This is a genomic window from Bacillus sp. NPDC077411 (genome assembly GCF_044543425.1).
In the GTDB taxonomy this organism is placed as follows: Bacteria; Bacillota; Bacilli; order Bacillales; family Bacillaceae_G; genus Bacillus_A; species Bacillus_A bruguierae.
On the sequence record NZ_JBITWA010000031.1, the window covers coordinates 1 to 47200 of the forward strand.

The window sequence follows — 47200 nt, forward strand, 5'->3', positions numbered from 1 at the left end:
AACATATGTAGGCGATCACCTACCGAAAATTCATCCCCCACCTACTCGCTGGGCTACGCCCTTCTCGCTCCTTGAGGAAGGGGACTTCTTTTCGGGAAATATGTTAAATTTTTCATTTACAGATTCCTCCTTAAGATAAACTTTTCACCATTAATAGTTCGGGAGTATCTATTGAAAAACCTACCATAAATTGAATTTAATATTTATGAGGACGTGCTAAACTATGCTACAGAATAAACAATAAAACTTCCTAAAAATAAATAAAGTGTTACTTTAAAAAACGGATTTAGCGTTTCCCTTTTCAAATAAACATTTCTTCATCATTCAAATTCCAATAATCTCCAATCCGTCCTTATATGTAACATTAATCTTAAGATTAATATCCATTTTTTTCAGTAATCCATTAGACAACTCACACTCCCCTAATAAGACGTCCGAAACAATACGATACCAATTGTATTGTTGTTGATTATAAAAATCGTTACAGAGCAATCTGAAAGGCCAATTTTCTGTTCTTCTGTAATATTTTTTAATTTTATGTAAATAAACGTAAAAAAGGTGTCCTTAATTATGAGTAAGGACACCTTTCTATTCTTTCTATGTAAAAACTTTAATGAGCTCTATATTGCCCCATTAACTTCTCTTCACCCATTCGAACAAGGCGTTTTGTAATTTCTCCGCCAACAGAACCATTTGCACGTGCAGATGTCTCTGGACCAAGTGTGACTCCAAGTTCACGAGCGATCTCATATTTCATTTGTTCAATTGCACTTGCTGCACCTGTGATAAGAATCTCATTTGTATTATGATAATGTCCTTGAATATTCATAATTACACCTCCAGTATATTTGTATATAATGTGCTCTTAATTATGATAAATATACATATTATCATAATACTTTTTCTCAAAACAAAAGCTCCACTAAAACAGAAGAATAAGAATGATTAAAAAATATAGACATTCCAAATTATTGTTTGTTATAATTCAAACAAAACAGGTAAATGTCTACTTTGTATGTTTAACAATCCCAAAATCAACTAAGTACAATTTTGAAATAATGATAGAAGTCTTACCAATAATATTTCTAAACACAAAGAGACATTTCATCATTAATATGATTCTAGATTTCCCATATTATTAGGGTAATTAAAATGTAATTTTATTATCTTAATTTATAAACGTATCAAACCAAATTTACTGGAGGGGATAAAAATGAAAAAAGCACTTTACATCAATATAAGTGGAGAAGGACACGTAAACCCAACGTTAGGATTAGTGCGTGATTTAGTAAAACGCGGAGACCATATTGTCTATTATTCATCAAATCATTTTGAAGAAAAAATCAAGAAAACAGGTGCACAGTTCCGAGCCATTGATCAAGAAGCACAAAGAAAACTCACGGAAAATATGAGTCTGATGGCTTCCCAGCCCAAAGAATATTTATTACATTTTCTAAATGCAATGGAAATGATCACTGATTCCATTCTTGAAGAAATTTCCAAAGAAACATATGATTACATCATCTACGATGCACAGTCTTTACCTGGAAAATGGGTTGCTCACCATAGAGGTTTAGTATCTATTGCAACTTGGACCACGTTTGCTTTTTCACAAGAACTAAAAGAAAATATGAACCTGACAGGACCAAAAAACATAGAACAAAAGCGAGAGCGTCTAACCATGCTACAAGCATTTTTGCAATTAGAAGAAATAGCAAAACGGAAACAATATTTAGAAGAAAAATATGAAATACCGTTATCTGATAATTTTTTACTTTGCCCGGGTTCAGGCGATTTGAATATTGTTTTTACTTCTCGCTATTTTCAAAGAAACAGCAAGGATTTTAAGGATAGATATATTTTTGTCGGTCCTTCCATTGCTGAAAGTGAAACTCTAAATGATTTTCCAATTGATGAATTAAAAGGACAACGTGTGATTTATATTTCTATGGGAACCATAATGAACAATCAGCCTGAATTCTATCAAAAGTGTTTCGCCGCTTTAAAAGATTTCAATGCTAAAGTAATACTTAGTATAGGCAAACAATTAACGGCGGAGCAGCTAGGAGATATACCTGATAATTTTATTGTTCGTAACTATCTTCCTCAATTAGATATACTGCGTCAAACGGATGTATTTATTAGCCATTGTGGAATGAACAGCACAAGTGAATCACTTTATTTTGAAGTACCTCTAGTTATGCTTCCATTTATAAATGATCAGCACACGATCGCTGAACGAGTACACGAACTTGGTGCAGGATTTATGTTAAATATTCAGCAATTATCAGCCGCTGATTTAAAACATGCCGTTAATGAAGTATTGCAACATTCGATTTATAAAGAGAATGCAAAAGAAATTAGTCAATCATTCCGTGAGGCAGGTGGTTATATCAAAGCCGCTGATGAGATTATTACATTTACTCGTTAATACTGTTATATATCCTACTCACCCCCCATCAACTTAAGAATTTTATAACATCCAAAACAAGAATTTTCTACATACTCATGTAAAAAATCACCTAACGTACATGGCTCTCTATCAAGAAACTGTTAGTGCGTAAAAAAATCCTGTTTTGAATCTAATCAAAACAGGATGTCAACTATTTTATTGATATTTTTTTGCAACAAGGAACTCAATAAAAGGTAGTGTAATCATCGATAACCCCAATAACATTAATAAAAAAATGTTAGTCGTTCCATTTACTATTTTGTCACCGATAATTGCTCCAAATATAAAAAGAAGGATAAGAAAATAACTAATTTTAGAGCTTTTCTCAGTGATTTTTTGGCCCAGTTCTTCTTCCTGCAAAATACCATCCTTTTCTTCCTTTGTTCCCCAAGTAATGCTAGTCAAAAACATTGAAAGTAACGACCCTATAGCAATAATTTCGTTAAATCCAACTTCTTTACCTACTATCATTTTATAAATAGTAAAGACAATTATAATTACAGTAGCAACCCCACATATTATGGTACCAATTTTCCTTGTACTCATTTTTCCTCCTGCCCCTCATACAAAAATAATTGATCAACTGTAACACCTAAATTGTTTGCTATATCAAAAGCTAAATATAAACTAGGATCATGATGCTCTTTTGTTGGGTCGTCCCCAGCCATACAAAAAAACCATAACTGGAAATGCGGGTATATAAACGTAATCGTCAAATATATATTTATCGAGTTATGAGAGAGCCTATTTTATTTTAGATATAAAATAAAATAGGCTCTTTACTTATGATGATAATGCCTAGATTTACAATATCGTTTAATGAATACTTTATAAGTTTATAAAGGCGTAGCGAAAATTGCACTGGGCATTCGCGATTGATCAATAAGAAAAGACCTGACCTTATATATCAGGTCTTTTTCATGTCTTATTCTATACCAACTGCATTATAAGCCTTCGTTACAGCCTGTACTTCTTTAGAGTTTTTACCATATAAATCTTCTGCAGCTTGAAGTGCAGCTTGGCGCATCATGTTAAAGTTAGAGTTTGCAGTTAAATATTTTGTAAGGGCACGATAGTAAATTTTTTCTGTAGCTTCGCGGCCAACACCATTTACTTCCACACCATAATGCGTGCCACCTTCAGACACTAAATATGCTGCTTTATTATTGATACTACTGTTAATATGAACACCGCCATTATCATATGGACCAGTGTAAAATTTTCTGTAATGATCTGGATAACCTTCAGTTGGTTCTAATGGGTTTGGAATAGAAGCAGGATTACTTAAGGAACGCATCGCATCTCCTGATATATCCGGTGTATAAATATCTTCTCCCACTTCCCAATCATCACGGTCTACCATCGCACCGAAAATATCCGAAAACGATTCGTTTAATGCACCAGACTCATCTTGATATTCTAAATTTGCTGTATACTCTGTTACAGCATGTGTTAACTCATGGGCAACAACATCTAAGCTTGCAGAAAATGAAGTGAATTTTTTCCATCTCCATCACCATACTCCATAGACACACCGTTCCACACAGCGTTATTCCAGTTTTCCCCTACGTGAACAAAAGAAATTAACTTCGCTCCTTCGTTATCAAAGGAATTACGATAAAATGTTTTCTTATAATAGTCGTATACTTTTTCTGCATTTACATGCGCTGTTTCTGCTTCTGCGTCTTTTTCTTCTCTAACGATTTCAAAATGTCTCTCTATATTTCCTGCTAATTTAAACATGTCTTTCTTACTCTTTAAATACTCGAACACAGTTTCTTTTTTATCTAGTCCTTTCGGTGCTTTCCACTCTTCCCCAATATAAGATGGTGTCTGAAATTCTTGGTTGTATTGAATTTTTTGCTCTGCTGCATATGTATGTGACGTGCCTAATGTCGCAAATGCCCCTAAAGCTATAGATAAAGCTAATGTTGAAGATAAAACCTTCTTTTTCAAAAATACCACTCCCCATCCCTATTTTTTTGAGAATTTTATATAATTCTAGTGATAATAGTACACAACCTCCTATCTGAAATTGCAGAAAATTTAGATAGAAAATTCGGGGTATTTAATTATAAAGTTCATGCAAAAAAGAGCAGCGCTATCTGTAGACGCTACTCTTGTTATATTTTTCATTGACATGCATTAAGATCCCCTAACTTAAGATTCTCAGGGAACAAAGAAGAGTAGGCAGGAATAACTGCTGGCATGTACCCGATTGGACGGGCTTTCCGTCAGTTGGGGATGCCCAGTTGGCCAGTAAAACATTCCCCTTTCCAACCTGCGAGAGTACAACCAGAAACCATTATGTTCCCAAACAAGAATTTAATATATAATGCAAAACCACTGTTTTTATCAAACTTTATTCAAAAGTTACAGTGATCGAATAAAAAAATCGACCACCCGTTACAGGCAGTCTTAATTTTACGCCACTATACCGTTAGTCTTCTAACTCCGCTACCATATCATCCAACACGTTCGCCTTCAGGTGCTAAAACGTCAACTCCTCTATCAACCTCTCTATATACTGTTTTTTCGTATTTCGTAACTAATATTTTTTTCGATAATAAGTTGTTACAGTTTCTGTATGTTGTTTTTCCAAAACATATAGCTATAATCAATCTCTTCTTTTAATTCAAAATAATTTTCCCAAGTATCTTGTACATGATAAAGTGTTTCGCCAGCATCTACAAAAACATCCATATAATTATCCATATACTTCCAACGTTTATCGTTATTAAAGTAATACATTGCAAATTGATTGCCCTCATCATTTAACATGTCGTCTGCAAACACACCACCCCACTTCATATAGATTTGCGTACCAGTAATTTGTCTAAGCTTAAACCTATTAATATCATCTTGAGACTTTTCTTCAAATTCTTTACTAAATAAATTATTTTCAACTATCCACCCAAGAAACATACCAGTATGTACATATGCTTGTTCAATTGGCAAATCCTCTGGAAGATCATCATAATAGTACTTTGCCTTATCATAAATCACCGTGTCCAACTCCTTTTCATATCTCATTCATTTTGCATCTAATGTAGTCTCTACTAGATAACTGTTTTTCCTTCCATAATATTATCTCTATTTACTAAAATTAAGTAGAGAGGGCCCATCATCCAACCAAATAAGCCATACAGCGCAAATAGTGTTCCTCCAACCATAGAACTACCAATTATGGGAATGACATAATAATCCTGTTTCTAATCCCCAATGGCCTTTTAATGAATATAAGGCTGCATTTTTCAAATCACTAATCACTTTAGTTCCATCCTTCAAGTTCTTTATCTCCTCTTACATGAATTGCCATATAACATAGATAATGATAACATTTTTTAGAAAAAAATAACATTATATACATTTATTAATATTCAAATAAATAAAAATTCACCTCAAAAAATTGAGACTAATTTCGAAAAGATAAAACGCCGGATTAAAAGTGGTTTCTATCGGGATTAATACAACACATTCATTATTTTTGTTATATTAAGCGAGGTCATTTGTAGTACAAAAAAGGATAGTTAAAGCAAATTTTATTATGCTCACCTATCCTTCATTTTTTATACAATGTAATGTCTAACATTATATTGTAATGTGTTATTATCAAACATTCCAAGTAATACCTTGACTTTTAATAAAATTATTGAACAAGTGCTTCTACATTCATATGCTCACTGCCCGCTACGACACCAACAATTCCTGCCCAAAGAGTTTCAAATACAACTGTTACAGCCAATTGAATGTTAAGCATGGATTTTAAAAGTGGTTTCATAGACATCGCCTCCGTCGTATTTATTGTTTTGTAACTTACAGCTCTTAATACAATGGCAACCAGAAGGAGTAGTACAGCTAGCGTCAGCTCCATAGTGGAGAGTCAACATATGAATATAGTTAATTATATCACTAAATGGTAATTTCATCCATATTTTTCGGTTTTATAAGTGGTTTCAATGTATAGGGGGATAGTCACATATCCATCAACTTAAAAATTTTATAACGCCCCCAAAACAAAAAAATTGTACATTTCACCTGGAGATGTTAATTTTCTCATTTTGGGATATTTGCTTTTCTTAGCTTCATAGTGATGTGGCGCTATCCCTTCTATAACTAAAAATCATTTTCGTTCTCATTCAACTTGTTTTGTTTTCTCTTACTGGAAATTTTCTATATTCTCACACAAAAAGTCATCTAACTTACAGGGCTCTCTACCAAGCAACTGTTTCACAGTATCCGTAGGTCTTTCTGGCAGTATCACAGACATAGCTTGAATTTCTAAAACGTGATCTGCAAGCCACGGAGGCATGTGTTCATGCTCGATTAGATTACGTCGTAATACTTGAGGGTCCATATTGATATAGCGAATTGGCCGACCTAATAGAACGGATAGTTTGCTTGCAATTTGTGGATAGCTATATACTTCAGAGCCGGTAAGTGTATATACTTTGCCAGCTACCTTACTGTTAGTCAAAACTTCTGCAGCAACATCTGCAATATCACGGCAATCAATGAAGTTACATGCAGTATTACCCATAGAACCGTAGAAAACATCTTGCGTTACAATTGTCGGTGCAAAGCGTAGTAAGTTTTGCATAAACGCATATGGGCGTAGCACAGTATGAGTAATACTAGATTCAGCTAGAGTTTTCTCAATTTCATGATGCCATCTTGCTACTGCTACTGGAGCGTTTTGATTAAAAGCTGGACTAGATACTTTTACGATGTGCTCAATTCCGACTTCTGCAGCAATACGAATAATTGAAGTCTCCAGTTCAACTTGTCTAGGACTGTTAGACATCACAAGAAAAAGCTGGTTCGTCCCTGTAAACGCACGGCGCAACGATTCAGGTTCAGCTGCATCCGCCAATGTTATTTCAATAAGTGACTGGTCTAAATCTCCAATCTGGATACGCAATTTTTCAGGATTTCTACTCAGTGCCCGAACAGGAATACTCTGGTTAACTAAACGTTTCAAAAGTACACCGCCAATCATACCCGTTGCCCCAATCATAACAATCATCTTCTATTCTCCTTTGAATGAAATATTTTTTTAAGGTTCATACGCCACCGCCATGTTATCATTGCACTCGCAATTACTGCAGATAGCGGAAAATCAATCCACACCCGATTGAGCCAGACAAAGTGGTTGAACGGCCCGAACACTCCCATTAAAAAAGTTGTCATCCACGCAGCAAAAATACCAATCGCAGCCCCAATTAATGTGAAAACTACCATCACAACTAAGTGATTTACACCGATAAGCCATTGATTATGAATTCCTCGTCTCTCTAACCAAAGACCAAGTATCAAAGCTACTATGGCTGATGTTCCTCCAATTGTTGTCAATGCAGCAATTTGAAGGTCCTTGCTACCGGTAATCAGTCCCCCAATCCCTGCCATGATGACTGGGGCAACATAAGCCATTAATACTTCACGCCATAATACAAAAGTTTTTGCCTTGGTACCCGTATCCGTAATAGCATATACACCTTCCATTTTATCCGGATATTTTATATTTCTCATGTATTCACCTCCTTTCTTTTTAAATGCTTTTAGCAGTTCCTTTTATATAATTAGGAACCTAACTATATAAAAGGAAAAATAGGCTAGCTCTACTAGCCCTTTCTAATTATTGCTAATATGTTCTATTCATCTAGTTCTTCTGTAAGTGCTGAGATGCCTTCTGTCACTCGGCTAAGCAGATCAAGAAATACACTGCGCTCCTCGATACTAAGTAGGCCGACCATGGCTTCTAGCCTTGCGAAATGCTCTGGAGCCATTTCACGAAGCTTCTTTGCTCCTCGCTCCGTTAAAATGACCGATTTCTGCCGACCATCTTTTGAACTAGGTCGCCGGGATACGAGACCATCTCTCTCAAGGGTATCGATTAGGCCTGTCACAGTAGCACGTGTGACACCTAGATGTTCCGCCAGTTGCGAAGGTAACGCTTCCCCTTCGTTATCTTCAAGGTCTGCCAGTAAACGATAGCGCCCTGTTGATAAACCGAATCTAGAGAAATGAATCTCCGTGGCATGTCCAAGCTTAGCTCCCGCTGCCATTAGCCTAGTCGCAACGAGAACAGCTTGTGCGTCAACGTCTAAATTGTAACGATCAATTTGACGCTTAGATTGTATAAGTGAAGGAACAGTATCATTGTAATTTGTTACTTTCATATCGGAACCAGAAGGCGGAACAGCATAAGCATCTTCCGCTTTTTCCGAATCTTTCATATTGCTCATATATGTACCTTCTTTCTTCTTTCAAGTCATTCACCAATTACTTTTAGCATTATATAATTAGGGAACTAACTATATAACAGTAAAAATAGGCTAGCTTTACTAGCCTATTTTAGTCATATTTATAATATGGCACCTAATTACTTTTTCTGTCAACACATTTTAATCTTTGAAGCGACAAGATTGGCGAACAAGCTTACTTGTATTACGTCCAAATAATAGAAATTTTTATTAATAGCTGATTTCGTTAAACTATTACATGTTCCAAATATTAAACTTAAAAAACTTTCTATAATCATTTTTCTTCTACTCTATCTAACCATTCATTTATTAACGAATGGAATAAAACATCTTGCTCAATCTGCAAGTTATGTCCCGCTTTATCTAAAACTGCAAAAGTGGCCCGGGGAAATTTATCAAGCAACTCCCAAGCATCTTTATAGCCTGTTACTGAATCCTGTTTACCCAATAAAAAGAGGCTTGGTTTTTCATACAGCGATAACTGACTATCCACATCAAACGAAAAAGCATATTGTTCCTTTAACTTTGTTAAAAACGCCTCATCTGCTATTTTAATTCCTGATATAATCTCTTCAAGATAACGTTGCCAATTATATTCATTAAGCTCTACAAAATTCGAACTAAAATTCTCACATTCCTCCGTACTTAACTGAGATAAAAACTTTTCATCTCGGTAAATAACCGTATGCGGAGGAAGCTGTCTCTTGCTTATATCCGGAATAATCAAAGGACAAATAAATGCCGCGCCATCTATTTTTTCTTTTCTTTTGGATATAACTCCTCTAGTTATGTATCCGCCATATGATTCGCCTGCAATTAAGAAAGATTCGTCTGGAATAATCGTATCTATGAAATTTAAAACAAGATCTAACATTCCATCTGAATTTTGAATAGATTCGTGCCCCCTCGTTTGTCCCATGCCTGGTAAATCGATATAAATTCGTTTCCAACCTTCTCTTTGTGAAAAAATAGGCTCCATACAACCTGACATTAGTCTATGATCAGGAGAAAAACCATGAAGCATGATAATTGGTTTTCCAGAACCATAAATTTCATAATGAACTTTTACATCCCCTATTAAGCATTCCATTATTATCCACTCCGAATTTTCAGTATTTTCAATACTATAATAAAGTAAAAGTAACTACCCAGCCACACATTTCATTTAGAAGTTTGGTAAAGAGTATAATTCCAGCGAAAATACACTTACCTATAATTGCTGCCATGAAGATAAAAATGGCCCTACACCTCGCTACCTTTCTTTGTTTTAAAATTTTGCGCGTGGCAGGAAAAGGCCCTGACCGCTACTATACATGGCCAGTCCCTCTAGACCACTTAAAAAAATGCTTTTCTATCAGTTTTTCATAGAGTGATTGAGTAGTTGCAAGTAAAATTTATTTCTTTCCAAACAATTAATCTTATTCCTCTTATTGTTAGTTAAAGAACACTTTTATCTCTTTTCATTTTGAATTAATCAATCATTAATTAAACAACAAAATAAGTATGGAATGTCATCATGTCAACCGTCTCTGGTTATTTCACTTTCTCAACTCACTATACTGTATATGAATTCTGTTTTCTGGATTTTTGTCCACCGCATACAACACAACAAGAAATAACCATTCCAAAGGCTTCATAATAAGATAAATGATGTCTGCGGACCACTTTGAATTGATGTGTCTGCTGATTGGATAGCCATACTTGTCATAAAAGTTACGAATAGCTTTATGTAAGTTTGGAACATATTGTTCAAGAATATTCTCAAATGCATTGGCAATTAGTAGCTGGCGGTTCACAGGGATTCTTGCTCCAGCTCTAATACCTGCCCTGACTGGCTTGACCAACTTTTTATGCCCTCTAGCAGAGACAGTACACAAATAATGTCCGTCACCCTTCACTATTTCTGGCTTTGGCGCCGGGATATTCGAATAGTTGAAAGAGCTTGTTTCAAGAAACACACGAATAAGGCTATCTGGTCGTTGTCCAAACAGTACCAAAATGAGCTGGATGATAATCAGGACTGGAAATAAGCTGATAGCCCATAGTTTTGACATCTTTTGATAGTTATTACATATCCTTAAGAGAAATAACATACATTTATTGTTGTACTCAATCTCTTTTTCATGCTGGCTATCAAGAAAATGCTTTAGAGATTCTTTCAAACTTGCGATATATAAAAAAAGCAATGATAGAAAGCTGGTTTGCAGAAAGAAAATCGAAAATTCTTCACCATCATGTGAGCAGACTGTATGAGTGAGATAAGCAACTGCAAATATGATATTCAATATCATTAATGTACTGCATACCACATAAACAAGCGGGGGAAGATCCCCATAATTAAAGCTTACAATCCAAAAGCTAATCATACCCAATGTTAATAAGACAATTACTGAAATAACATATTCATTTGCAAGAGAAGCATATCCGTTATTCTTAGCACCAGTCATTTCAAAGATGAGCAAACGCTCACCAGCACCTGCTGCCATTCCATTTAGAACAAAGCCAAGCATGAATAAACAATAAATAATCATGGAGGTATAAACATCTATCGCTTTGATTTTGACTGATTTATCCTTTACAACTTTTGGCTTCTCCTTTATAAAATCCTGAAACATCCTAAAAAAGGCATACACAGGAATTGAAATAAATATAAGAAGCTTTATAAAAACAAGCAACTCTCTCCCTCCTCTAATTCAGCAACAACTTTGCTAGTATTTTAAAAGTTCCCCTCTTACAAAAGAAACTGTCACCCTATTTCTCGTTATTAATAATCCTAGGCATGAGAAAAAATATGAGTGTAAATGTTTGATGATAAATAAAAAGGACACAATTCCTTGTACTAGAATCACATCCGTTAATTAAAGAGGGACTACTCCAATAGTTCGTCACCAAATTATAACATTTATACCTAAACTGTCCTATACCTATATTTGAATAAAGTGAAACTTCCATCAGCGGGGGTTTTTCTTCATCCCCATTGATGGAAAGCCCACCCAATCGGGCTCTTACTGGCAGTTATCTCCCACCTATCTTCTTAAGAAAAGCGGAAGTGGCTCGTTCAGAATGTGAGGGGGATGGAGCTTCTGATGTAGAGGAGTTTTTACCTCGTAGGAAGAAGCGAAGCCACCGAACATTCTAGCCACTGGAGCTGGACAATGTTTTCCCAGAATCTTGAGTGGGAGTCTTACTGCCCTAAAGTAGCGGGATAAAAAAACCTTACTGTCCGTTATTTCAAGTGAAATCAATTTAAGTAAAGTATATAAGCTAATTTTTTCTATACATCCCAATGTCTATATTTATTTATCTCACTCTTTTTTCTAAATGCATCTTCTAAGTCAATATCAAGTTTGTTAGCAAGATCAAAAAGATTCCATATCACATCGTAAATTTCAAAACTTAATTGTTCCTTTAATTTATTACTATTCTCAGAATCAGGTTTGGAAGAGATTTTTAAAACTTCTTGAGCGACCTCTCCTATTTCTGTAACCAAAAATAAGGTTCTTTCTTCAATTGTTGCGTTCTCAAAACCTTTATTTTTACTAAACTCTCTAACCTCTCTTTGTAATGTAGATATTCTCACTTTACCAATCCCCCCTATTTTGAAACTCTCCAAAAATCTGTTCCGTATTCTCTATTCTGAAATTTAACTGGTAACGCTGTTTTCAAAAAACTATCACCTACGCCAATCTTATATATCTTATTTTGCACCGGTGACCCAAAGGAAAATTCAAGCTGACAATCAGTAAGGTTAAATAATACTGAATGAACAGTTCCAAAATTTTCTTGGTAATTATGAACGGACAACCCCTCTGGAAATTCAGTAGAAATGAGTTTCTGTAATTCGCCAACAGATCTTTTACCACTCGCACTAAACTTATGCTCTAAAATATTAAATCGTAGTTGTGAATGAACGAATCTTCCTAATTCAAGACTTTCAACTTCAGGAAATAGAGCATGATTCGTTGCGATTAAATAGTCGCGATCCGTTTTTCTTACAGCTTTAGCGCCATCATACGTTTCATATAAAGCTGCTTCACCATTTGCATCGGCTAAGAGTAAATTCATATTCGCTCCAATAGGCATGTCCTCTAAACACTGAATTCCTTCCTCAACATTTTTACAATTTTCAAGTAAGGCTCTCACTATTACCATAAATTGCAGTCCTTTGGTGACGGGCTTTTTCATTCCTATATGCTTTCCAACTGGAATACCGCATGAGGCAAAAGCTACACAGAACCCCTTCTCATTTAAGCCTTCACTTCGACCAAAGTAAGAAACAGAGAATCCAGTATGACTGTATTTACCTTGAACTTTTGTCGTGCATAGTCTCATATCAGATATTGCTGGTGACAAATCGTAGTTTCTAAGGACATAAGTTTTATTGTCAATTGTTTTAGACGGTAAAATAGCACCTAAACTACATCCTCCTGGTTGTAACCAAACTTCATCGTAAAAGTTCAGATAACTAGACTTTACACCAAGTGCATCTGCAAATCCTTCTAGTTCTTCATTTAAACCAGGACAGTACTGCTCAATTAACTTTTTCATATTTTTAAATTTACTTTCATCTATTGATTCAGATGATACAAGTACATTCATTGCATAAGGATTCTTTTTTATTTCTTCTCCTTGCCTTCTACCAATCTCATAACTATTTCCTTCAAGAAAAGAAAAGTAGGCTTGAAATATATTCATATTTATCTCTCCTTTAAAATCGCATCTATTAATCGTCTATCTGATATGTATTTTGCCCTATTTGGTTGCCCTTCCGCTCTCCTTACATCTAATGTATTTAAATTTGCTACAACAGAGAAAAGCGTACCAAAATTATGTTCTTTTAAATTTAAACAAACATGTCCTTTCGTTTCCGACATAATTGATTGTGCAATAGAAAGGTTTATTTGATTTACGTTTTCTTTAAGACGTAATTCTAAAGTTTCAAAACGTTCTTTTGATTTGCTCCAATTCCAACTTTCACATGCTGATGTATTTTCATGATGATTTGTGCAATGGATATAATTATTAGTAGGAAAGCGTACATTATAGTCGTTAGGAGTAATCTCTACAACAGCCATCTTTCCTGATGAATCCGCTAATAAGTAGTTATTAGCAACCGAACTTGGAAAACCTTTCAATACTTCTATACCTTCCTCTACAGTACAACAATTTTCTAAAATGTATTTAACGGCAAAATAAAAATTCAATCCTGGCTGAATTCTTTCATAAGGAACCGATGTAATTCCGACAAATAAACCATATTGATTTATCCCATCAACTTTTCCAATAAAACAATCCGAATGACCAAGATATTTATTTTTATCCTCAAAACAAACGAATGAGGACTCAGTAGTTTTCTTCAAATTAAAGAGCATATCATAATTACGCCCAATAATCATTTCGCTTCCATTAAAAGCTGAAAAAATACTACATTGACCGTTCAATTCAAATACTCCTATACTTAACAGAAAAGAACTGACTTCTTCAAAAGAAGAATGGCAGCCATCAGCAAATCCTTGTATTTCCTTCACAACATTCGGATCAAATTCACTAAGAATAGGCTTGCAGGCCTCTCCAAATTTTAATTTTTCTTCAGTTACTTTTGGAAACCGAAATCCATTTTTATAAAGGATTTTTGCATAATGCTTTCCGGCTTCATAAGCATTTCCTTTTAATCTCGGATGATACATTATTATTCCCTCCATTGTGTATTTCTTTGTATATATAAATAATAAACCCTCCAGTTAATGGAGGGTTTACTCTGTTTTTGTAAAAAAATTGTTAGCTAACTCTAATTCTTGTTAACTGGTATACATATTTTGGTGATAAATTCTGATGGATGTCTGTTTAAATCTGGCCTTATATCCCTTATATTAAAATTGGACGGAACAAGTCCTTTTTCATAAATCTCTATCCCTTTTCCTATCTGAGTTAGATTCTGTTCTCTTATCCAACTTTCCAACACTTTATATCCTACATCCAATTCTGAATAAGGACCTTTAACAGTAGTGAACGCGTATATCCCACTAGCTAAAATTTTACAGCCGTCTATCTTATTCGTATCATTTACCGGAAGAAGTAGCTCTACATCCGCCTCTTTTTGATTCAAATCTCTTTCGTGAAAGATAGACATTAACTTTCCGTTAACTACAAGATTAAAAGCGTAAACTCGATCAAATAAATTTTTAACCAATTGATCTATAAATTTTATCTTTATTCTCTTACGAATAGCATAGACTGTTATTTCCTTTCGATTTTCAATATAACAGCTAGATAAAACAGGTCCTGGAATTATAGAAGTTTCTTTTTCTATTTGCATTTTTAACATTTTCATTTCTTCTATTTGTTTAGAAATTTGCTCTTTTTGATATTCAAGATCACAAATTTTATGTTCTAATACGCTTGTCCATTGCAATCGACTAGCACTTTCAATTAATTCCTTAATAGTAGATAAGGAGCATTGAAAACTTTTTAAAAGCATAATTTTTTTCATAACTTGAATTTTTTCATAGTCGTAATACCGATAGTTTGTTACAGGATCTATGTAAGAAGGTGTTAGTAAACCAATATCATCATAATAGCGTAATGTTTTAACAGGAACATTACATATTTTGGAAAATTTACCGATAGAGTACATTATATTCTTCCTTTATTGACTAATAATAAAATATTTACTGCAATTTAAAACCTCAACACCTTATTACTCTTCCTCAAATAACTCCAACTCTTTCTCCACAAACTCCATCAACTCTTTAATTGTTTGCGCCGAAAAGTCAAAATGAATACCTGCCGCTTCATACACTTCTTTTACTGATTTTGTACTTCCTAAAGATAACGCTTGTTTATAATGAATTAAAGTTTGTTTTGGATTCTCTTTATATTGCTTGTACATCTGCAGGGCACCTATTTGGGCAATTGCGTACTCGATATAGTAAAAAGGAACTTCGAAAATGTGTAAAATAGACAACCACGTTGTCTCTAACCAATTTTCATACCCTTCCCAATTCACAAAGCTAGAGTCATATGTTCTCGCTAGTTCTTTGAATTTCGCTCTTCTTTCCACATGCGTATGGTTTGGATTCTCATACATCCAATGCTGGAATTGATCAACTACAGTAATGATGGGTAAATATTGTATCATCAATCGGAGTTGTTCACGCTTTGCTCTTTTGAAATCTTCCCCACTTGGGTAAAACGTATTCCAATACTCCATCGTTAGGAGTTCCATTGTTGTGCTCGCCAATTCTGCTGATTCCATTGGGACATTTCGATATGGCCCTAGTTCAATGTCTTTCATAAGTTCATTATGTATACAATGACCCATTTCATGTAACAGAACCACAGCATCGTCTTGTGTGTTACAACAATTCATGAAAATAAACGATTGTTTAGAGGCGGGTAAGGATTCACAAAAACCACCCGGAGCTTTCCCTTTACGGCTCTCTAAATCTAAAAGATTCTTTTCTTTCATCTCATGTAATAATGCCGAAAAACGAGAATCAACCTTTTCTAAAATATGAAAAGTACCTTTTACTAACTCGTCTACATTTTGTACTGGTTGTAAAGGCTTCTCGTTTATTGGAACAGCTCTAATATCCCAAGGTCTAAAAGTACGTAACCCCAAAGTTTTTTGTTGTTTTTCTTGCAGCTTCTTCTGTAACGGAACAACATATTGACGCATTGCTTCTGCTAACTCAAGACAATCCGCTGCTGTATAATCAAACCGTTCATATTTTCTAAACATATAGTCGCGATAATTTGGCAAACCTACATTTTGAGCTTTTTGATGTCGCAACGCAATTAACTTATCCATAATGATCTGAAGATCCTCTTCAACAGCTAACATGCTTTCTTGGATAAGAGTCATCGCATTTTTTCTAACCGTACGCTCAGGATTTTGAAGATATACCTCCATATCGCTTAACGACTTTTCTTCACCTTCCCACATTACGGTTAAGTTACCTGTAATTTCAAAATATTTCGTTACTAACTCATCTTCTTCAATTTCTAAATCTATATTTTTCTCATTGAACAAACGAATTGCATTTTCTACTTTTTTATTCAATAAACCGAAATGTTTTGGATCTAACTGCAAACGAAATGGAGATTCATAGTATTTACTGTCTAGCAAGCTTTTGTAGCGTTTCACTAATGGCTGCACATGCTTTTGATCAAAATCGAAAGCCTCTTTCGCTTGCTGGTCATGGGTGTTGCACTGAAATTGAATATAATGTTGTTTAAGCTGCTCTTCTACTTCATCTAAAAGCCGAGACTGTCTTTTCAACCAACCTTCAAGTTCCTCACTACATTGAATCTCTGTTTGTAATAAATCTTCAAATTGTTGTTGTAACGCTTCCAAATTACTAATAACTAAATATTCAGTAGCATCCACGCATAAGGCACCCTTTCATACAATATTCTTTGCAACAAGTTTCAAATGCTCAGCAGGAATAATTTGCTTCACTGTTTCCTGCAAATCTTCTGCCATCACTTCTTCAATATGCTCCAAAGCGACTTCTAATATGCTACACTCCATCGTTTCAACATTGAGTAGAGAATAATGATCATTTTTCTTAATCACCAAATATTTATGATCTTCTGTCACTAGTAAAGCACCTAGCTGAATTCCTGATAATCTGTTATCTTCAAACTTCATGTATATTCCTCCCATCTACAAGTATTTTACAATAAAAGGATATTGGAGGATACAAAAATAAATAGATGTTTTACTACCGGCCAATTAGCCCAAACAAAAAAACACCTCTCATTTCGAGAGGTGCTTACCATTAAGATATTAATTCTTCTCCAATAATTTTCACTTCTGTTTCTAATTCTACGCTAAATTTAGATTTTACCGTTTCCTGTACATAACGGATAAGTTTCACATAATCACTCGCTGTCGCTTCACCTACATTTACGATAAATCCAGCGTGCTTAGTAGATACTTGGGCATCTCCTATTTGTTTTCCTTGCAATCCACTATCTTGAATTAACTTACCAGCAAACATACCTGGAGGACGTTTAAAAACACTGCCACAAGAAGGATATTCTAATGGTTGTTTTGATTCACGCAAAAATGTCAATTCATCCATTTTTTCTTTGATTTTATTGTAATCGCCTTCTTTTAAATCAAATGTCGCTTCTAGCACAAGATGCCCTTCTCTAGAAATGGAACTGTTTCTGTATTCTAATTCTAAATCATTTTTATTTAAATTAAGAATTTCGCCATCTCTAGTTAGAACTAATACACTTGCAATAACATCTGATACTTCGCCGCCATATGCTCCCGCATTCATGTATACTGCTCCCCCAACTGTTCCTGGAATTCCACAAGCAAATTCTAAGCCAGTTAGATAATTTTTCAATGCAAATCTCGAAGTATCAATAATGGTTGCCCCGCTTTGAACAATTATTTTATTACTTTCCAATGAGATATTAGTTAATTTAGTTAAATTTAGAACAATCCCTCTAATGCCGCCATCCTTAATAATGATGTTTGAACCATTTCCTAAAATAGTGAACTCTATATTATTTTGATTTGCGTATTTTATTACGTTTTGTACCTCTTGATACGTAGTAGGTAAAACAAAATAATCCGCATTTCCACCCGTTTTAGTAAAAGTGTATCGTTTTAACGGCTCATCTTTTTTAACTTTATTATCATCTAATATATTCAATAAATCGCTGTATACTTTATCCATTTCCCTAACCTCTTTACTAAGAATCTTTTCTATCCATTATAATGTATTTAGTTTCAAAAAAACATAATACGTTATTTTGTTTAAAAATTCAATTAATAAATTAAACTAGACGCCATTCCTATATACCAAAATATGTAAAAAGGCACACTCAACCCTTGTCGAGATATCTTTCGGAATAGACTAAATTTCTTCTAGTTAGTATCTTTCTCTATTCACTATTTTGTATTTACTGAAGGTTTATAGGATAACTACTATTTCTTTATCCCTTCAAGTGCATGTCTCATCATCTCAACTGGATACTTCGGTAACTTTAGCATTATTTGATGGTTCAGCCATTGATTCATTGCCGCTAAATCTATAAACTCTTGCTTCTTTTCAACTAACTCATGATAAAAATAATGATCTACAGCGAAAATAGACTCATTTATTTGTGAAATAATACTTCGATTATTTGTTGCTGCAAATTGTACAATTGAATCTTGATTTAAGTACTGTTCAATTATCTCAGGATCAATTCCATCTAATAATAAATTTGTGGTTAAATTCTTCTTAAATACAAGGTGTAAGTTTTGCAAGTCTTTCTTTAATACGCCATAAATAACAAAGTGATATCTTGTAGCGTTATTCATAAACATTACACATTTTTTTCGGCCAATCTTAAAAAGATTTGCATGCCAACAATATAGTGGATTGAAATCAGCAGCATCTACTTTTTGAACTTTTATTTTCATTTCATCGGCTAATTTTTTTGTACATTGGATAAGTTGCATATATTCCTCATACTTTCTTTTTATTTAACAACTGAATTTCCGTCCATATTTTATGAAAAAACAATTATTCCCCCATATTTCAATAGACATAGCCACTTTTGTTTATTCTATAATTATACACTTTTTGCAACTGTAGTTTTAGAATAAAATTTGAACAAAAATATCTCACAACCAGTAATTTACGAAAAAAATAAAAAAGATCCCTTTCGAAAAAAAGATTGATTAAAATGCTCATGAGTTCGGAGTATATTTGTTTTCAAATTCCATTTTCGCAATTTTAGTATATTTGTTAACAAATTCTGTTTTTGCTTCTGTATATCCGTCTCTGTCACGTTCATATTTATCTATTAAGCGCATTTTCAAGTTACTATATTCCTCGGCAACATCTTTATGTAGTTGTAAAAAATCTCTAAAATACAATTCATTCCAATTACCTATATACCGAACATGAAGATGAAATACTTTTTCAGCAAATCCCTTTTCTGTATAACCTTTCATAAACATTATATGAGGTGCTGGCTTTTGGGGTTGCTTTTCGAAGATATATCCGTTTTTCTCTAACACACTTACTAAAAATTTCAAATCGTAGTCTTCAGCTATTTCCAGCAATATATCTATCGTTGGCTTTGCCAATAATCCGTTAACAAAAGTACTTCCTATATGATTTATTCGTTCAATATATTGATTACCGATTATGTTGCTAAGCAATTTTTCTTCTTGTAAATACCAATCTTTCCATATCGGATTATGTTCTTTCAGAATAATCGGGAACAGTTCCCACAATTCTTCAAGTGACATTTCTGATAAACTTTTCCACACAATACAGTCCTCCATTGTACTTAGTAAACCGTTTTATCAAACTTCATTTCAAATCCACATCTGTATTCTCAAATATTGAATGAATTATCTCCCTCCTCTAATCCTGAATTATCTCCAGCTTTATAACCCGTACCTTTGCAGGATAAGATTCAAGCATTTCACTATACTCTATTCTAACTTTGTCACCTGTTTGTAATTATTTTCCTAAACTTGGATTAGTAAAGTGTAAAATAGCGTCAGCAGGAATTTTCCTTTTTAATCTTTCCTCTAAGTGTTTTCTGTCATATTCGTCTTTTATAAGCTTCTCTTCAATAAAAAACACAGTATCTCCCTTAAGCAAAATATAGCCATATATCCTATTAGAAACCGCATTATTATTTGTTTTCGTTGTAGATTTTTTAAATTCATAACTTGTATCTGTTTTCCAAATTAAAACAATCATAAAGATAATTACAAAAAATATAATCGTGCCAACTATTTGTATATTTTTTTCATTTGCATCTCCATTATCCCAAATGCCTTTTCTAAAATATTTATAACAAAATAGTTAAAATACCATAAATGAAATTTCTACACGTTAATTTCTTTTAATGAATGCAGTAAAAATGCCAACATATATTCGCATGCTTTCTCACAAGCTAACATTTTAAACACCTTTTGTTCTTCTACTGTTTTATCATTCGCTTGATCTGAAGCAGCTTTTAAACAAAGAAATGGTTTTTCATTCACATAACAAACGTAAGAAAATGCAGCAATTTCTTGATCTACTGCAAGTGCTCCGTATACTGTCTGAAGTAATTCTCTCGTTTCTGAACTACGAATACGCTGGTCACCCGAAACAAATGTACCATAATGAGAGTTGTAAACAAATTGCAACTTTTTCATTTCTTTAATCAGCTGTTTGGAAGGTTGAATACTTGCTGCTCTACCCGTATATAAATCAAACGGATCTGTTCCCGTTCCCGCTCCTGTTACATCATGTTGCAGAACTTTAGTGGCGACCACAATATCACCGTTTTTCACCTTGTTTGATAAACTTCCACAAATACCTGTCATAAAGAGCTGCTCTGGTTGAAATTCACTAATAAGAAGCTGAACACAACTTGCACATTGTACTTTTCCGACTCCAGTTATGACAGAAATCAATTCGATGCCGTTCAGATTATGAAAATGAAATTCCCAAGCTGCTCGTTTTTCTTTCCGATAGCTTGGATAATATTTATGTAAATACGTAAGCTCTGGTTCCCATGCCGCCACGATAGCAATTCGATTCATAGATAAAAGTCCTTTCCTACTATTTCTTTTTTAACGTATTTTCGAAAGAAGTCCCCATCTTCAAGCGAGTGACGGGTAAGAGCCCAGCGGTAAGATGGAGATGAATTTCGGTTAGGCATAGCCTAAAATAACTCTTGGTATGCAACCTACGAACGGAGTCCACGAAAGACTGAGGCTAAACAACCAAGGCTTTTTTCAAGCCCCCACTTTAAAACGTGTTAGCGTTTAAGTGGTGAGTAGTTGACATGTAGTGCATATCTGAAATATAGTTAACGATAATATAATTATGTAGTTCTTTTTTGGATATCATCATGCATTTTTTGATGTGTATATTCCATACCTTTCATAAAGATTTAGAATATACACAATCATTTACTTCGCTCTTACTAACCAATAACCTTCTTTTTCCTTTTCAGCATAAAACATTCATAAAGTGAAACTTTAATCAGTGGGGGTTTTCTTTATCCCCCACTGATTATTAGCCCTCCCAATCGGGCTTTTACGGGCAGTTTATCTCCCACCTTACTTCTTAAAAAAAGTAGAAGTGGCTCGTTCAGAATGTGAGGGGGATGGAGCTTCTGACATAGAGGGGTTTTTTACCTCGTAGGAAGAAGCGAAGCCACCAAACATTCTAGCCACTGGAGCTGGACAATGCTTTCGCTGAATTTTGAGGTGGGAGTATTACTGCCCACGAATAGCGGGATAAAAAACGCTGTCTATGTTTTTTATATGGCGTGTTTGGGTCTGTATAGTAACGACATATATGTTGAAAAATCAAAATGGATTTATATAAATGGTAAAAATAACCCAAACATGTGCTCACAAAATGCAAGGCTTAATTTATTGAAAAGATTGAATGTTAGCACCCGCTAATTCTTCTTTTGACTAGCTAGGGCCAATTCAGATAAATAAAATGTTTTTAAAACAGAGTAGCAATACATGTTTATCAATCTAAGATTTCCGATTATCCCCTAAGTGAAATTCTTATTATTCTATTAGTACATGGAAGTTTAGAAATTTCTTTGCAAAAATTCAGAGAATTACAACAGAAATTGTTTTATATTAAAATTAGTGTTTACAGACTAAATATTGGGGTGTGGAATTAAATTGGAAAAAGAATTTATGGTAATTAATAGCTTCTCTGGTGAAAATTTAATGGGAAATCCCGCTGCTATTTTTTTGGAACCCAGCAGTTTAGACAATCATACTTTACAAAGCATCGCTAAGCAGATAAACCTTGTGGAGACTGTATTTGTCTACCCTTCTTATAATGCGGATTTTCGATTTCGTTATTTTACTCCTCATAAAGAAGTATCGCTTGCTGGACATCCAACAATAGCAGCATGTATTGCCTTAGTGAATGCCAAGAAAATTGATCCTAATAAAAAGAATACATATCAAATTGAAACTCAAAATGGACTACGTGAAATTGTTATTGAAACCGTTAGAAATCAAGTACTTGTAAAAATGAAGCAAAGCTCTCCTAAATTCATTTCACCATTAATAAGCAAAAAGGTAATTGCTAACACTTTGGGAATTCATAACGCAGATATTGCCTCCAATCTTCCAATTCAAACGATTGATTTGGGTGTAAAATATTTAGTAGTAGCAGTAAATTCTTTAAGCGCATTAATGTCAGTTAAACGTGATATTCAATTGTTACATGAGTTGTGTGAGAATTTAGGTGTTCATGAAGTGCAAGTATTTACATTTGAAACTTATGGCGAGGATTTTGATTTTCACACTAGAAATTTGTGCCCTAGAGAAGGCATAGAAGATCCTGCTTGCGGAATGGGGAACGCTACTGTTGGAGCATATCTTGCACAAAATTATTATAATGACCAAAAATTTATTCACCTTCGAGCTGAGCAAGGTACGATTGTAAAAATGCCTTGTTTAGTAGAATTGTTTATATCAAAAAAAGAAAAGGATATAGAACTTCATATAGGTGGTACTGGTAAAAAAGTAGTTGAAGGTACGTTCTTTATTTAGTTTATTATATTATAAACGAATTGGTGTCCTGCCATATTGTCAATATGGCAGGACACCGAAAAGTTAATCTTTAGCCAGATCTTCTATTTTATTTCCATTTAAAAATTTTTTATTATGATTTCGTACAATAAAAAAACTCCTACAAACGTAAGAGCTTTTTCAATCCTAGTGTGGTTTTAATTATTATTTATCGGAAGTTTAATTGAGAAAAGAGTTCCTTTAAACTTGTATTGGGATACCGACACTTTTCCGTTTCAAAATCTTCAATAACAGCAAGCTAACGTACTATTTTCTCTATTTGTATTGTCCATTTTTTGATATAGTGCAGATATGTGATTGCGGAAAAAACCGCGAATTTTGCTAAACATAAGCACTTGCTAGTCAATAAGAAGCTAATTAGTAATTCGCTCATAATGCTTATATCATTGTTCCATAGTAAACTTTTTTCTTGTACCTGTCATATACCTTAGTTCTTCATCTTGGACAGCCTTGTAAAGACCACCCACGTCTTCTTTATTAATAGGTCTTAAATAAACAATATTACCTGTCATCATTTATATCATACATGCCTATCAACTTTAATCTGTAATAAAAACAAATAAATACGAGGTATAACTTTTTCTTACTCATTTACTTTCATTAGAGCAGCAATCCTGTCACTAAGCCTTTTAACCGTTCAACGACAACAATTTTTTCTTTTGCACTCTAAATCTTCGTATTTTTTGGTAACCTGCATAAATAAAGTAGCTCCTTTTATAATGTCGCTTTGATTTGGTTTATTTTTCAGTAGTAATTTAGTATAACCATATTAACCTACGAAATTATGAGTAAGGAACTAAATTCGTTCATGATAATTTTATTTGTAGTATGATTCACCGTTATAGATGTGGTAAAGTAGATAACTACAATCAAAAAATTACAAAGACCTTAGTTCCTCTATTCAAATTACTATTAACATGTATTGTACCACCATGAACTTCTATAATCTGCTTAGAAATTGCCATACCAAGACCTGAGCCTTTGTGAACTTCTCCTGTATTGGTACCTCTGTAATATCTTTCAAAAAGTTTTTCAAGATCTTTTTGTCTAATTCCATTTCCGTTATCTTCAATTTCAATAATGATATGTTCTTTTCTGCTTATTCTAACCCATACTTTTGTATGTTCTTTATTATGGACAACAGCATTAAAAATTAGATTTGTAAAAGCTCTTTGCAGAACAGTACTATCACATCTAAAGATAATATTTTCCTGCTTTGGCTCAAAGTTAATCTCTACGGTTTCAAACTTAGGATGATTGAGGATGTGAATAATCGTTTCTCTTAAAATATCTACTAGGTTTTCATCTTTTTTATTTAAATGAGTATGAGAGTTCTTTAACTGATAGGTCAGCTTTAAATCTTCCACTAAACTATCCATATAGTTTGACTTGTTCAATATTATTTCCACATAACTTACAATGTCCTCATGAGTAAGCTTATAATCACTGTCAAGTATTACCTCTGAATAACCTTTTATAGAAGCCAAAGGAGTTTTAATATCATGAGTTATATTCGCAATCCACTCTTCCCTTACTTTTTCAGTATTTTTTCTTTCCAACTCATTTGTTTTAAGGGCATCAGAAAGATTATTCAAACTTGAATAAACGTCCTTATATATCCCTTTACTTAAAAATTTCTTGCTGTAATTTCCTTGAGACAGTGACTTTATCCCCTCTAAAATATTTAATATTGGATTAGTAAGTTTTACACTAAACAAATAACCAACAATAGAAGCAATGACTACAAATGCAATAATAGAACTAATAAAAATCTTTAAAAAATCTCCCACAATTGTTTCTGGATTAAAATTAAAAGAGAATTTCGCAACCTTATCATCTGGAAAGGCCATTATATAGCTCCATTTTTTCCCTTCATTTTCTACCATACCAAGAAAAATTGTATATCCTCCTAAAGCTCTTGAATTCTTATGATAATAAACAATCTCCCCAGGAGTATAATGATTCGGTACGGACTCTGGCTTTCGACTATTGAATACTTCTGTTCCATTTTCATCCAACACTTGTAACCAGCTACTATATTTTTTCAGTTTAGAAATTTCTGTTTCTTCAATAAATATATTGCCATTCTTAAATTGAATTTTCTCACCAAATTCTAAAGTCATTGCTGGAGCTTTTACCTCTAAAAGTTCTTTAGGATAGGCAGGACCTTTAAAAAACAACAATAGATTCATAATGAAAAAACATAATAAAGTTATAATAATTGTTATGACAATGGAGGTTAAAAACCTCCTTGTTAATTTCCACTTCATATTATTTTTCCTTTGTAGAAAGTTTGTAACCAAGGCCCTTGATGGTCTTTATATATTTTGGGTTACTTGGATCATCTTCTAATTTTTCTCTTAAATGTCTAATGTGGACCATAATTACATTATCATAGCCCACATACTCATCTTCCCAAACTTCATCACAAATCTTTCTCTTACTTAATATTTGATTCTTATTTTTAGCCATGTATAGAAGAAGTTTATATTCCTTTGCTGTCAGTTTAATTGGAATGCCTAACTTTGTTACTTCTCCCTTTTTAGCTTCAATTTTTATCTCATTAAATTCAATAATACTTTCATCTTTGTCTTTCTTTTTCTCTAGCCCAATGTATTGACTTCTTCTAAGTTGCGCTTTAATACGAAAGGCTACTTCCTTAGGGCTAAAAGGTTTTGTAACGTAATCATCTCCGCCAATTCCAAGACCTAGAAGCTTATCAATATCATCAGACTTCGCAGAAAGAAAAATGACCGGGGCATAGGTAAATTCTCTAATTCTTTTACATACCTCATACCCTTCAATATCGGGCATCATAATATCTAGGACAATGATATCAGGATTTTCTTTTTTACAAATTTCAACGCCACTTAAACCTGTGAATGCTTTATATATTGTTGCAAACCCCTCTTTTACAAGCACTGTTTCAAGCAAGTCTAATAAATCTTCTTCATCATCAATTAACAGTATTTTTTTATTAGCCATTCCTTCTAAGCTAATCATTTTTTTACTTCCATTCCATTTGTTTTCATTAAATTACATCCTTTGCTCTAAATTTTAATAAACCTATAAAAATAGTAAGAAAAAATGAACTAAAGCAAATGGTATACATTGTAACTTCTTTTCCACCAAAAGAAAACATTTCCGTCATACTTGAAATAATTGGATATGCCCAGGGGTAATAGATCCAGTAAGCAGCTGAATTCGCCACTAGCATGGACGGAAGAGCAAGACCAGCCCCTACAGCAAGTGGAATTCCTATATGGGAAAACCGAAAACTTATATAAAATTGGATTGCTATTATGGGTAATGAAGCAATAAAGACAATTAGAGATTTACATACGAAAAGATCGTAAGGTATAGCACCCTTTAATCCTAGTTTTAATCCTAACTCTATTCCTACTGTAATGGTACCTATACTAAATATTAATACACTATATAACGTAATCATGCTTCCCATTAGAAGTTTTGAAAAATAGACATTCTCCCTTTTGACTGGCATTGCTAAAAGTTGCTTCCATCCATTATTGCTATGTTCTATTCTTGTAATCATGACCATTATTACTGCAATACTAACAGGAAAAATAAAAGAAGAAAATTGAGACATACTCCCTGTATATAGAGTAGACCAAAGTTCCACCCCATTCAATTCTTTCTGGCTTAATACAAACATTCTTCCTTGAAAAACAGCAAACAGAGGAAGAATAGTCGCTAGTAAAATAATTTGTGAACGCCTTAATTTCAGCCATTCTATTCGTAATATGTTTAACATTCTTTACCCTCCCTTATGAAATATCTCTTCTTTGAAACTCGATGATACCTAATAGTAAGATGATTACCCCTGAAGCAAGACCACTATATAGCACGATAGAAGGATTAATTTCCTTTTGACCAGCTATTAAATATGGATAAAGATATGGAAAAAATTTTGCTTTAGCAGGAATTTGAGAAAAGATAATAGATGACAAAATCATACCAATAAAACCTATCGCAACTGGTATAACCATGTTTCTTAAATATGAGCTTAACCAGTTGTGAAGAGCTGCTACACCAAGTATTGCTATACACTGATTAATGACATATTTACTATAAAGACCTATATCTACGGCCTCTGGAAAACCAATTATTATACCTACTACAATCAGTCCTATGGTGTTTAAGCAAATCAATAACGCGGAAACAATCATAATCGTAATAAACTTCGAAATAAAAACGGAGGATTTTGTAACGGGTAGACTTAGAAGCGTTGTCCAAGAACTTTGCTTAAATTCAATTTGGTAAACAACAGCACCAATAACAGCTACAAAAATAGGAAGAAACTTCCCCCACTGTAATAATGCATGGTTTTCGATCAGAAGCATTTCCCAAGAGGTAACCCCTTGTTTTTTTATAGAATGATATAGAAAATCCTCATACCTTAAGTACATATCTAAAAACATTGCTACTGTTGTACCTAAAGGTATAATAAAGATAATTAACCATAAAAGCCCTCTTTTTTGCTTTATTATATCCGTTCTTACAAGTTTTTTTATATTCATGCCCTATTCTCCTCCTTAGTCATTTGGAGGAAAATATCTTCCAGCGTATCCCTTCGCTGACTTATATGGTAAACTTCGTGGCCACTTAAAATTAGGTCTCTGTTGATATCCGCTGGATTCGCCATCATATCCTTTATTATAAACATTCCCTCTTTTTCTCCGACAAGAAATCCTTTATTACTCAGATACTTACCTGCATCTCCTTTCGGTCTTGCATCAACTAAGATTTCAAGTTCGCTTTTTTCTCTCAAATCATCAAGGGTTCCTTGAAATATTAAATTTCCTTTGTTAATAATTCCAACATGATCGGCAATTAGTTCTATTTCGCTTAAAATATGGCTCGAAACTAAGACTGTAATCCCCATTTTACTGGGTAAACTTTTAACAAGATCTCTAATTTCATGTATCCCTGCTGGATCAAGCCCATTTGTTGGTTCATCAAGAATTAACAATGCAGGATTCCCAAGGAGAGCTTGAGCAATGCCAAGCCTTTGCTTCATACCTAGTGAAAATTTTTTTACTAATTTATCTTGAACATTAGTGAGATTTACAATTTTTAGAACCTTATCAATTTCTTTTTTATCAATCTCTAGTATCTTTCTTATAATTTCTAAGTTCTCATAAGCAGTTAAATGTCCATAATAAGAAGGATACTCAACCATCGAACCTACATTTTTAAGAATATCTATCCTGCTATCTTTCATTGATTTTCCAAATAAAGTAACCGAACCATTTGTTGGCTTTATTAATCCAAGAAGCATACGAATCGTTGTCGATTTTCCTGCTCCATTTGGCCCTAGAAAACCGTATATGTTTCCCTCTGGCACTTGTAAATTTACATCATTTACTGCATAAAAACCCCCAAACTTCTTAGAAAGATTTTTTGTCTCAATAATATATTCACCCATTTTTCAATACCTCCTCATCTTCCATATAAAAGAATTATAGTTGATAAAAATTAAGCCTTTATTCAGTTAACCTTAAGCGAACCTTAATTTTTCCCTATTACTTAATGGTGTATTTGTTAAGTGAAAAAAGACAACCTCCTTAATGGATTGTTATCTTTTCGGGTCTTTCGACTATTTCTATGCTAATCGTTTATCACTATTTATAATGCATTCAGCAAATGGCTATTTATAGATAATACAAACAGGGAAAAAAGCAAGCTAACGCACTATTTTCCCTGTTTGTATTATCCATTTTTTTACATATCACCATGCCCCCAAAACAAAAAATTTGTACATTTTCATCTGGAAATGTCAATTTTCTCGTTTTGGGATATTTGCTTTTCTTAGCTTAATAGTGATATGGCGGTATCCCATTAAGCCAATTAGCATTTATACTTACTTTTCCAAAAAATAATAATAATTTAAAAATTTTACAATTAAATATATAATACTTTTGACTATCTGATATGGGGATGGTTAAATTTCCAACGATATGGAGGTAATTGAGATGAAAAAGAAATTATTTTTTTAATGATAACGATAAATAGTTATCTAAATGGTATTGGGTTAGTAAGTAAAGTGTTAAATTTATTTCAAAATATAAAGGAGTTGGAATTTACTATGTCCAGAAAATTGAGAATGTCTATACTAACATTTGTAATGTCTGTTGGTGTATCATTTAGCTTTTTTCATACTCCAAGTGCATACGCCAATACCAAGGCCGAATTATATATATCTAGTAACCAATACAGCGTAGTTTCAGAGACTCGTTATTATAAAGCTAACGATAAAGTTCATTTCGAAGTAAAAAGAAGTGATGGTTATGGAGCTGACAGGATCTTAAAATTCTATATTGAAGATAGTTCTGGAAACACAGTTCAAAATCATGTTTTTTTACGGACGATATCCTTTTTTCCTGGTGAGAGAACTATTCCTAGAGATGGACTTTATCGTATGCGACTGCAATGTAAGGAAGAAAGCTTCATTGGTACAATAGATCCCGCGACGGGTTGTAAGGGATATGCGTGGATGAAGGATTAACAGAGGAAAATTGATAAAATAAACAACTCAACTTTCGCACTAACAAAATCAGTTCAAATCATTGATTGTATCGTGCTTAGATCCGTCCATTAAGTAACTCGACAATCTTGATAAAAAATGAAAAAACGATCCTCAAGAGTGTTCTCTTTATTTAAAAGAACAAAAACTAAAAAGGAGAAAGAGAGTATTCGTTCCCTTTCTCCTTTTTATAATACTCTACTGTCAATTCCCGTGTAATTGTTTTTCTACTTAGATTATATGCAAACGGTAGCGATACAAGTAACGTTAAGAACATCACAAGTAGAACAATTATTATTATGGTAACCCAAGAAATTTCTGGATAATCCTTTTTGATATCTTTAATTTCACTTTCTATTATGGATTGGCGTTCATTATAAATATCTAGTAAATACTATCAAACCTATTCCCTTGTAGTGGACGCCCTTATCTTACACCTTTATTAATATGTAAGTTTTCCGGTTCTTTCATTTAGTCTCTTTTCATAAAAATACATAGAGTGTTATTCCCTACACATACGCATTATTGGATCTTGACTGTGAAACCCAATACAGATAGGTATATTACTTTTTCTCTTGTTACAAACGCTAATAAAACAGCACACTGTTCTAGCGATTAAGTATAAAGTATTGCCAATTGCCTTTTGATTTGTATCAAAACCATTTTTAGAGTAAATTTCAGCAAACTCAAGAGATTGCGGGCCTTCTACTTCATTAGTCCAATCGCAAGCCCAATCATCATCCTGCTCTTCAAGAGGAAGATAATCATCACAAACAAAGAAATGACCGCCCCAATGATTATCGGGGTCATATTCATAATATATAGCCTTAGAAGATTCTTCTTTTGCGATTATCGAAGCTTCATATAATCCAAAACTCAATTTTCTTTTGTATACATCTAGGCTAACCGATTGAATTCGTTTTGCATCATTGGTAGACGAGAGGGTAACACATATTTCATAATACTTAGATTCTATTTGCGATACATGTAATGAAAATATATCTTCTTGTAACTCTTCCAGATATTCAAAAATATCCATTTTCATCACTCCTTAAGAAAGTTATGCAGCCTTCTAAGCGATTCAACAATAGAAAAAAACTCTAAAAAGGTTGGTACAATGAATTTATTTCCTCGAAATTTGTTTTTCTTTTAGAACATGCTTTACATCTCATTAAAAACTACACCAAAATACACGGTTTACTGTTTGTTGAAAAGCAGGGACTTTAATAAAGTTTAATAGTATGTCTTTCTCATTTGTCCCAACATATTTATCGTTATCTACATTATAAAATTGAAGAACTTCCACTTTATATACTCCATTTTCAATGTTAATTTTATAATTGGAGCAATTTTTATCAGGCACTTTATTACTTTCAAATTGTGCTGCCATTGTAAGACAGTCGTAATCAACTACATATAATTGATTCCCAGTTACTCTTATATAGCCTTCTGCTTTTCTGAAACACTTTTGCTCTACTTCTTCCGTTCCAACTTCCACTTCTACATCCCAAGAATGTTCAATGCCTTCTTCAGTCATCTGAAACACTAAAATATTTCCATTTTTCATTTCATCAGTAAAATGCTGTAGCAACATGTCTAATTCCCAATCCTCATCCACAAATGACTTATATTGCTCCGCATTTACAAGTCCAATAAAATTCGTATCACCAAATCCCATACAAAACCGCATATTTATCCTCCTTGGTATAAATAACCTTTATTTTTAATTATACATTAACTTAACTTATAACACGGTACCTTGGTAGCTATATAGGAAGAAAAATAAAAAAGATAAGATTGAGTAAAAGATCTTATCTTTAAAAAGAGAAAACAAAAGGGAAGTTTGACTGACCAACTGAACATCCAAATGTCCTACTCACCATATCAAGAAGGCAACTAAGGTGGCTTCTTGATGGATTTGCTTTTCATCAAAAACAAGAGCATCAAGCCGTATATGCGAGAACAATCCTGTGAAACATCCGTATGTGTGGAAGGGATTCGATTCATTTTGTCGAATGGATTCATCTATGAAAACAACATCTTCTCATCAAAATCAACCTACAATTGAATCTCTTCAAGCTCAAATAGAAGAACTCACGAAAAAAGTAAGATGGTACGAAGAACAATTTCGTCTTAGTCAACAAAGAGCTCACCTTCCATTTTTCTACACCAGAAAAGTTTAGTAGTTAGTCACGTTCTAATTGATACCAACGAAGACGGTGAGTATATAAATACGCTTCCTTCGCTAACTATTGGCTCATGAGTTAGTAAAACCCTTTTATATGTGCTATAAGGTAATACAGTGAGAAATACATATCAATTTGCTTAGTGATGATGAATAAGGTGTAATTTTGAATACAATATATATAAAGGAGTTCAACTCTCAATGGCAAGAAAATTATTAACACAAAGATTTCCCTTTTTAATTCCTATTAGAATCAGACAACGTAGGCTGTTTAAAAAAATAAGTGACCGCCTTGAAGGGCATAAATTTCCAAAAACATTTGAGCAAAATCCATTACCTTACAGGATTTATAAACATAAATCTTTGCTTATTAGAAAGTTAGGTGACACGGATATACAGCTGCAATATAACAAAATCACCAATCTAAAGCTAGCCATCTGCAAAATAAACCAGGTTGTAATTAAACCGGGAGAAACATTTTCATTTTGGCATCTTGTTGGTAATTCTAGTGAAAAAGCTGGATATAAAGAAGGAATTATTCTAATGAATGGCGAAGCGATAAAGGGAATAGGCGGTGGTCTCTGTCAGTTAGGGAATCTTCTCTACTGGATGTTTCTTCATTCAGAATTGGAAACAGTGGAAAGATATCGTCATAGTTTCGATCCATTCCCTGACTATGGACGTGTGATTCCATTTGGAACAGGCGCCACTTTAATGAACGGTATTATTGATCTCAAATTGAGAAATAATTCAAATATTTCCTATCAAGTCAATCTACATCTTGATGAAGAATATATCTACGGAGAAATCAGGGCATCCCAGTATACTCCATATAAGTATTCTATCGTTGAAGAAGATCATCGTTTTGTAAAAAAAGTAGATGGTCAAGTATACAGACAAAATAAAGTTTATAAAAAAATAGTTGATCGTGTCACAGGTAACTTAGTTGGCAAAGAACTAGTCATGGAAAATGATTGCTTAGTAAAATATGAAGTAGATGATGAGAAAATTGTGGATTCTTTATAGACAATGATTTTCACACATCGCAATAGAAAGGGCCCTAGGGTAGAATTGTGAAGTCAGCTATCCTAGGGCTTTGCTTATTGTGTTTTGATTTTGGAACGAAACAAGTAGTTGGTAAATCAGGAGCCCATGAAAGTAGTTTTGCTATTTTTTTATATTTTAAAATTGATTGATAGTAAACAAGAAAGGCTGGCAAATTGCCAACCTTTCTTGTTTTTACAGTTTTAATGTTTTGTTATCAAATCAATAATAACAAATAGTGCAGATTTGATATAAAGTCGTATCGTTTACAAAAAAATTTGCAATGTTCCCCAATTTCTTTGTAAAGTAATACCTAGAAGACTAAATATAAGGCTTTATAAGGTGAACTTCGCCAATTGTTCACCCCAAGATGATAATTCAGTTTCAATAAAGCCAGCCTTCCTATAAGCAATTTTTGCTGAAAGATTTTTAGGATTATATCCAATCATGATTAGAGGAATATTTTTATTATTAATACTTCTTATCTCTTCAATAATGAGAAATATAGCCTGTATACCTATACCTTGTCCTTGGTATTCTTTATCAATCATTAGTCTATAAATCCAATAATTATTATCATCAGAGTCTATTCCAAACATTGTAAATCCTATCAACTTACTATCAAGATATATACCTTTTGCATAGAAATTATCTAAAAATTGAACCTCTGCAATAGAATAAAGATTGGAGGCGATAAATGTACGTTGTTCTTCTTTTACCGATAATTCTATAGCCTCTTCCCAATTACTTTTGTCAATGGGTTTTAAAGATATTTTGTTCAATATGATCCCCCTTTCGAATATATAAGGGAACCACGTAGTTTTTGGACTATTAAAACGTTATTCCCTTATATTTACACCCAAAAATACTATTATCTTTTAGCATTCTTCCCTCTTTTTCTATTTTTTATTTCCTTTTCTATTATACGTTATAAAAATAATATGTATAATAAAGTATTTTTTGTTTATTTGTTCCAATATTTATTATATTTTATGATACTATTAATTTGAAATAAATACACATCATGTTGTTTTATTTCATGTATCATACCAATACAAGTGATATAGAGTTATTATTAATACGAACCTCCAAAACTATATGGTGGTATGTCTACGAAGCAAGAAGATAAAAGGAGGGTTTATATGTTGATAAAAAACAAATGGATAAATTATGCGAAAGTGTTTGTTTTTTATTTCATTATACTGATCGTATATGCCGTATTGTTTGAGTCTGGTAAAGAGTATATGGAGATAAGAATGGATAATAATCTTTTACCTCAATTATATTTAGCTGCGGGGCGTATACTTTTGGGATTGTCGATATGGTTTCTTCCGGATAAGTTAGGGATTAAGATTCATTTCATTTGCAAAATTCTTACGTACATCATTGCGATGATACTAGCACTTATCTTTTTAGATGCATTGGGTCTGTTGGATTAATAGAGTGTAAAATAGGATGTACCGAATAATATTATGTGGGATAAGGTGTTGTGTACTATAAAATCTATCAATAATCTTATTTTATCACGTATACAAACTCGCAAACTGTGGGCCAAAAGCGCCCATTATAGCTTTAAAATAAAAAACTTTAGTATAAGTTTTATTGAATATTAGCCTCATTTAGTTTAATAAAGCATTCCTGCTTCTTTCAATGCCTTTTGATAAGTCTTATAATTTAGCTTTTTAACATCGTCCCGAAACAAATTTTTTCTAACAGTATTAAATAGTTCGCTCGAGATGTTAGGAAATTCATTTTCCCAATGCTCTCTTTTATCCAAATTAATTAACGATTCAACGGTAACAAGATAAATATTTGGGAATTGCTTCTTAATGTCAGAAGAATACTTTAGAAACTCTTTTAGGTATTTATCAAAATGGTGACAATCGTATTCTTCAGTACCTGTATAGAATGGAAACCCACTTTCATCTTCCCACTCAAGGAGAAGTCTCCAAAAAGCAATAAGTGAACCCGCTCTATTTACTGCAGTAAAAACATCTATGATGCTCTCCCTACCAATCCCTTACAAACTAATGATTGTATAATAAACATGAGAAAAGAGTGATCCTTATGACCACTCCTTTCCACTTTATATTTTTTAAATTATGATTTTACTTATTTATTTCCAAATCGCCCCAAAATCGCCGTGAGATTTTGCCCAAACATGCTCTCGGTTTCAATTATCGACCCCTGAACCATTTGTAAATTTCCCTTGCGAACGCCCTGTATATAAGAGAAGTACATTATTTTTATTATTTGGATCTTCATCAGTATCTCTTAGCGCTTCCCAAACTGCACTGTATGATATATTTGTATGATTATCAATAATATTATGAAGTTCCTTTTTTAACTCTAAGCCCGTTTTCCCCTTCATGCTATTATAATATGTATCATCATAATTAATTGAAGTTACCCCCTGATTTACTTAGATAAAAACCTAGTGACGACAGAGAATCTATATAATTAATACAAAAAAACACAACAAAGAATGATTTTTCATGTTTAAATAGATAAGGTAGATAATCATTCCTTAAATTCATAATTTTTACAGTTTCACAAGGGGGAAACTATGAGAAAAAAGTATAAGAGGTTAACGGTTGTAATTAGCTTATTGATAGGATTAGGTGTATTTTCTTATTTACAAAATAATTTATTAGGTGTAACTGAGATTACGATAAAATCAACTAAAATACCTAGTGCATTTAAAGGTTTCAAAATTGTACAATTGTCTGATTTACATAGTAACGAGTTTGGGGAAAACCAAAAGAAGTTGATAAAAAAAGTGGAAAATATTAATCCTAATATAGTTGTTATCACAGGTGACTTTATTGATAGTGAACGATATAATGCAAAAGTAAGTTTGGAAGTGGTTAAACAACTTGTAAAACATTATCCAGTTTATTTTGTAACAGGAAATCATGAAGCATGGTCAGGTCGTTTTATGAACCTAGAAAAAGACCTAAAAAAATACAATGTTACAGTTTTAAGAAATGAACATGCCATTATTAAAAAAGATGGACAAGAAATATATATTTTAGGCATAGATGACCCAGCATTTAAAGTTAGTAATAGTAGTGACTCTGAGTTTGAAGGAATTAGTGTAGTTGCAAAAGAAGTCATACAGGCTAAAGAAGGTATCGATCCAAATGGGTTTAAAATATTATTATCCCATAGACCAGAACATCTCCGTGCATACACTGAACAACAAATAGATTTGGTGTTTACAGGTCATGCTCATGGTGGACAGATTAGAATACCTTTCGTGGGAGGTTTAGTTGCACCTGATCAAGGATTGTTACCAAAATATACGGCTGGAATGTATAAAGACAAAGATACTTCAATGATAGTAAGTAGGGGGCTAGGAAATAGTATCATTCCTCAAAGAATTTTTAATAGACCGGAGATCGTATTTGTACAATTTAAATAAAAAACTGCACCTCCGATTGTTAGACTGTGTCTAATAATTGGAGGTGCAGTTCCAAATTCTCGGCTTTTTTATCGGGATAATAATTAGCTTGTGCTCTACTTTCGGCAGTATCAGTATTAGATTTTGCTTTACCGCAATTATATGCTCCTACATAGTATACACAGCCTGCCATCTCTTTGGCATTTGTTAGTAGGCCTCACCATACATGTTATATGTCCTAGTAACAGAGTTCTTACCATAGACCAAAAAGTACCACGATATCAATGATTCTCCTAATTCGAATGCTCTTCTTTTATGATTTAAATGTAACGAATTATAGTATTTCTATATAACCTTCTGTTCCATTCACTCGAATGCGTTGCCCATCTTTTATCAGCTTGGTGGCATTTTCTGCCCCGACAATTGCTGGTAAACCATATTCGCGTGCGATAACTGCTCCATGCGTCATTAATCCACCTACCTCAGTGACTAGCGCTTTTATAGATACAAACAATGGTGTCCAGCTAGGATCAGTAAAGGTTGTAACTAATATATCTCCCTCTTCTAAATTCGCATTTTCCATATTTAAGATGACACGTGCTCTTCCTTCGATAACACCAGAAGAAACAGGTAGACCTGCAATAGCATTAAATGGGAGATGCTCCCGTTTGTATTCACCTGTAATGATTTCTCCATCGGACGTGATAACACGTGGGGGAGTTAGTTTTTCATATAGTTTGTACTCTTCTTTTCGTTTGCTGATGGTTTGGTAATTCAATTTATTTGTACATACGACTTCGCGAAATTCCTCAAAAGTAAGATAGTATATGTCTTCTTTTTTACGAATAACTTTGGCTTGTACGAGCTGTTCGGCTTCTTTCAGTAAAGCCTGCTTATAAACGAAGTAGCGATTAATCATGCCGTATTTTGGATACTCCCGATAACCGATAAAATTCCGGATCAGGCTGATTATTCGTTTTGTCTTTTCGGCTTTTCGTTTACCATCCGGTAATTGCTTCAATCGGTCTAATAACTCTTGTTCTTTTTTCAAAGCTTCCTGTCGTCCTTGCTCAAATTTTCGTTTGCTAGCATTAGGCTCAAAGTTTTTGATGTTACTGAGAATCATGGGGATGAGTATAGTTGGTTTTTCGCTCCAACGAGTTTTAGTAATATCAATTTCTCCGGGACATCGCATTCCGAATTTGTTGAGATAAGCATTGATAACATCTTGGATTTCCTGTCCACCATCAAACTTAACCAGTTCATCCAAAAAGTTATCATCTTTTACATTTTGTAGATAATCAATTACTTCCGGATAAGGACGAATCACATCGGCGACATCCAATAGCGCCAGACCCATTTCTGAAGTAATATTATTTGGTACAGATAGAGAAAGCGTGTCTGCTACATTTTTTTCACCTAACCACTTGTTCATTTTTTCATTGATCCATGATGAAGCATCCATAGCAGCCATAATCACACCCAAACTTTGTGGGTCAAATAAAATCTTCTTTAATTGCTGGATATCTTCCAGGATAAAATCAAATAAATCCGATCCTGATTTCGTTTGGATGTTATGCTTTAACTCTTCTATCGATGTTTGACTATGCTTAATCAAATCAGAAACGATTGTCGGATCGTTTTCGATTTGTGCCTGAAGACCCGCAGACGACATATCTTTATTGCTTTTATCAGGACTCTGTTCTTTTTTATCATTTGGTAACGATTTTATAAAATCTCCTCGCTCTATTATGGTCATAAGTGCGCCTCTGATGAGCGGATCGGATGGTCCCAAGGTATCCATTATCGTTTTTCTGCTGACAGGCGCAGCTAGATTATGCGTGATATCAACAAATAATCTTCCACCAGCTTTAAACCTGGGTCCAAAAGATGTTAACTGGAATAAAGACATTCCCAATGGTTTCAAGGGGTCGGTCATCATTTGTTGATGACCAACAGATACATAAACGTGATTTTCCTGATCATTTGCTTCAGGGATGGGGTATAAAGTAGTGATTGGCCGACTCTGGACAATATAAAATGTATCATCAACCAAACACCATTCGATATCTTGCGGGCAACCAAAATACGCTTCGATCTGTCTTCCGATACGTGCCAGTTGTAAAATTTGTTGGTCAGTAAGTGTTTGGCTTTTTTGCTGATTGGGTTCTATTTGCTGTGTTTCTGTGCCTCCTTCTTTTAAGGCGTAGATTGCTAGTTTTTTGGTTGCAATCATTTTATCGATAATCTTTTCTCCTTGCACCTTATAGCAATCGGCAGATACTAAGCCGGAGACAAGTGCTTCTCCTAGTCCAAAGCTAGCATCGATGGATAACAGCTTTCGATTGGAAGTAATCGGATCAGCAGTAAATAGTATTCCGGAAGCATGTGGAAAAATCATCCTTTGAATAACAACAGACAGATAAACCTTGCGATGATCAAATCCGTTTTGCATTCGATAAATCACAGCACGATCAGTAAATAGTGAAGCCCAACACTTACTAATATGTTGTAAAATTGCATCTTTTCCTTTGATGTTTAGGTAGGTATCATGTTGACCAGCAAAGGAGGCAAATGGAAGATCCTCGGCTGTAGCACTTGAACGAACAGCATATGCATGCTCGGCGCCAAAAGTTAAGAGATATCGATCGATATCTTCTTCAATCCCCTTCTCGATCTCGATCCCCTCAATCAGCTCACGAATCTTCCTACTAATTTCACTAATTCTTTCTCGTTCGTCCATTTTTTGAACTGCTAGTTGATCCAGTAATTGATGAAGCTCCTCATTCTCCCCAATAACTCTTTTATATGCCTCAGTGGTAACACAAAATCCCTCTGGTACAAGTATTCCTTCAAGCCTCGAACATTCGCCCAAATTCATCCCTTTACCACCGACCACCATTTGTCTCGTTTTATCGATCTCCCGAAACTCTAGTACATATGGTTTCATGTCTTTCCCTCCTATTTATCCCGCATTAACGGGCAGTAAGACCCCCACCTCAAGATTCGGAGAGAAACGAGGAAGATAGGGGGAGATAACTGCCCGTAAAATCCCGATTGGTCGGGCTTTCCATCAGTGGGAGATGAAAAAACTCTCCACTGATGGAAGTTTCACTTTATCGCTCGATACCAAGACGAATCATATGACAAAAATTGTTCATCTGATCAACCAATTACGCTACCCACTCGTTCTTGCTTCTGGCGAAGTTCCATGTTCTTATCAAGCCCCCCCGTTTAAAAAAATAAAAATATGGATTGACTAAAAAGGATTTTATGGTGTATAATTAAAATAGGGATAATTTATACAAAAATCTATTATTAGTGTATCTATATAAATTTACCACAGTTTCTCATTTTTATCAATGTATTTACACGAGCATAATTGTCACAAGTTAAAAGGAAGAAAAAACATTTCCCTAACGCTACACTAAATAATATCCAATCATTTAGTGTAGCGTTAGGGAAATGCGGATTTACAACGTTAAGAAATTCCAATATTAAAAAGCCCAGTTTCTTAGTATTAATATTAAGAAATTGGGCTTTTTCTGTTCCCCCATTAAAACACCAGATTATTGAGGATTTTAAAGAGTGATTATACAGTAAAACATTACATTCTTATTACTTTTTTTCAGGAAGAACAATTCCTTTATATAATTGAACTGTAATAAAGTAATAGATCGAATAGATAACTACGAAAATCAAGATCGGTAACCAAATACGGAAATATGGATTAATTAAGATGAAACCAAAAATCTTCATACCTAATAATACATGAATTATACCTACTATCCCCGGAAATAAAAACACTAAAAATAACTCTTTATAAATGGATTTTGCTAATAATTCATGACGGACTCCAATTTTACGAAGCATTTCATAGCGTACAATATCTTTTGATGCACCAGAAAGAATCTTAAACATTAAGCAGCTTGCCATCATCGCAAGGAAAGCAATACCTAAGAAGAAGCCCATAAATACTGTTCCGCTGGCACTGGCGTAAATCCCAGTATATATTTGATATTTACTGAAGATATCTTCAGCTGTGACATTTTTATATTTAACTAGCTGCAACTCGTCAATTTTTTTCCATTTATCTAAATATGTTACAAAATCCTCAGTTTTTCCAATTACAACAATGTTTTCTTTTTCTTGTATGCCATCGTACATTTTTTGATCTACTATTTTTTTTACTTTTTCCATGTAATTTAAATAGGTTGGTTGAAGAGAGCGTAAAGCGTCATCCCACTCTTCTGGGATAATATTTGTATTCTCCATATGTTCCTCACCATATTTTGAAATTGCTCCTACAGGAAGATTTCCAGAAACTCGTTTTACTTTCCCTCTATTCTTTTTTTCTATTCCAGCTTGCACAAGTGGACGGTTTTTCTCTAGATCTTCTTTCAAGTAGTAAACATATTTGTCATCTATCTTATAGTGATATTCATTCTTTTCTTTAAATGTAATACCATCTAAAATATTCTTTTCTTCTGCTGTCGGATTATGAATGACTGTATCGTATATTTCAAGTTGATCCGTCGATTGAATTACGTTATTCTTGAAAGCCATCCCACCTGAAATCGCCCCCGCACCAAGTGCTACTAACATTGCTACTGTTGCGAGTACTTTTGTTAAACTATTAATACGAAAGTTTAATTGAGCAAATGTAAAAGCATTAAGACCTTTCTCACTACGCTTTTTATTACTCTTTAATTTTTTAATAATAAGCGGAAGGACAGAAGTAAATAACATATACGTTCCCGCTGTAGTTGTAAGCATCGCAATCATAGGACCCTGTTCTTTTAACTTATCCATATAAATCATTGAAGTATATCCAATTCCTAATAAAATAATAGCTAAAAATGAAACAATCCCGGTCCACTTACCTTTAATCATTGTACGTTCTGCTGAAGCATCTGCATGTACAAGTTGCAAAACGGAGATGCGTGATAATTTCACACTATTCATAATGGCAGATAACACAAATAATACCAAGAAGAACATACAAGTAACTAACATAGATGGTACATAAAACCCTTGGTAACCACTCGCAGTAAAATCCAGTTGCTTCATGAGGAGTTTACCAATCCCTTGTGAAAGCCCTATTCCTACAGTAATTCCAATTACTAAGGATACTGCCCCAATAATAATCGTTTCCAGAAACATAAGTAATGTAACCTTATGTTTTTTTGCACCTAACATCATATACATCCCAAATTCTTTTTGGCGAAGAGACATCAAAAAAGAATTTGCATATAGAACATAGAAGAATGTAATGATTGCTAATAGAGCTGAACCCGTTTGAAAAACAGGCGCAATTGACCGAATAGTAGTATTTGCTTCAACAAATGCTTTATTTAATGCTAACGTTTGAAACATGTAAAAAATTGAAATTGACATAACAAGACCAACTAGTAAGACAATATAATCTTTTAGCTTACTTTTTAGTCCTGATATAGAAAGTTTAAATATCATGGTGGGTGTCCTTTCTTATCCTTTTTGTGTACCTAAATCCGCAAGTACATCTAAAATTTCTTTATAGAACACTTCACGCGTACCACTACGATGAATTTCTTTATATAACTCACCATCTTGAATGAACAAAATGCGCTGGCAATAACTTGCACTATATGGATCATGAGTAACCATCATAATCGAAACATCTTGTTTTTCATTTAAATTTTTCATTGCTTCTAAAAGGCTTGTTGCATTTTTTGAATCCAGTGCCCCTGTTGGCTCGTCCCCTAAAATAATTGCTGGTTCATGTACAAGCGCGCGTGCTGCCGCGGAACGTTGTTTTTGTCCACCAGATACCTCAGATGGATATTTTTGAAGTATTTCCGAAATCCCTAACATATTGGCTACTTTCTTTACTTTTGGACCAATCTTACGCGATGGGACTCCTTGAAGTGAAAGTGGAAGCGCAATATTTTCATAAATAGATAGATTCTCTAATAAATTGAAATCTTGAAAGATAAATCCTAATTTTTGAGAGCGAAAATCTGAAAGCTCTCCTTGCTTCATTTTAGTGATATCGATACCAGCAATTTCAACAATGCCGCCAGTTGCTGCATCTAATGTTGAAATTACATTTAATAATGTTGTTTTTCCTGAACCAGACGGTCCCATGATTCCAACAAATTCTCCCTCTTGAATCGAGAACGATACATCTCTCAAAGCGTGTGACTGATTTTCACCTTTTTTACCGTACACTTTTTGAACATTTTTTACATTTACAACTGAGTTGTTCATAATATTCTCCTACCTTTGTTTTTAACTCGATAAATTCATTATTTATTTTTTAAGTTTTTCTTTTGCTTTCTCAGGAACTTCTTTTTCCTGCACTTTCTCAAATTCGTAAACATACTTTCCTTTTACATGAACCTTTAAATAAGAATCTGGATAATCATCCTTACCAGAAACCCCTACTTTAATGGTATTTTCATCGCCTGATTCATCAACTCCGTTTAACATGTAAAAATATCTCTTACCATCAGGTTTTGCTTCCCCTTTTGTAAGGACGTACACATCTTTTTCTTTCACTAATGGATTAAATCTATCTATTGTTTCTCCTCCCATATAAGTTAATAATCCACCTCCTACAACAACTAATCCTGACACTGCAATCCATGCTTTTTTCATCTATCTTTTCCGCCTTTCTTTTCCTATTTAATTAGATGTCATCTCATTCATCCTTTGGGATTTTAATGAGAATGAATATGCTTTCTAACACATTTCTAAGTATAGAGAGTGTTTCTTAATAAATACTGAGGGGATTTCTTAACTTTTTCTTAACAAAAGCTTTAAACTTTAATCATTCAATAATTTTCCAATCTAATAAAAAAGAACTCTTTTGCAAGAGTTCTTTTTTACCCTGTTAACACAAGGCACATTTTCAGTTTGTATCATTTCGTTACACCTAGAAACAATTTATATAACATTATTACTTTTCTGCCTCAATGGGAAGTGAAATAATAAAACGCACAATACCGTCTTCATATTCTGCCCGAATGTCTCCGCTTTGCAAATCAACAATACTTTTTGCAATGGCAAGTCCAAGTCCAGATCCTTCTGAGACTCTGCTTCTTGATTGATCCTTTTTATAAAAACGTTCAAATAAATTCTTCAATTCAATATGCTAAGTTTCCTTTTGCTATCTCATTTACTCCTTGCGCCATCGCTTCAATTTGCTTCATTTTTCTCTTTGTAATATAAAAGAAAGAAAAGATAAACACGATAATTCCAATAAAGGAAGGGAGAATTCCCTCTTTTGTTTCATATGTGATATCTCCTTCTGGAATCCCACTTACAAACATATACAAGTTTTTCCCTTTCGTTTCTGTAACGTTTTTTTCTTTTTTCTCTTCATGATCTCTATCGTAAAAGATCCTGTTCCTGAGCCTAATTCTACGATACATTTTGCCACTTCAAAATCGATTGCATCCACCATTTTTTTGCTAGTATATTAGAACTTGGTGCAATTGCTCCAGTGTTTTTTGGATGTTTTATAAATTCACTTAAAAATGTGATAAATTGCATCAACTATCTCTCCGTTCATTCGGTATTGTGTTAAGTCGATTTCAGTATAAATCGCATTTCTTAACAAATATCGAGAGAGTTTCTTAAGTTTTTCTTAAAAGGAGTAGCATTTAACGTGATTGCAATATGGCGGTAATTCGTTCATGTTTGAATTTAGAATTTAAAATCTTGATGTAATGTATTGCCTCGTGCACAACCATATTTCATAAAAATTGTCCCTTTTTGGGACTAACTTTAGATACTAATTTATGACACCTATTTATCTATTAATAATACAACACCTTAAAAATCGAATCATAACTTTTAAGTTATGATTACGATATGTTCGATATTTTTAAATTGTATTAAACATTAAGTAGCGAATCCGCTGCTTTTTATTTTATAAAGAAGAAAACCTAATGATAATTCTTTTATGGTAACATGGAGGAAAAAAGTGGGTGGATAAATGTTATTAGGAGTCGGTTTGATTATATTAGGAATTTTGATTACCAGTATTACAACATACTATGAAATAAAGAAAGCTGGAGGTATAAGTTGGTTAGAAGTTCTAGTATTCCCTGTGGGCTTAATTATAGGTATGATATTCAATCACTTTGATTTACCAGAGTTTTTAATATTGTTAGGATTAGTATGTATTGTATTAGGTAGCGTTATGGTAATGGGTATCAGTATTATATAGAAAAATCTAAACGCAGGGAGCATCTAAATAGGATGCTTTTTATTTTATAAAGAGATTACCGCGAGATGGTGAATATGGCTAGGCAACGAAGCCCAGATTATGATAGAGCATTTGATATGGTGAGGCCTTGAAGAAGAAAATAAGCAATTGCGTGAAAAAGAAAATGAAAAGCTTACTGATTACTTCATGAAGTTATAAAATTAGGACCGTACATATTAGACATATCTAAAATGTACGGTCCTTTTGTTTACTAGTGGTTCACTTATCTAACCTAAAGATAAGTATGTGGTCCTTTTACAATTTGAATTTCTTTTTAAGCTTCTTATATTTTCTATATGAACGTCTAACAATGTTTAACATGAAATACGGTATTTTAACAGGGAAAGGCAATTTATAAATGAAAGGCAAGTAAAATGTAAAATATGCCTTTTCTAGGTCTCTCCACTTACTATCTTCTTTTGTTTTTAAGAAATCAGATACATCGACTACATATCCCCTTCCGTTTTCCATCATCACATTTTTCCCGTGAACATCACAAGGAGTTAATCCTTGTTTCCTTGCATACTCTAAAGCTTCATTGATATCAAGGATTACCTGCTTAGGAATTTTAATCCCCTTATGAATAGCATCGTATAAGGTAATTTCTTTTAAACGTTTCAATACTATGAAATTTTCTCCTTTATATATAAGCTTCGAATAAGAAGGATGATTTCCGATTCTTCGGTATACTTCTGACTCTTTTTCAATTCCTTCTCCTTCTCGCGCGTAAACTTTCACTATCCAATCTTTGTATTCTTTGTGCATAAATACTGCGGCATAATTACCTGTCCCTAAACACTTCCAAAGTCTAGGAATATCTTTAACTACTACAGGTTCGAATTCATCCTCACTTCTTATGCTTACCTCTTTTAATAATTCATCCTTTATCAATCCCACAAAACTATTTATACTCATCATTTCCACTCCGGTTTTGTTAAAAGGGGGCCCATCCACATTTTAAAATGAATATGTCAAAACATATACAATTTAATTTTCCTCATACTGTTTGGCAAGTTTATAAAATAAAGAACGTTTGATTCTATATTTTCCCATAGCTCCTACGGCTGTAATTGAACCGGATTTCCATTCCTTATAAGCATCCGTAAATTCTTCTGTTATTTCGATAGGCGGACGCCCTAAACGTTTACCTTGTTTTCTGGCAAGAGCAATTCCTTCAGCTTGACGTTGTTTAATATCAATGCGCTCTTTTTCTGCAAAGGCAGATAATATTGTAAGTGTTGCTTTTTGAATTGCGCTCTGAATAACACCATTTGTACTTTCTCCAGTGTAATTGACGTTAATGTATGGTTCCTTTATAAATTGTAAATTTACTTTATGTTTTTCGTAATATCTAAATTCTTCTAATGTATCATTCATATTCCTTCCAAGTCTTGTCAAGGAATCAAACACAATGGTATCTCCTGTACGAACAAGACGTTTTAGCATTTGGTAATTCTCTCTCTATATATTTTTCCCAGATTCTTTATCTATGAAAATATCCCGATCTTCTATTCCTAAATCTTTCATATTCTGAATTTGTCGTTCTTCGTTTTGATCTTTACTCGAAACTCGGGCATATCCAAATTTTTTATGTTTCATATGCTACACCTCACTGGTAATTATACCAATTATGTCTGTAAAGATATATAAAATAAACAGATGTCTGTAAAATGAGAAATGGATATTTATAGACGTTGTTTTTTATAGTTTTTTATCTATCTGTAAAGGTATACTTTTATAGACAATAAAGTGTATTATCCCAGAGCTAAGGTTAAATAAAAAACAGTGAGATATGAACTCACTGTTTTTATTTAATCTGCAAGACTTTAGTAAAATATGAAATTTATTCAAACTTTTAGGTTTATTACCTTTGAAAAATCTAATTTGTATTGTATCCTCTTTACTAGTGTTGTTTTTTTGTATACGTGTTTTTAAGACAAGGCTGTCATTATCAGCCTTGTTTTTATTTGGATATTTTTCCAATTGATAAAATAGGTAAAAGGAGATTATAGATGGAATTAACAAAGCTACATAGTACGATAGAAGATAAAAAGAACGAATTAATTCAACTCGTTATTAAATATGGTATCAACCATAAAAAGGTACTTACATTAAGTCGAGAATTAGATTGTTTAATTTTTAAGTTCATGAAAAGACAATGAAGAATTTTTTCATGAGATTTATACTTATTATATTTTGGAGTGGTGTACACATTTTACCCTTTTTATACGCTAAAAAATTCTCAAAACTCGATATTACCTATTCCAATTGAGACTTTGATTTAGAGATGAGTTTTGAGACATATTTTGAGCTATTTACAGCCTATTTTAGATTTAATTTCATTTGTCTCAAATACCATCATTTTTAGGACACTGAAAACAGTGTAATAGTAATAAAATTGTAAATTCTAACTTGTTTTTCGTTACCAAATGAGGATCTCTTATGAAAAAAGACCCCCTCCG

At 33.4% G+C, this 47200-nt stretch carries 44 protein-coding genes and 6 pseudogenes; 9 read left to right on the plus strand and 41 right to left on the minus strand.

Annotation, left to right across the window (positions count from 1 at the left end):
* Positions 1-610 precede the first annotated feature (610 nt).
* Positions 611-829 carry an alpha/beta-type small acid-soluble spore protein gene (locus ACIGHG_RS23935; RefSeq protein WP_336473323.1) on the minus strand — a complete coding sequence of 73 codons (219 nt, stop codon included), beginning with the start codon at positions 827-829 and terminating at the stop codon, positions 611-613.
* Positions 830-1213: 384 nt separating this feature from the next.
* Here ACIGHG_RS23935 and ACIGHG_RS23940 point away from each other — a divergent pair, with 384 nt between their 5' ends.
* Complete coding sequence (locus ACIGHG_RS23940) at positions 1214-2431, plus strand: macrolide family glycosyltransferase (protein WP_396550921.1); 1218 nt, start codon at positions 1214-1216, stop codon at positions 2429-2431.
* A 177-nt stretch (positions 2432-2608) separates the two neighbouring features.
* Here the strand turns inward: ACIGHG_RS23940 and ACIGHG_RS23945 are convergent, their stop codons facing one another.
* The 22 genes and pseudogenes from ACIGHG_RS23945 to mtnN form a co-directional block, all read right to left on the minus strand.
* Positions 2609-2998 (minus strand): hypothetical protein, encoded by a 390-nt coding sequence (locus tag ACIGHG_RS23945; protein WP_396550923.1) that lies wholly within the window; start codon positions 2996-2998, stop codon positions 2609-2611.
* Positions 2995-3168 (minus strand): hypothetical protein, encoded by a 174-nt coding sequence (locus ACIGHG_RS23950; RefSeq protein ID WP_396550925.1) that lies wholly within the window; start codon positions 3166-3168, stop codon positions 2995-2997. Before ACIGHG_RS23950 ends, ACIGHG_RS23945 begins: the two co-directional genes overlap by 4 nt.
* A 209-nt stretch (positions 3169-3377) precedes the next feature.
* Positions 3378-4408, minus strand: a pseudogene (locus tag ACIGHG_RS23955) (M4 family metallopeptidase).
* A gap of 213 nt (positions 4409-4621) precedes the next feature.
* A complete protein-coding gene (gene tnpB / locus ACIGHG_RS23960) occupies positions 4622-4777 on the minus strand; it encodes an IS66 family insertion sequence element accessory protein TnpB (protein ID WP_396550984.1) in 156 nt (51 codons plus the stop codon).
* A 249-nt stretch (positions 4778-5026) separates the two neighbouring features.
* The gene (locus ACIGHG_RS23965; protein WP_336473318.1) at positions 5027-5458 is read right to left on the minus strand and encodes a DUF7832 domain-containing protein; all 432 of its coding nucleotides are present in this window, start codon (positions 5456-5458) and stop codon (positions 5027-5029) included.
* Positions 5459-6101: 643 nt separating this feature from the next.
* A complete protein-coding gene (locus tag ACIGHG_RS23970) occupies positions 6102-6233 on the minus strand; it encodes a hypothetical protein (protein WP_336473317.1) in 132 nt (43 codons plus the stop codon).
* Positions 6234-6611: 378 nt separating this feature from the next.
* The gene (locus ACIGHG_RS23975) at positions 6612-7478 is read right to left on the minus strand and encodes an SDR family oxidoreductase (protein WP_396550928.1); all 867 of its coding nucleotides are present in this window, start codon (positions 7476-7478) and stop codon (positions 6612-6614) included.
* Positions 7475-7981, minus strand: a complete 507-nt coding sequence (locus ACIGHG_RS23980) for a hypothetical protein (protein WP_336473315.1) — start codon at positions 7979-7981, stop codon at positions 7475-7477. The genes ACIGHG_RS23975 and ACIGHG_RS23980 overlap by 4 nt, the downstream gene beginning before the upstream one ends.
* A gap of 122 nt (positions 7982-8103) precedes the next feature.
* Positions 8104-8631 (minus strand): MarR family winged helix-turn-helix transcriptional regulator, encoded by a 528-nt coding sequence (locus ACIGHG_RS23985; RefSeq protein WP_396550986.1) that lies wholly within the window; start codon positions 8629-8631, stop codon positions 8104-8106.
* Positions 8632-8989: 358 nt separating this feature from the next.
* Complete coding sequence (locus ACIGHG_RS23990) at positions 8990-9808, minus strand: alpha/beta fold hydrolase (protein WP_396550988.1); 819 nt, start codon at positions 9806-9808, stop codon at positions 8990-8992.
* 445 nt (positions 9809-10253) lie between these two features.
* Positions 10254-11390, minus strand: a complete 1137-nt coding sequence (locus ACIGHG_RS23995; RefSeq protein WP_396550930.1) for a DUF6688 domain-containing protein — start codon at positions 11388-11390, stop codon at positions 10254-10256.
* Positions 11391-11989: 599 nt separating this feature from the next.
* Positions 11990-12295 (minus strand): MazG nucleotide pyrophosphohydrolase domain-containing protein, encoded by a 306-nt coding sequence (locus ACIGHG_RS24000; protein WP_396550932.1) that lies wholly within the window; start codon positions 12293-12295, stop codon positions 11990-11992.
* Between the two features lie 14 nt (positions 12296-12309).
* Entirely contained in the window at positions 12310-13410 is a 1101-nt protein-coding gene (locus ACIGHG_RS24005; protein ID WP_396550934.1) for a C45 family autoproteolytic acyltransferase/hydrolase, read from the minus strand.
* A 2-nt stretch (positions 13411-13412) separates the two neighbouring features.
* Positions 13413-14402 carry a C45 family autoproteolytic acyltransferase/hydrolase gene (locus ACIGHG_RS24010; RefSeq protein WP_396550936.1) on the minus strand — a complete coding sequence of 330 codons (990 nt, stop codon included), beginning with the start codon at positions 14400-14402 and terminating at the stop codon, positions 13413-13415.
* Between the two features lie 101 nt (positions 14403-14503).
* A complete protein-coding gene (locus ACIGHG_RS24015) occupies positions 14504-15349 on the minus strand; it encodes a MerR family transcriptional regulator (RefSeq protein WP_396550938.1) in 846 nt (281 codons plus the stop codon).
* Between the two features lie 63 nt (positions 15350-15412).
* A complete protein-coding gene (locus ACIGHG_RS24020; RefSeq protein WP_396550940.1) occupies positions 15413-17104 on the minus strand; it encodes a M3 family oligoendopeptidase in 1692 nt (563 codons plus the stop codon).
* Between the two features lie 15 nt (positions 17105-17119).
* Positions 17120-17368, minus strand: coding sequence for a hypothetical protein (locus tag ACIGHG_RS24025; protein WP_396550942.1), 249 nt, complete (start codon positions 17366-17368; stop codon positions 17120-17122).
* A gap of 130 nt (positions 17369-17498) precedes the next feature.
* A complete protein-coding gene (gene murB / locus ACIGHG_RS24030) occupies positions 17499-18413 on the minus strand; it encodes a UDP-N-acetylmuramate dehydrogenase (protein ID WP_396550944.1) in 915 nt (304 codons plus the stop codon).
* A gap of 251 nt (positions 18414-18664) precedes the next feature.
* Positions 18665-19183, minus strand: coding sequence for a DUF6933 domain-containing protein (locus ACIGHG_RS24035; RefSeq protein WP_396550946.1), 519 nt, complete (start codon positions 19181-19183; stop codon positions 18665-18667).
* A gap of 231 nt (positions 19184-19414) precedes the next feature.
* Positions 19415-20002, minus strand: coding sequence for a GrpB family protein (locus ACIGHG_RS24040; RefSeq protein ID WP_396550948.1), 588 nt, complete (start codon positions 20000-20002; stop codon positions 19415-19417).
* Positions 20003-20198: 196 nt separating this feature from the next.
* Positions 20199-20444: a hypothetical protein gene (locus ACIGHG_RS24045; RefSeq protein WP_396550950.1), complete on the minus strand. Its 246-nt coding sequence runs from the start codon at positions 20442-20444 to the stop codon at positions 20199-20201.
* A 128-nt stretch (positions 20445-20572) separates the two neighbouring features.
* Positions 20573-21277 carry a 5'-methylthioadenosine/S-adenosylhomocysteine nucleosidase gene (gene mtnN, locus ACIGHG_RS24050; RefSeq protein ID WP_336473303.1) on the minus strand — a complete coding sequence of 235 codons (705 nt, stop codon included), beginning with the start codon at positions 21275-21277 and terminating at the stop codon, positions 20573-20575.
* A 1107-nt stretch (positions 21278-22384) separates the two neighbouring features.
* Here mtnN and ACIGHG_RS24055 point away from each other — a divergent pair.
* Positions 22385-23269 (plus strand): PhzF family phenazine biosynthesis protein, encoded by an 885-nt coding sequence (locus ACIGHG_RS24055; protein ID WP_396550952.1) that lies wholly within the window; start codon positions 22385-22387, stop codon positions 23267-23269.
* 908 nt (positions 23270-24177) lie between these two features.
* Here ACIGHG_RS24055 and ACIGHG_RS24060 read toward each other — a convergent pair.
* From ACIGHG_RS24060 to ACIGHG_RS24080, 5 genes are read right to left on the minus strand one after another with little or no spacing between them, the layout of a single operon-like run.
* Complete coding sequence (locus tag ACIGHG_RS24060; RefSeq protein ID WP_396550953.1) at positions 24178-25578, minus strand: sensor histidine kinase; 1401 nt, start codon at positions 25576-25578, stop codon at positions 24178-24180.
* A 1-nt stretch (position 25579) separates the two neighbouring features.
* Positions 25580-26311 carry a response regulator transcription factor gene (locus ACIGHG_RS24065; protein WP_396550955.1) on the minus strand — a complete coding sequence of 244 codons (732 nt, stop codon included), beginning with the start codon at positions 26309-26311 and terminating at the stop codon, positions 25580-25582.
* Positions 26312-26339: 28 nt separating this feature from the next.
* A complete protein-coding gene (locus ACIGHG_RS24070; protein ID WP_396550957.1) occupies positions 26340-27080 on the minus strand; it encodes an ABC transporter permease in 741 nt (246 codons plus the stop codon).
* A 13-nt stretch (positions 27081-27093) separates the two neighbouring features.
* Positions 27094-27846, minus strand: coding sequence for an ABC transporter permease (locus tag ACIGHG_RS24075; RefSeq protein WP_396550959.1), 753 nt, complete (start codon positions 27844-27846; stop codon positions 27094-27096).
* Positions 27843-28754 (minus strand): ABC transporter ATP-binding protein, encoded by a 912-nt coding sequence (locus tag ACIGHG_RS24080; protein WP_396550961.1) that lies wholly within the window; start codon positions 28752-28754, stop codon positions 27843-27845. Before ACIGHG_RS24080 ends, ACIGHG_RS24075 begins: the two co-directional genes overlap by 4 nt.
* A gap of 570 nt (positions 28755-29324) precedes the next feature.
* Here ACIGHG_RS24080 and ACIGHG_RS24085 point away from each other — a divergent pair.
* Positions 29325-29834, plus strand: a complete 510-nt coding sequence (locus ACIGHG_RS24085; protein ID WP_396550963.1) for a hypothetical protein — start codon at positions 29325-29327, stop codon at positions 29832-29834.
* Positions 29835-30354: 520 nt separating this feature from the next.
* Here ACIGHG_RS24085 and ACIGHG_RS24090 read toward each other — a convergent pair.
* Complete coding sequence (locus ACIGHG_RS24090) at positions 30355-30891, minus strand: hypothetical protein (protein WP_396550965.1); 537 nt, start codon at positions 30889-30891, stop codon at positions 30355-30357.
* Positions 30892-31023: 132 nt separating this feature from the next.
* A complete protein-coding gene (locus tag ACIGHG_RS24095) occupies positions 31024-31530 on the minus strand; it encodes a hypothetical protein (RefSeq protein ID WP_396550990.1) in 507 nt (168 codons plus the stop codon).
* A gap of 349 nt (positions 31531-31879) precedes the next feature.
* Here ACIGHG_RS24095 and ACIGHG_RS24100 point away from each other — a divergent pair, with 349 nt between their 5' ends.
* On the plus strand, positions 31880-32035 hold the full coding sequence (locus tag ACIGHG_RS24100; protein ID WP_396550967.1) for a hypothetical protein: 156 nt from the start codon (positions 31880-31882) through the stop codon (positions 32033-32035).
* Between the two features lie 203 nt (positions 32036-32238).
* Complete coding sequence (locus tag ACIGHG_RS24105) at positions 32239-33063, plus strand: VanW family protein (protein WP_396550968.1); 825 nt, start codon at positions 32239-32241, stop codon at positions 33061-33063.
* 353 nt (positions 33064-33416) lie between these two features.
* Here ACIGHG_RS24105 and ACIGHG_RS24110 read toward each other — a convergent pair whose 3' ends face one another.
* Entirely contained in the window at positions 33417-33863 is a 447-nt protein-coding gene (locus ACIGHG_RS24110) for a GNAT family N-acetyltransferase (RefSeq protein WP_090914514.1), read from the minus strand.
* A gap of 360 nt (positions 33864-34223) precedes the next feature.
* Between ACIGHG_RS24110 and ACIGHG_RS24115 the strand changes: the two genes are divergently transcribed.
* On the plus strand, positions 34224-34520 hold the full coding sequence (locus ACIGHG_RS24115; RefSeq protein WP_396550971.1) for a hypothetical protein: 297 nt from the start codon (positions 34224-34226) through the stop codon (positions 34518-34520).
* Between the two features lie 737 nt (positions 34521-35257).
* Here the strand turns inward: ACIGHG_RS24115 and ACIGHG_RS24120 are convergent.
* Positions 35258-35482, minus strand: a pseudogene (locus tag ACIGHG_RS24120) (endonuclease); the annotation flags it as partial.
* A 165-nt stretch (positions 35483-35647) separates the two neighbouring features.
* Here ACIGHG_RS24120 and ACIGHG_RS24125 point away from each other — a divergent pair.
* Positions 35648-36505 (plus strand): metallophosphoesterase, encoded by an 858-nt coding sequence (locus ACIGHG_RS24125; protein ID WP_396550973.1) that lies wholly within the window; start codon positions 35648-35650, stop codon positions 36503-36505.
* A gap of 313 nt (positions 36506-36818) precedes the next feature.
* On the opposite strand, the gene ppsA is transcribed toward ACIGHG_RS24125, so the two are convergent.
* The 7 genes and pseudogenes from ppsA to ACIGHG_RS24155 all read right to left on the minus strand — a co-directional run.
* Positions 36819-39434 (minus strand): phosphoenolpyruvate synthase, encoded by a 2616-nt coding sequence (ppsA, locus tag ACIGHG_RS24130; protein ID WP_396550975.1) that lies wholly within the window; start codon positions 39432-39434, stop codon positions 36819-36821.
* 668 nt (positions 39435-40102) lie between these two features.
* A complete protein-coding gene (locus tag ACIGHG_RS24135; protein WP_396550977.1) occupies positions 40103-41956 on the minus strand; it encodes an FtsX-like permease family protein in 1854 nt (617 codons plus the stop codon).
* 15 nt (positions 41957-41971) lie between these two features.
* A complete protein-coding gene (locus ACIGHG_RS24140) occupies positions 41972-42733 on the minus strand; it encodes an ABC transporter ATP-binding protein (protein ID WP_396550979.1) in 762 nt (253 codons plus the stop codon).
* Positions 42734-42775: 42 nt separating this feature from the next.
* Positions 42776-43123, minus strand: coding sequence for a YxeA family protein (locus ACIGHG_RS24145; protein WP_006097329.1), 348 nt, complete (start codon positions 43121-43123; stop codon positions 42776-42778).
* 301 nt (positions 43124-43424) lie between these two features.
* Positions 43425-43613, minus strand: a pseudogene (locus ACIGHG_RS25720) (ATP-binding protein); the annotation flags it as partial.
* Between the two features lies 1 nt (position 43614).
* Positions 43615-43815, minus strand: a pseudogene (locus tag ACIGHG_RS25725) (HAMP domain-containing protein); the annotation flags it as partial.
* Positions 43816-43823: 8 nt separating this feature from the next.
* Positions 43824-44020 (minus strand): annotated as a pseudogene (locus tag ACIGHG_RS24155) (SAM-dependent methyltransferase); the annotation flags it as partial.
* Positions 44021-44465: 445 nt separating this feature from the next.
* Here ACIGHG_RS24155 and ACIGHG_RS24160 point away from each other — a divergent pair.
* The gene (locus ACIGHG_RS24160; RefSeq protein ID WP_090914499.1) at positions 44466-44699 is read left to right on the plus strand and encodes a hypothetical protein; all 234 of its coding nucleotides are present in this window, start codon (positions 44466-44468) and stop codon (positions 44697-44699) included.
* A 294-nt stretch (positions 44700-44993) separates the two neighbouring features.
* Here ACIGHG_RS24160 and ACIGHG_RS24165 read toward each other — a convergent pair whose 3' ends face one another.
* Together ACIGHG_RS24165 and ACIGHG_RS24170 are read right to left on the minus strand one after the other, a co-directional pair.
* Positions 44994-45653 (minus strand): protein kinase family protein, encoded by a 660-nt coding sequence (locus ACIGHG_RS24165; RefSeq protein ID WP_396550991.1) that lies wholly within the window; start codon positions 45651-45653, stop codon positions 44994-44996.
* A 72-nt stretch (positions 45654-45725) separates the two neighbouring features.
* Positions 45726-46337: pseudogene (locus tag ACIGHG_RS24170) on the minus strand (recombinase family protein).
* A gap of 413 nt (positions 46338-46750) precedes the next feature.
* Between ACIGHG_RS24170 and ACIGHG_RS24175 the strand changes: the two are divergent.
* Positions 46751-46900: an aspartyl-phosphate phosphatase Spo0E family protein gene (locus tag ACIGHG_RS24175; RefSeq protein ID WP_396550982.1), complete on the plus strand. Its 150-nt coding sequence runs from the start codon at positions 46751-46753 to the stop codon at positions 46898-46900.
* Positions 46901-47200 lie beyond the last annotated feature (300 nt).

Bases quoted from the DNA above. Each gene is read 5' to 3' on its own strand.
- ACIGHG_RS23935 (WP_336473323.1), bottom strand. From the start codon at position 829: ATGAATATTCAAGGACATTATCATAATACAAATGAGATTCTTATCACA.
- ACIGHG_RS23940 (WP_396550921.1), top strand. From the start codon at position 1,214: ATGAAAAAAGCACTTTACATCAATATAAGTGGAGAAGGACACGTAAAC.
- ACIGHG_RS23945 (WP_396550923.1), bottom strand. From the start codon at position 2,998: ATGAGTACAAGGAAAATTGGTACCATAATATGTGGGGTTGCTACTGTA.
- ACIGHG_RS23970 (WP_336473317.1), bottom strand. From the start codon at position 6,233: ATGAAACCACTTTTAAAATCCATGCTTAACATTCAATTGGCTGTAACA.
- ACIGHG_RS23975 (WP_396550928.1), bottom strand. From the start codon at position 7,478: ATGATTGTTATGATTGGGGCAACGGGTATGATTGGCGGTGTACTTTTG.
- ACIGHG_RS23980 (WP_336473315.1), bottom strand. From the start codon at position 7,981: ATGAGAAATATAAAATATCCGGATAAAATGGAAGGTGTATATGCTATT.
- ACIGHG_RS23985 (WP_396550986.1), bottom strand. From the start codon at position 8,631: ATGAAAGTAACAAATTACAATGATACTGTTCCTTCACTTATACAATCT.
- ACIGHG_RS24005 (WP_396550934.1), bottom strand. From the start codon at position 13,410: ATGAATATATTTCAAGCCTACTTTTCTTTTCTTGAAGGAAATAGTTAT.
- ACIGHG_RS24010 (WP_396550936.1), bottom strand. From the start codon at position 14,402: ATGTATCATCCGAGATTAAAAGGAAATGCTTATGAAGCCGGAAAGCAT.
- ACIGHG_RS24015 (WP_396550938.1), bottom strand. From the start codon at position 15,349: ATGTACTCTATCGGTAAATTTTCCAAAATATGTAATGTTCCTGTTAAA.
- ACIGHG_RS24025 (WP_396550942.1), bottom strand. From the start codon at position 17,368: ATGAAGTTTGAAGATAACAGATTATCAGGAATTCAGCTAGGTGCTTTA.
- murB (WP_396550944.1), bottom strand. From the start codon at position 18,413: ATGGATAAAGTATACAGCGATTTATTGAATATATTAGATGATAATAAA.
- ACIGHG_RS24035 (WP_396550946.1), bottom strand. From the start codon at position 19,183: ATGCAACTTATCCAATGTACAAAAAAATTAGCCGATGAAATGAAAATA.
- ACIGHG_RS24045 (WP_396550950.1), bottom strand. From the start codon at position 20,444: ATGATTGTTTTAATTTGGAAAACAGATACAAGTTATGAATTTAAAAAA.
- mtnN (WP_336473303.1), bottom strand. From the start codon at position 21,277: ATGAATCGAATTGCTATCGTGGCGGCATGGGAACCAGAGCTTACGTAT.
- ACIGHG_RS24060 (WP_396550953.1), bottom strand. From the start codon at position 25,578: ATGAAGTGGAAATTAACAAGGAGGTTTTTAACCTCCATTGTCATAACA.
- ACIGHG_RS24065 (WP_396550955.1), bottom strand. From the start codon at position 26,311: ATGATTAGCTTAGAAGGAATGGCTAATAAAAAAATACTGTTAATTGAT.
- ACIGHG_RS24070 (WP_396550957.1), bottom strand. From the start codon at position 27,080: ATGTTAAACATATTACGAATAGAATGGCTGAAATTAAGGCGTTCACAA.
- ACIGHG_RS24075 (WP_396550959.1), bottom strand. From the start codon at position 27,846: ATGAATATAAAAAAACTTGTAAGAACGGATATAATAAAGCAAAAAAGA.
- ACIGHG_RS24080 (WP_396550961.1), bottom strand. From the start codon at position 28,754: ATGGGTGAATATATTATTGAGACAAAAAATCTTTCTAAGAAGTTTGGG.
- ACIGHG_RS24085 (WP_396550963.1), top strand. From the start codon at position 29,325: ATGATAACGATAAATAGTTATCTAAATGGTATTGGGTTAGTAAGTAAA.
- ACIGHG_RS24090 (WP_396550965.1), bottom strand. From the start codon at position 30,891: ATGGATATTTTTGAATATCTGGAAGAGTTACAAGAAGATATATTTTCA.
- ACIGHG_RS24095 (WP_396550990.1), bottom strand. From the start codon at position 31,530: ATGGGATTTGGTGATACGAATTTTATTGGACTTGTAAATGCGGAGCAA.
- ACIGHG_RS24100 (WP_396550967.1), top strand. From the start codon at position 31,880: ATGAAAACAACATCTTCTCATCAAAATCAACCTACAATTGAATCTCTT.
- ACIGHG_RS24105 (WP_396550968.1), top strand. From the start codon at position 32,239: ATGGCAAGAAAATTATTAACACAAAGATTTCCCTTTTTAATTCCTATT.
- ACIGHG_RS24115 (WP_396550971.1), top strand. From the start codon at position 34,224: ATGTTGATAAAAAACAAATGGATAAATTATGCGAAAGTGTTTGTTTTT.
- ACIGHG_RS24125 (WP_396550973.1), top strand. From the start codon at position 35,648: ATGAGAAAAAAGTATAAGAGGTTAACGGTTGTAATTAGCTTATTGATA.
- ppsA (WP_396550975.1), bottom strand. From the start codon at position 39,434: ATGAAACCATATGTACTAGAGTTTCGGGAGATCGATAAAACGAGACAA.
- ACIGHG_RS24135 (WP_396550977.1), bottom strand. From the start codon at position 41,956: ATGATATTTAAACTTTCTATATCAGGACTAAAAAGTAAGCTAAAAGAT.
- ACIGHG_RS24140 (WP_396550979.1), bottom strand. From the start codon at position 42,733: ATGAACAACTCAGTTGTAAATGTAAAAAATGTTCAAAAAGTGTACGGT.
- ACIGHG_RS24145 (WP_006097329.1), bottom strand. From the start codon at position 43,123: ATGAAAAAAGCATGGATTGCAGTGTCAGGATTAGTTGTTGTAGGAGGT.
- ACIGHG_RS24160 (WP_090914499.1), top strand. From the start codon at position 44,466: ATGTTATTAGGAGTCGGTTTGATTATATTAGGAATTTTGATTACCAGT.
- ACIGHG_RS24165 (WP_396550991.1), bottom strand. From the start codon at position 45,653: ATGAGTATAAATAGTTTTGTGGGATTGATAAAGGATGAATTATTAAAA.
- ACIGHG_RS24175 (WP_396550982.1), top strand. From the start codon at position 46,751: ATGGAATTAACAAAGCTACATAGTACGATAGAAGATAAAAAGAACGAA.